This is a genomic window from Rhodoblastus acidophilus, assembly GCF_025961575.1.
GTDB classification, from domain to species: Bacteria; Pseudomonadota; Alphaproteobacteria; order Rhizobiales; family Beijerinckiaceae; genus Rhodoblastus; species Rhodoblastus acidophilus_C.
Genome location: NZ_JAOQNX010000011.1, coordinates 1 through 56,805, shown reverse-complemented (window position 1 = coordinate 56,805; position 56,805 = coordinate 1). Strand labels below are relative to the sequence as shown.

At 62.7% G+C, this 56,805-nt stretch carries 51 protein-coding genes, 1 tRNA gene, 1 other RNA gene and 4 pseudogenes (1 of these 57 only partly in view); 35 read left to right on the top strand and 22 right to left on the bottom strand.

Going from position 1 to position 56,805, the window contains the following annotated elements; translation table 11 throughout:
- Positions 1-636, top strand: the 3' portion of a protein-coding gene (locus M2320_RS09735) for a TetR/AcrR family transcriptional regulator (RefSeq protein ID WP_264597106.1). The gene continues 3 nt to the left of window position 1, outside the view; only the last 636 of its 639 coding nucleotides appear in the window; its start codon lies beyond the left edge, outside the window; its stop codon occupies positions 634-636.
- Positions 637-729: 93 nt separating this feature from the next.
- On the opposite strand, the pseudogene istA reads toward M2320_RS09735, so the two are convergent.
- The 3 genes and pseudogenes from istA to M2320_RS09720 all read right to left on the bottom strand — a co-directional run bounded on the left by istA (position 730) and on the right by M2320_RS09720 (position 3,212).
- Positions 730-2,324, bottom strand: a pseudogene (gene istA, locus M2320_RS09730) (IS21 family transposase).
- 145 nt (positions 2,325-2,469) lie between these two features.
- A pseudogene (locus tag M2320_RS09725) lies at positions 2,470-2,817 on the bottom strand (recombinase family protein); the annotation flags it as partial.
- A 319-nt stretch (positions 2,818-3,136) separates the two neighbouring features.
- Positions 3,137-3,212, bottom strand: a tRNA-Glu gene (locus M2320_RS09720).
- 315 nt (positions 3,213-3,527) lie between these two features.
- Here M2320_RS09720 and rpsA point away from each other — a divergent pair.
- From rpsA to M2320_RS09675, 9 genes are all read left to right on the top strand, one after another.
- Entirely contained in the window at positions 3,528-5,249 is a 1,722-nt protein-coding gene (rpsA, locus tag M2320_RS09715) for a 30S ribosomal protein S1 (RefSeq protein WP_184429919.1), read from the top strand.
- 143 nt (positions 5,250-5,392) lie between these two features.
- Positions 5,393-6,355 carry a signal peptide peptidase SppA gene (gene sppA, locus M2320_RS09710; protein WP_264597105.1) on the top strand — a complete coding sequence of 321 codons (963 nt, stop codon included), beginning with the start codon at positions 5,393-5,395 and terminating at the stop codon, positions 6,353-6,355.
- Positions 6,356-6,405: 50 nt separating this feature from the next.
- Complete coding sequence (ihfB, locus tag M2320_RS09705; RefSeq protein ID WP_184429921.1) at positions 6,406-6,696, top strand: integration host factor subunit beta; 291 nt, start codon at positions 6,406-6,408, stop codon at positions 6,694-6,696.
- A 21-nt stretch (positions 6,697-6,717) separates the two neighbouring features.
- Positions 6,718-7,065 (top strand): LapA family protein, encoded by a 348-nt coding sequence (locus tag M2320_RS09700; RefSeq protein ID WP_184429922.1) that lies wholly within the window; start codon positions 6,718-6,720, stop codon positions 7,063-7,065.
- 4 nt (positions 7,066-7,069) lie between these two features.
- A complete protein-coding gene (locus tag M2320_RS09695; RefSeq protein WP_264597104.1) occupies positions 7,070-7,735 on the top strand; it encodes a phosphoribosylanthranilate isomerase in 666 nt (221 codons plus the stop codon).
- Between the two features lie 45 nt (positions 7,736-7,780).
- On the top strand, positions 7,781-8,998 hold the full coding sequence (trpB, locus tag M2320_RS09690; protein ID WP_264597103.1) for a tryptophan synthase subunit beta: 1,218 nt from the start codon (positions 7,781-7,783) through the stop codon (positions 8,996-8,998).
- Between the two features lie 60 nt (positions 8,999-9,058).
- Positions 9,059-9,886: a tryptophan synthase subunit alpha gene (gene trpA, locus M2320_RS09685; protein WP_264597102.1), complete on the top strand. Its 828-nt coding sequence runs from the start codon at positions 9,059-9,061 to the stop codon at positions 9,884-9,886.
- A 15-nt stretch (positions 9,887-9,901) separates the two neighbouring features.
- Entirely contained in the window at positions 9,902-10,762 is an 861-nt protein-coding gene (gene accD / locus M2320_RS09680) for an acetyl-CoA carboxylase, carboxyltransferase subunit beta (protein WP_264597101.1), read from the top strand.
- Positions 10,762-12,078, top strand: a complete 1,317-nt coding sequence (locus M2320_RS09675) for a bifunctional folylpolyglutamate synthase/dihydrofolate synthase (protein ID WP_264597100.1) — start codon at positions 10,762-10,764, stop codon at positions 12,076-12,078. Before accD ends, M2320_RS09675 begins: the two co-directional genes overlap by 1 nt.
- Before the next feature lie 4 nt (positions 12,079-12,082).
- Here M2320_RS09675 and M2320_RS09670 read toward each other — a convergent pair whose 3' ends face one another.
- Positions 12,083-12,547: a cyclic nucleotide-binding domain-containing protein gene (locus M2320_RS09670; protein WP_264597099.1), complete on the bottom strand. Its 465-nt coding sequence runs from the start codon at positions 12,545-12,547 to the stop codon at positions 12,083-12,085.
- A gap of 19 nt (positions 12,548-12,566) precedes the next feature.
- On the bottom strand, positions 12,567-13,253 hold the full coding sequence (locus M2320_RS09665; RefSeq protein ID WP_184429929.1) for a response regulator transcription factor: 687 nt from the start codon (positions 13,251-13,253) through the stop codon (positions 12,567-12,569).
- 62 nt (positions 13,254-13,315) lie between these two features.
- Between M2320_RS09665 and M2320_RS23315 the strand changes: the two are divergent.
- Positions 13,316-13,876, top strand: a pseudogene (locus M2320_RS23315) (L,D-transpeptidase family protein); the annotation flags it as partial.
- Positions 13,877-13,923: 47 nt separating this feature from the next.
- Here the strand turns inward: M2320_RS23315 and M2320_RS09660 are convergent.
- Positions 13,924-14,604, bottom strand: a complete 681-nt coding sequence (locus tag M2320_RS09660; protein WP_264597098.1) for a YggS family pyridoxal phosphate-dependent enzyme — start codon at positions 14,602-14,604, stop codon at positions 13,924-13,926.
- A 151-nt stretch (positions 14,605-14,755) separates the two neighbouring features.
- Between M2320_RS09660 and leuS the strand changes: the two genes are divergently transcribed.
- From leuS to holA, 3 genes are read left to right on the top strand one after another with little or no spacing between them, the layout of a single operon-like run.
- A complete protein-coding gene (leuS, locus tag M2320_RS09655) occupies positions 14,756-17,368 on the top strand; it encodes a leucine--tRNA ligase (RefSeq protein ID WP_264597097.1) in 2,613 nt (870 codons plus the stop codon).
- Positions 17,369-17,405: 37 nt separating this feature from the next.
- Complete coding sequence (gene lptE, locus M2320_RS09650; protein WP_264597177.1) at positions 17,406-17,888, top strand: LPS assembly lipoprotein LptE; 483 nt, start codon at positions 17,406-17,408, stop codon at positions 17,886-17,888.
- Between the two features lie 6 nt (positions 17,889-17,894).
- Positions 17,895-18,932 carry a DNA polymerase III subunit delta gene (holA, locus tag M2320_RS09645; protein WP_264597096.1) on the top strand — a complete coding sequence of 346 codons (1,038 nt, stop codon included), beginning with the start codon at positions 17,895-17,897 and terminating at the stop codon, positions 18,930-18,932.
- A 6-nt stretch (positions 18,933-18,938) separates the two neighbouring features.
- Here holA and M2320_RS09640 read toward each other — a convergent pair whose 3' ends face one another.
- The 6 genes from M2320_RS09640 to M2320_RS09615 form a co-directional block, all read right to left on the bottom strand.
- Entirely contained in the window at positions 18,939-19,544 is a 606-nt protein-coding gene (locus M2320_RS09640; RefSeq protein ID WP_184429934.1) for an ActR/PrrA/RegA family redox response regulator transcription factor, read from the bottom strand.
- 78 nt (positions 19,545-19,622) lie between these two features.
- Complete coding sequence (locus tag M2320_RS09635; protein WP_264597094.1) at positions 19,623-20,969, bottom strand: ActS/PrrB/RegB family redox-sensitive histidine kinase; 1,347 nt, start codon at positions 20,967-20,969, stop codon at positions 19,623-19,625.
- A gap of 6 nt (positions 20,970-20,975) precedes the next feature.
- Entirely contained in the window at positions 20,976-22,787 is a 1,812-nt protein-coding gene (typA, locus tag M2320_RS09630; protein ID WP_184429936.1) for a translational GTPase TypA, read from the bottom strand.
- A 176-nt stretch (positions 22,788-22,963) separates the two neighbouring features.
- Entirely contained in the window at positions 22,964-24,262 is a 1,299-nt protein-coding gene (locus tag M2320_RS09625; protein WP_264597093.1) for a TAXI family TRAP transporter solute-binding subunit, read from the bottom strand.
- 61 nt (positions 24,263-24,323) lie between these two features.
- On the bottom strand, positions 24,324-25,556 hold the full coding sequence (locus M2320_RS09620; RefSeq protein ID WP_264597092.1) for an argininosuccinate synthase: 1,233 nt from the start codon (positions 25,554-25,556) through the stop codon (positions 24,324-24,326).
- Between the two features lie 71 nt (positions 25,557-25,627).
- Positions 25,628-27,913 carry an NADP-dependent malic enzyme gene (locus M2320_RS09615; protein WP_264597091.1) on the bottom strand — a complete coding sequence of 762 codons (2,286 nt, stop codon included), beginning with the start codon at positions 27,911-27,913 and terminating at the stop codon, positions 25,628-25,630.
- A gap of 182 nt (positions 27,914-28,095) precedes the next feature.
- Between M2320_RS09615 and mutS the strand changes: the two genes are divergently transcribed.
- Positions 28,096-30,846, top strand: coding sequence for a DNA mismatch repair protein MutS (mutS, locus tag M2320_RS09610; RefSeq protein ID WP_425540669.1), 2,751 nt, complete (start codon positions 28,096-28,098; stop codon positions 30,844-30,846).
- A 69-nt stretch (positions 30,847-30,915) separates the two neighbouring features.
- Positions 30,916-32,454, top strand: a complete 1,539-nt coding sequence (locus tag M2320_RS09605) for a YifB family Mg chelatase-like AAA ATPase (protein ID WP_264597090.1) — start codon at positions 30,916-30,918, stop codon at positions 32,452-32,454.
- Between the two features lie 42 nt (positions 32,455-32,496).
- Here M2320_RS09605 and M2320_RS09600 read toward each other — a convergent pair whose 3' ends face one another.
- The 3 genes from M2320_RS09600 to M2320_RS09590 form a co-directional block, all read right to left on the bottom strand.
- On the bottom strand, positions 32,497-33,579 hold the full coding sequence (locus M2320_RS09600) for an alkene reductase (RefSeq protein WP_264597089.1): 1,083 nt from the start codon (positions 33,577-33,579) through the stop codon (positions 32,497-32,499).
- Positions 33,580-33,676: 97 nt separating this feature from the next.
- On the bottom strand, positions 33,677-33,919 hold the full coding sequence (locus M2320_RS09595) for a DUF2312 domain-containing protein (protein ID WP_184429943.1): 243 nt from the start codon (positions 33,917-33,919) through the stop codon (positions 33,677-33,679).
- Positions 33,920-33,981: 62 nt separating this feature from the next.
- Positions 33,982-34,779 carry an N-formylglutamate amidohydrolase gene (locus tag M2320_RS09590; protein WP_264597088.1) on the bottom strand — a complete coding sequence of 266 codons (798 nt, stop codon included), beginning with the start codon at positions 34,777-34,779 and terminating at the stop codon, positions 33,982-33,984.
- A 123-nt stretch (positions 34,780-34,902) separates the two neighbouring features.
- Here M2320_RS09590 and M2320_RS09585 point away from each other — a divergent pair, with 123 nt between their 5' ends.
- From M2320_RS09585 to M2320_RS09565, 5 genes are all read left to right on the top strand, one after another.
- A complete protein-coding gene (locus M2320_RS09585; RefSeq protein WP_264597087.1) occupies positions 34,903-35,334 on the top strand; it encodes a DUF1036 domain-containing protein in 432 nt (143 codons plus the stop codon).
- 10 nt (positions 35,335-35,344) lie between these two features.
- Positions 35,345-36,781: a pyruvate kinase gene (pyk, locus tag M2320_RS09580; protein WP_184429946.1), complete on the top strand. Its 1,437-nt coding sequence runs from the start codon at positions 35,345-35,347 to the stop codon at positions 36,779-36,781.
- Between the two features lie 49 nt (positions 36,782-36,830).
- On the top strand, positions 36,831-37,172 hold the full coding sequence (locus M2320_RS09575) for a DUF6496 domain-containing protein (RefSeq protein ID WP_264597086.1): 342 nt from the start codon (positions 36,831-36,833) through the stop codon (positions 37,170-37,172).
- 82 nt (positions 37,173-37,254) lie between these two features.
- Complete coding sequence (locus tag M2320_RS09570) at positions 37,255-38,181, top strand: polyprenyl synthetase family protein (protein WP_264597085.1); 927 nt, start codon at positions 37,255-37,257, stop codon at positions 38,179-38,181.
- On the top strand, positions 38,178-38,873 hold the full coding sequence (locus tag M2320_RS09565; protein WP_264597084.1) for a DUF1345 domain-containing protein: 696 nt from the start codon (positions 38,178-38,180) through the stop codon (positions 38,871-38,873). Before M2320_RS09570 ends, M2320_RS09565 begins: the two co-directional genes overlap by 4 nt.
- Positions 38,874-38,878: 5 nt before the next feature.
- Here M2320_RS09565 and M2320_RS09560 read toward each other — a convergent pair whose 3' ends face one another.
- A complete protein-coding gene (locus tag M2320_RS09560; protein WP_264597083.1) occupies positions 38,879-40,114 on the bottom strand; it encodes an MFS transporter in 1,236 nt (411 codons plus the stop codon).
- A gap of 317 nt (positions 40,115-40,431) precedes the next feature.
- Between M2320_RS09560 and M2320_RS09555 the strand changes: the two genes are divergently transcribed.
- From M2320_RS09555 to M2320_RS09545, 3 genes are all read left to right on the top strand, one after another.
- On the top strand, positions 40,432-41,187 hold the full coding sequence (locus M2320_RS09555) for a LuxR family transcriptional regulator (RefSeq protein ID WP_264597082.1): 756 nt from the start codon (positions 40,432-40,434) through the stop codon (positions 41,185-41,187).
- A gap of 188 nt (positions 41,188-41,375) precedes the next feature.
- Positions 41,376-42,011, top strand: coding sequence for an acyl-homoserine-lactone synthase (locus tag M2320_RS09550; protein ID WP_264597081.1), 636 nt, complete (start codon positions 41,376-41,378; stop codon positions 42,009-42,011).
- Positions 42,012-42,081: 70 nt separating this feature from the next.
- Entirely contained in the window at positions 42,082-42,306 is a 225-nt protein-coding gene (locus tag M2320_RS09545) for a hypothetical protein (RefSeq protein WP_264597080.1), read from the top strand.
- Between the two features lie 58 nt (positions 42,307-42,364).
- Here M2320_RS09545 and ispG read toward each other — a convergent pair whose 3' ends face one another.
- A complete protein-coding gene (ispG, locus tag M2320_RS09540; protein ID WP_264597079.1) occupies positions 42,365-43,663 on the bottom strand; it encodes a flavodoxin-dependent (E)-4-hydroxy-3-methylbut-2-enyl-diphosphate synthase in 1,299 nt (432 codons plus the stop codon).
- A gap of 192 nt (positions 43,664-43,855) precedes the next feature.
- Here ispG and M2320_RS09535 point away from each other — a divergent pair, with 192 nt between their 5' ends.
- From M2320_RS09535 to M2320_RS09520, 4 genes are all read left to right on the top strand, one after another.
- On the top strand, positions 43,856-44,641 hold the full coding sequence (locus M2320_RS09535; RefSeq protein WP_264597078.1) for a 3-hydroxybutyrate dehydrogenase: 786 nt from the start codon (positions 43,856-43,858) through the stop codon (positions 44,639-44,641).
- The gene (locus tag M2320_RS09530) at positions 44,638-45,648 is read left to right on the top strand and encodes a patatin-like phospholipase family protein (RefSeq protein ID WP_264597077.1); all 1,011 of its coding nucleotides are present in this window, start codon (positions 44,638-44,640) and stop codon (positions 45,646-45,648) included. Before M2320_RS09535 ends, M2320_RS09530 begins: the two co-directional genes overlap by 4 nt.
- A gap of 383 nt (positions 45,649-46,031) precedes the next feature.
- Positions 46,032-46,775, top strand: a complete 744-nt coding sequence (locus tag M2320_RS09525; protein WP_264597076.1) for a 3-deoxy-manno-octulosonate cytidylyltransferase — start codon at positions 46,032-46,034, stop codon at positions 46,773-46,775.
- Positions 46,772-47,626, top strand: coding sequence for a prephenate dehydratase (locus M2320_RS09520; RefSeq protein WP_264597075.1), 855 nt, complete (start codon positions 46,772-46,774; stop codon positions 47,624-47,626). Before M2320_RS09525 ends, M2320_RS09520 begins: the two co-directional genes overlap by 4 nt.
- Here the strand turns inward: M2320_RS09520 and M2320_RS09515 are convergent.
- Both M2320_RS09515 and queC read right to left on the bottom strand, forming a co-directional pair.
- Complete coding sequence (locus M2320_RS09515) at positions 47,623-47,787, bottom strand: hypothetical protein (RefSeq protein WP_264597074.1); 165 nt, start codon at positions 47,785-47,787, stop codon at positions 47,623-47,625. The two genes, M2320_RS09520 and M2320_RS09515, sit on opposite strands and share 4 nt — an antisense overlap.
- 68 nt (positions 47,788-47,855) lie before the next feature.
- Positions 47,856-48,548, bottom strand: coding sequence for a 7-cyano-7-deazaguanine synthase QueC (queC, locus tag M2320_RS09510; RefSeq protein ID WP_264597073.1), 693 nt, complete (start codon positions 48,546-48,548; stop codon positions 47,856-47,858).
- Positions 48,549-48,637: 89 nt separating this feature from the next.
- Here queC and M2320_RS09505 point away from each other — a divergent pair, with 89 nt between their 5' ends.
- Positions 48,638-49,765: an aminodeoxychorismate synthase component I gene (locus M2320_RS09505; RefSeq protein ID WP_264597072.1), complete on the top strand. Its 1,128-nt coding sequence runs from the start codon at positions 48,638-48,640 to the stop codon at positions 49,763-49,765.
- Entirely contained in the window at positions 49,720-50,376 is a 657-nt protein-coding gene (locus tag M2320_RS09500) for an aminotransferase class IV (RefSeq protein WP_264597071.1), read from the top strand. The genes M2320_RS09505 and M2320_RS09500 overlap by 46 nt, the downstream gene beginning before the upstream one ends.
- Before the next feature lie 35 nt (positions 50,377-50,411).
- On the opposite strand, the gene nudC is transcribed toward M2320_RS09500, so the two are convergent.
- Both nudC and M2320_RS09490 read right to left on the bottom strand, forming a co-directional pair.
- On the bottom strand, positions 50,412-51,377 hold the full coding sequence (gene nudC, locus M2320_RS09495) for an NAD(+) diphosphatase (protein ID WP_264597070.1): 966 nt from the start codon (positions 51,375-51,377) through the stop codon (positions 50,412-50,414).
- Positions 51,374-51,784, bottom strand: coding sequence for an HIT domain-containing protein (locus M2320_RS09490; RefSeq protein ID WP_264597069.1), 411 nt, complete (start codon positions 51,782-51,784; stop codon positions 51,374-51,376). The genes nudC and M2320_RS09490 overlap by 4 nt, the downstream gene beginning before the upstream one ends.
- Positions 51,785-51,876: 92 nt before the next feature.
- On the opposite strand from M2320_RS09490, the gene ffs reads away from it, so the two are divergent.
- The 4 genes from ffs (at position 51,877) to recR (ending at position 54,793) form a co-directional block, all read left to right on the top strand.
- Positions 51,877-51,973: signal recognition particle sRNA small type (ffs, locus tag M2320_RS09485), an RNA gene on the top strand.
- Positions 51,974-52,024: 51 nt separating this feature from the next.
- Positions 52,025-53,869 (top strand): DNA polymerase III subunit gamma/tau, encoded by a 1,845-nt coding sequence (locus M2320_RS09480; RefSeq protein WP_264597068.1) that lies wholly within the window; start codon positions 52,025-52,027, stop codon positions 53,867-53,869.
- A complete protein-coding gene (locus M2320_RS09475) occupies positions 53,869-54,189 on the top strand; it encodes a YbaB/EbfC family nucleoid-associated protein (RefSeq protein WP_155444809.1) in 321 nt (106 codons plus the stop codon). The genes M2320_RS09480 and M2320_RS09475 overlap by 1 nt, the downstream gene beginning before the upstream one ends.
- A gap of 1 nt (position 54,190) precedes the next feature.
- The gene (gene recR / locus M2320_RS09470; RefSeq protein ID WP_264597067.1) at positions 54,191-54,793 is read left to right on the top strand and encodes a recombination mediator RecR; all 603 of its coding nucleotides are present in this window, start codon (positions 54,191-54,193) and stop codon (positions 54,791-54,793) included.
- A 5-nt stretch (positions 54,794-54,798) separates the two neighbouring features.
- Here the strand turns inward: recR and M2320_RS09465 are convergent.
- A pseudogene (locus tag M2320_RS09465) lies at positions 54,799-55,848 on the bottom strand (glycosyltransferase family 2 protein); the annotation flags it as partial.
- Between the two features lie 203 nt (positions 55,849-56,051).
- Between M2320_RS09465 and M2320_RS09460 the strand changes: the two are divergent.
- On the top strand, positions 56,052-56,294 hold the full coding sequence (locus tag M2320_RS09460; protein ID WP_264597066.1) for a hypothetical protein: 243 nt from the start codon (positions 56,052-56,054) through the stop codon (positions 56,292-56,294).
- Positions 56,295-56,805 lie beyond the last annotated feature (511 nt).

Here is a 56,805-nt window from a genome sequence, read left to right as displayed (position 1 = left end):
GCTGGCATCCGATCGAAGCAAAAAGCCGAGAGGCCGGATCAAATTCTCGACGCCGCCTTCGATGAATTCGTACGCACAGGCTATGGCGCCGCCCGTCTTGAAGACATCGCCAAGCGCGTTGGGATCACAAAGGGGACGATCTACTTCTATTACGGAAGCAAGGAGAATCTCTTCAAGACGCTGGTCAGAAGCTTAAGCGCGCCGCTGGCGACCGAATTTCAGGAAAAGGAGTGGGAATGGAGCGGCGATATCGCCGCCGATATCGATTATATCGTTTCCAGGCTTTATAGATTTATTTTAGAAAATCCGAAGTTCCGCGAGGTGCTTCGCCTGCTTGTGGCGGAAGTGGATCGCTTCCCCGAATTTGTCGATGACAATTTCGCGGAGTTCGCCGATCCCATCTTCGCCAGCTTGAGCCGGAGATTCGATCTTGCGGTCGCAGACGGCGACATCGAACCGACCAACACCTACGAACTCGCGCGGTTTATGGTCGCCCCGCCCATGTTTCTCAACATCACCTCGCTTCTGTTCGGCAATCGCAAGGCGACCGATACCGACGCCTTCATCTCCATCCACAAGAGCGTGCTGCGGAACGGCCTGCTGAAGCCTAAGGCCGCAGGCGAAACGAGCGCATGACCAGCTACCGCATTTCCGCTTCGTCGGATGCGTCCGGTTGGGTCGCGCTCTGCGGCCTGCGCCATGGCGAGGGCGGCTTGGACGTCTTCGGTGTCAATCAGCGCGGAATCGGGACCCCGGTTTTGCGTCCAAAAGGGCCCCCTTCAACCGATACATTTGCTCAAGGTAGCGCGCGCGGGCGGAGCTGGCCGGGGTTGCGCAGCCTGGGCGCGCGCGGCGGTGTTCGGCGGCCGGCGCGCACTGGAGCTTGAGCGCGTCGGGTGTGGCGATGGTGAGCGGCGGCGGCGGATCGCGGCGGCGCGCCAGAATGTTCAAAACGACGTCGGCGGAATGGACGTTGTCGGCGAGCGCCTCGGCGCAGGCGGATTCGACCACCGCCAAGCCGTCGTCGAGCACGGCCGCGAGGATCTTCACCATCTGCCGGTCGCCGTCGTCGGAGCCGGGGCGAGCTTTTTGCGGATCTGCTCGATCGCTCCCGGCAGCAGCCAATCCTTGAACGGGGCGCCGTTGCGCAGCGCGCCCGGCTTTTTCGCCAGAACCGGAACGTAATGCCAGGGATTGTAGGCCGTCTCGCCGCGCCCGAACCGGCGCTGATGTTCGCCGACAATCATGCCGTCCTGGCGGATGACGATGCGGTCGGCGTAGGCCTGGAGTTCGACAGGTCGGCCGACGGCGCTGGCGCGCACAGAATATTTGTTGTTGTCGAAGCGCACCAGGCAGGTTTTCGACACGGGGCATGGCGTGGCGTGAAAGCCGTCGAAGCAGCTTGGCGCCTGGACAAGCTTGGGCCGTTCGTCCTCGAAAGCCTCGAAGATCGTCTTGTCGGCGATCTCGGGATGCTTGTGCGCCTTGGCGTAGGCGACGCATTTGTCGAGCAGAAAGGCGTTCAACTCGTCCAGGTTCTTGAAGCGCAGGCGCGGCGTAAAGAACCGCTCGCGCACCAAGCCAACCTGGTTTTCGACTTGGCCTTTTTCCCAGCCGGAGGCCGGCGCGCAGGCGACGGGCTCGACGAGGTAATGCGAGCACATTTGCAGGAAACGCCTGTTGTACTTGCGTTCCTTGCCGACGAAGATCGCATCGACCGCGGTTTTCATATTATCGTAGACGCCGCGCTGGCACGCCCCCTTGAAGAAGGCGAAGCCGCGGTCGTGGGCGTCGAACACCATTTCCTGCGTCTCGCGCGGATAGGCGCGCGCGAACAGCATGCGGCTGTGGCAGAGCCGCATATGCGCCACTTTCACGGTCACCGTCGCGCCGTTCAGCACGACGATCTCGTGGGACCAATCGAACTGATAGGCTTCGCCCGGCGCAAAGGTCAACGGCACGAAAACCGGCGCCGTCGCCGCACCGCGCGCCTTGCGCCAGCCGATCGCATAGCGGCGAACGGCGTCATAGCTGCCCTCGTAGCCGAGGCCGCGCAATTCCTCGAACAGCCGGATGAAAGTCAGTCGCTCCCGGGCCGGCTTGCCGTCGTTTTCCAGCAAAAGCGCGTCAAGCTGCTCGCGCCAGGGTCCGATCTTGGGCTGAGGCTGCGTTCCGCGTTCGTAGCGAAACTCAGTCGCATCCGAGCGGATCACTTTCCGCACGACCTTCCGCGACACATGCAGCGTCCGGCAGATCTCCTTGATCGTCTTCTTCTGATGAAAAAACGCCAGGCGAATTTTGGCGATCGTCTCCACAACCAGCATTCCAATCTCGGCCTCCGACAAATCAGGAGGCCAGTGTGGACCCTCAGCCCCGGGGTCCCGATTGGATGCAAATCACCCCAGCGCGGGGGGCCTTATTCCATGCAAAAACACAGTGCCGGCACGGCACGGAAGCCGCCCAGGGCTTTGCCGCGCGCCTTGGCAGTGTCCGCATGGCGATCAGCGCGCGTTCTGTTTCTGCCAATGCGGCGTAAATGTGCAGCATGAACGGGTCTGCGTTCGCGCCAAGCTCGTTGATGACGAATGGGACGCGATGAGCCATCAACCCCGAAATGAAATGCACGTCGCGAGACAGGCGATCCAGCTTTGCGACGACGGGGCACTGATGATGAAGGCGAGCCATTGCGAGGGCAGCGGCCAGTTGTGGCCGGCGCTCCAGCGCGTCCGCACCTTTGCCGGTTTCGACCTCCACGAACTCCCCGACGATCTCCAGCCCCTCGGTAGACGCAAATTGTGCGACTCGCTCGCGTTGGGCCATATGGGTAAGATGACGCTGATGCGCGCCGCAATTTTCGTGCGCGGCTTCTAGCCGGCCCGTTTCGTCCGTCCTGGCAGAGCCCGCCTCCCGCGTAGCGCACCATGACCTACCGCATGTGGTCTCCCCGAGGGACAACACGAGCTTGATAGAGTCAATAGCGGCCATGGTGCCGCTCAGGCTTTGCCGCGAAATATCAGCGATTTTCAGAGGACCCGCACGTGGGCATTCGCACAACCGATTCTCGGTACAGTGGCACGATCGGCTCACGCTAATGCTTAAAGGCGCTGAAATGGCTTGCAAAGTATTGATTCTGTTGTGGCGCTCCCTAGGGGACTCGAACCCCTGTTTTCGCCGTGAGAGGGCGACGTCCTAGACCGCTAGACGAAGGGAGCAGCGACCTCTCTATAGTCAGATGGACTTCTGTCCGCAAGCCATGATCGAGAAATTTCAGGCGAAAATTCATTCTCGTTCGAGGCGCAAGACGAGGCCATTGGGGGCCACCGCGGGGCGCTTTCGGCCCTCGGAAACAGCTTGTGGAAAAGTCCTCCGTTTGCTAAGGCTCCAATCTGAACCTGCTTTCTGCCGCTGGCCCGCGCCGGCCGCCTGATTAGACGGGTCACATCCACGGATGTGCGCCTGCGGACGAAAGCCAACGCAACACAAACCCTATTCCGGCGCGCGCCCGACAGGGCATTTCAGGAGAAAATATGTCCTCTGCCAACAACGCGGGTATGAACCCGTCTCGTGACGATTTTGCCGCCCTGCTCGCCGAATCCTACGGCGAAAGCGAAGCCTTCGAAGGCTCGGTGGTCAAGGGACGCGTAGTCGCCATCGAAAAAGACGTCGCGGTGATCGACATCGGTCTCAAGACCGAGGGACGCGTGGCGCTCAAGGAATTCACCGGCCACGGCCGCGATCCGGCCCCGCAGGTCGGCGAAGAAGTTGAAGTTTATCTGGAACGCGTTGAAAACGCGCTCGGCGAAGCCGTCATCTCCCGCGAGAAGGCGCGTCGCGAAGAGAGCTGGGTCAAGCTCGAGAAGGCTTTTGAAGCCGGCGAGAAGGTCGACGGCGTCATCTTCAACCAGGTCAAGGGTGGCTTCACCGTCGATCTCGACGGCGCGGTCGCCTTCCTGCCCCGCTCGCAGGTCGACATTCGCCCGATCCGCGACGTCACCCCGCTGCTTGGCGTGCCGCAGCCCTTCCAGATCCTCAAGATGGATCGCCGCCGCGGCAATATCGTCGTGTCGCGCCGCACCGTGCTTGAAGAGAGCCGCGCCGAGCAGCGTCATGAAATCGTCGCCAACCTCGAAGAGGGTCTGGTGATCGACGGCGTCGTCAAGAACATCACCGATTACGGCGCGTTCGTCGACCTCGGCGGCATTGACGGCCTGCTGCATGTCACCGACATCGCCTGGCGCCGCGTCAACCATCCGTCCGAAGTTCTGAACATCGGTCAGACGGTCAAGGTCAAGATCATCAAGATCAACCACGAGACCCACCGCATCTCCCTGGGCATGAAGCAGCTTCAGGACGATCCTTGGCAGGGCATCGAGGCGAAATATCCGATCAACGCGCGCTTCCATGGCCGCGTGACCAACATCACGGACTACGGCGCGTTCGTCGAACTGGAGCCGGGCATCGAAGGCCTGATCCACGTCTCCGAAATGTCCTGGACCAAAAAGAACGTCCATCCCGGCAAGATCGTCTCGACCAGCCAGGAAGTCGACGTGCAGGTGCTGGAAGTCGATTCCGTCAAGCGCCGCATCTCGCTCGGCCTCAAGCAGACTCTGCAGAACCCCTGGGAAGCTTTTGCCGAGAAGCACCCGGTTGGCTCCGATGTCGAGGGCGAGGTCAAGAACAAGACCGAGTTCGGTCTGTTCATCGGTCTCGACGGCGACGTCGACGGCATGGTTCACCTCTCCGACCTCGACTGGAACCGTCCGGGCGAGCAGGCAATCGAGGACTACAAGAAGGGTGAGATGGTTCGCGCGCGCGTGCTCGACGTCGACGTCGAGAAGGAGCGCATCTCGCTCGGCATCAAGCAGCTTGGTGGCGACCCCTTCGCCACGGCCACGGCCGGCGAAGACGGCGAGATCAAGAAGGGCGCGGTCGTGACCTGCGAAATTCTCGAGGTCAAGGACGGCGGCCTCGAAGTCAAGATCGTCGGCAGCGACCTGCAGGCCTTCATCAAGCGCAACGAGCTGGCCCGCGACCGCGCCGACCAGCGTCCCGAGCGCTTCGCTGTTGGCGAAAAGGTCGACGCGCGCGTCACTCTGTTCGACCGTAAGGCGCGCAAGATCGCCGTGTCGATCAAGGCGCTCGAAGTGGCCGAAGAGAAGGAAGCCATCGCGCAGTATGGCTCCGCCGACTCAGGCGCTTCGCTCGGCGACATCCTTGGCGCCGCGCTCAAGGCCCGCGAAACGAAGTAATTCTTCTCACTGCGTGAATTCGCATCGCCCCGCGCGCCCAACGGCGCGCGGGGTCTTTTTTTGTTCAGCGTCCAAAGGTCCGTCTGCCGCCGGTTGAGCTTTCTCGTGGGCATGCCTAAATGGAATGCGAATGGAGTATCGCCATGAACTCGTCTGTCGAAACCGTCCTCGACCGTAGGCAATTGCGGCGCAAGCTGACGCGTTGGCGTGTCGCCGCCTTGGGCCTTGCCGTTATCGCCATCCTGGTGGCTGCGGGACGTTTTGCCGGCGACGCCGGAACCCTCACGCCGCATATCGCCCGCATCGAGATCGGCGGGCTGATCACCGGTGATCGTGACACGCTGAAACTCATCAAGTCCGCCGAGGACTCGAAGGCCGCCGCGCTGATCGTTCAGGTCGCCAGTCCCGGAGGCACGGTGACGGGTTCGGAACATATTTACGATGAGCTTCGCCGGGTCGCCGCGAAAAAGCCTGTGGTCGCGGTTGTCGACACAATGGCGGCCTCGGGCGGCTATATTGTCGCGCTCGGCGCTGACCATATTGTTGCGGACGGCAATTCCTTGGTTGGCTCGATCGGCGTCCTGTTCCAGTTTCCGAATGTATCGAAATTGCTCGATACGATCGGCGTGAAAGTCGAGACGATCAAATCCTCGCCGTTAAAAGCTGCGCCCAATGGGCTGGAGCCGACCAGCGACGCTGCGAAAGCCGCCATCGACGCGCTCGTCCTTGACAGCTATTCCTGGTTCAAGGGCATCGTGAAGCAACGCCGAAATCTCAATGATGATGAGTTGGCGGTGGTTTCGGACGGTCGCGTCTTCACGGGACGCCAGAGCATGGGCCTAAAACTCATCGACGAGTTTGGCGGCGAACGCGAAGCGATTGCTTGGCTGGAAAAGCAACGCAACGTGGCCAAGGGACTTCCGGTCAAGGAGCTGAAAAAGACCTCCATTGGCAAGCCCTTCAATCTGTTCAGCGCCGCCGCCGCCGTGGCGAGCTGGTTTGGCGTGGAGTCCGCAGATACCCTTGCGTCACACCTGAAGAATGTTGAGGGTCAAGCGGCTCTTGACGGTCTCTTGGCGATTTGGCACGTTGGCCACGATCAATAGTCCGGATTAAGCGCGTTCTTGATCCGCCATGCGTTTTCAGGACAATTTCCGTGATCAAATCTGAACTCGTTCAACGTATTGCGGATCGCAACCCGCACCTCTATCTTCGCGACGTCGAAAACATCGTGAACGCGATTCTCGACGAGGTCACGGACGCGCTGGCGCGCGGCGATCGGGTTGAGTTGCGAGGGTTTGGCGCATTCTCCGTCAAGAAGCGCGACGCCCGAATTGGTCGAAACCCGCGCACCGGCGACCACGTCGAGGTCAACGAAAAGTTCGTGCCGTTTTTCAAGACCGGCAAGGAGCTTCGCGAGCGACTCAACGATTCGCCGAAGGCTTGACCCGGCGCCCCTATTGGAGACATGGCGATGCGTGCGTTGTTCCGTATTTTAGTTATCGCGCCTTTCGCCCTGTTGCTGCTGGCGTTTTCTCTCGCCAACCGGCAATCCATCACGGTTTTTACCGAGCCCTTCAACGTGGCGGATGGGGCGTGGCCGACCTTCAATCTGCCGCTCTATCTCGTCGTCCTCGGCGCGATGATGATCGGCGTCATCATCGGCGGTTCCTCGACCTGGCTGCGCCAGGGGCGCCATCGTAAGGCCGCTCGCGAGGCTTCTCGCAAGTCTGCGGCTCTGATCGCAGAGAACGAGGCGCTGCGCAGCCAGACGACCCCTGCCTCTTCAGGTGTGCCGGCGTCCCGCAACGCCTGACCCAATGTCGCTCAAGGTCAAGATTTGCGGCGTCACCACGCCGCCAGCTTTGCACGCCGCCATCGACGCTGGCGCCGACATGGTCGGATTCGTGTTCTTCCCGAAGAGTCCTCGAAACGTGTCTCTTCGCGGGGCCTGCGATCTGTCGGCAGGCATGGGCGGGAAAGCGCAGAAAGTTGCGCTGGTCGTGGACGCCGACGACGGCCTCATCCGAGATATTGTTCAAGAGTTCAAACCCGATTGGGTGCAGATGCACGGCGCCGAACCGGCCGAGCGCGTCGCCGAGATCCGTCAAAAGTTCGGTGTCCCGATCCTGAAGGCGATTGGCGTCGCCCAACCGTCTGACCTCTCCGAGGTTGAAGCGTATCTGGGCGTCGCGGACAGGATTCTGCTGGACGCCAAGCCGGCCAAGGGCGCGGAACTGCCCGGCGGCAACGGTTTGGCTTTCGACTGGACCTTGACCGAGGGATTTTCAAAACGGACCGGCTGCGAGAACTGGCTGCTGTCGGGCGGGCTGAACCCGGAGAACGTGGGGGAGGCGATCCGTCTCACCCATGCACCCGGCGTCGACGTGTCGTCCGGAGTGGAAGACAGCCCTGGCCAAAAATCCGTTGAGAAAATCCGCGCCTTCATCGCCGCGGCAAGACGCGCGCAAGATCACTTGGCCTGACCGCCGGAAGCGTTTAAGACAGCCGCTTCAATCGAGCAGAGTCCCATGAGCGTTCTTCCTAAAAATTCGCTGCGGCAAGGTCCCGATGCGCGGGGCCATTTTGGCATTTTTGGCGGGCGCTTCGTCGCCGAGACGTTGATGCCCCTCATCCTCGCCCTGGAGGATGCATATGAAGACGCGCGCAAAGACCCCGCTTATCACGCGGAACTGAAGAACCTGCTGACCTATTACGTGGGTCGGCCAAGCCCGCTTTATTTCGCGGAGCGCCTGACCGAGCATCTCGGCGGCGCGAAGATTTATTTCAAGCGCGAGGAGCTCAATCACACCGGCGCGCACAAGATCAACAATGTGCTCGGACAAATCCTGCTCGCCCGCCGCATGGGCAAGAAGCGGATCATCGCGGAAACCGGCGCCGGCCAGCATGGCGTCGCCACCGCAACAGCCTGCGCCCGCTTCGGTCTCGAATGCATCGTGTACATGGGCGCCGTCGATGTCGAGCGGCAAAAGCCCAACGTCTTCCGCATGAACATGCTCGGCGCCAAGGTGGTGCCCGTGCAGTCGGGCGCCCGGACCCTTAAGGACGCTATGAACGAGGCGCTGCGCGACTGGGTCACCAACGTCGACAGCACGTTCTATTGCATCGGCACGGCGGCGGGGCCGCACCCCTATCCGGCAATGGTGCGCGATTTTCAGTGCGTCATTGGCGACGAGACGCGTGAGCAAATGCTGAGCCTGGAAGGCCGCCTTCCCGACAGCGCCTTCGCCTGCATCGGCGGCGGCTCCAACGCCATCGGCCTGTTCCACCCCTTCCTCGACGAGCCCTCGGTCGAACTTTACGGGGTGGAGGCGGCCGGGCATGGCCTGGAGGTCGAGAACGGGCATGCGGCCTCGCTCGCGGGCGGCCGAGCGGGCGTGCTTCACGGCAACCGCACCTATCTGTTGATGGATGACGACGGACAGATTCTTGAGGGCCATTCGATTTCTGCCGGCCTCGATTATCCCGGCATCGGCCCTGAACACGCCTGGCTGAAGGAAACGGGTCGCGTCACCTATCTGTCGGCGACCGACAAGGAAGCGCTCGACGCCTTCCAGCTCTGCGCCCGCCTCGAAGGCATCATCCCCGCGCTCGAGCCCGCGCACGCGCTCGCAAAAATCGTCGAAATCGCGCCGAAGAAGCCGAGGGATCACTTGATGGTCCTCGGCCTGTCTGGCCGTGGCGACAAGGACATTTTCACCGTCGCCGACCATCTCGGCGGCATGTGAGCGGGCTGCGTCACCCGCTCACGTTTCCAAGGTCAACCTACTGTGCTAACCGGCAAGGCCATGACTTCTCGCATCGAAACACGTTTTGCCCAGTGCCGCGCCGAAAACCGCGCCGCGCTGGTCACGTTCATCATGGCCGGCGATCCCGACGCGTCTGTTTCCCTGAACATTCTGAAGGCTCTGCCGAAATCCGGCGCCGACATCATCGAGGTCGGCATGCCGTTTTCCGACCCGATGGCCGACGGTCCCGCCATTCAGGCCGCTGGTTTGCGCGCGATGAACGCCGGCATGACGCTCCGCGGCGTCCTGAAGCAGGTGGAGGAATTCCGCCGGCATGACGCGGACACGCCGATCGTGCTGATGGGCTATTACAACCCAATCTACGTCTATGGCGTCGATCGGTTTCTCGCCGATGCGAAAGCGGCCGGCGTCGATGGCATGATCGTGGTCGATTTGCCGCCCGAAGAAGACGAAGAGCTGTGTCTGCCCGCCCTGCACGCGGGATTGAGCTTTATTCGTCTGGCGACGCCAACGACAGACGACAGGCGCTTGCCGGCGGTTCTCGCGAACACGTCCGGCTTCGTTTATTACGTCTCGATCACCGGCATCACGGGGGCAAGCCGGCCCGACTATTCCAAAGTCGCGACCGCCGTGCAGCGGATCAAGGCGCACACGCCGCTTCCGGTGGCGGTCGGTTTTGGCGTCAAGGACGCGTCGGCGGCGGCCGAGATCGCCGGGAAGGCCGACGCCGTCGTGGTCGGGTCCGCCATCATCGACACGCTGGCCAAAACTCTCGACGCCGAGCGTCAGGGCGGCCCCGCGACCGTCGAAGCCGTGAGCAAACTGGTGTCCGAACTCGCCGCGGGCGTCGCGTCCGCAAGGCGCTGAGCAGGAGACGATGCAATGAACTGGATTTCGAACGTCGTCCCCCCCAAAATTCGGTCGATCCTCAAGCGGGAAACGCCTGAAAATCTCTGGGTCAAATGCCCGGAGAGCGGCGAATTGGTGTTCCACAAGGATTTGGAAGCCAATCTGTTCGTGGTGCCGGGCTCGGGCTATCACATGCGCATTCCGGCGAAGGCGCGTCTCGACGCGCTGTTCGACGATGGCGTCTACGAAAGCCTGCCTTCGCCTGAAGCGCCCGCCGATCCGCTCAAATTTCGCGACGTCAAGCGTTATACGGATCGCTTGAAGGATTATCGGACCAAGACCGGCGCCTATGACGCCGTTCGGCTCGCCGCCGGAGCCTTGCAGGAATTGCAGGTCACGGTCGCCGCCCAGGATTTTGACTTTCTCGGCGGCTCGCTCGGCATGGCCGCCGGCGAGGCGATTGTCGCGGGCATGATGCGCGCCGTGGAACACCGGACACCGTTCATCATCTTCACCGCTTCGGGCGGCGCGCGCATGCAGGAAGGCATGTTCTCGCTGATGCAGATGCCGCGCACCACCGTCGCGGTCCAGCGCCTGAAGGAGGCCAAGCTTCCCTACATCGTCGTGCTGACCAATCCGACGACCGGCGGCGTCACCGCCTCCTACGCCATGCTGGGTGATCTCCATATTGCCGAACCCGGCGCGGTGATCGGTTTTGCCGGCGCGCGGGTGATCGAACAAACGATTCGCGAACGGCTGCCCGAGGGGTTTCAGCGCTCCGAATATCTGCTCCAGCACGGCATGGTCGACATGGTCGTGCCGCGCGCGCAAATGCGCGATACGCTTGGCCGCGTCTGCCGGCTGTTGATGAAGGCCCCTGTCCCCGCGAGTTGATGTCCGCGCCCGACCCGATCCTCGACCGCCTGCTGCATCTTCATCCGAAAAAAATCGACCTGTCGCTGGATCGGATGAAGCGGCTGCTGGCGGCTTTGGGCGATCCGCAAAAAAAGCTTCCTCCGGTCATCCACGTCGCCGGAACGAACGGCAAAGGCTCGACCATCGCTTTTATGCGGGCGATCCTTGAGGTTGCCGGGCTTGGCGTTCACGTCTATACCTCGCCGCATCTCGTGCGGTTCAACGAGCGCGTGCGTTTGGCTGACTGCTCCGGCGGGAAGCTTGTTTCTGACGAGGCGCTGAGCGCGGCATTCGAAGCCGTGGGAGCCGCCAATGGCGACGCGCCCATCACCTTTTTCGAAGCCACGACGGCCGCGGCGTTCAAACTCTTTTCCGAGCATCCCGCCGACGTGCTTCTGCTGGAAGTTGGTCTGGGCGGCCGTCTCGACGCCACCAACGTCATAGATGCGCCAGCCTGCTCGGTGATCACGCCAATCTCCAGGGATCACGTCGAATTTTTGGGCGACACGCTTGAGGCGATCGCGACGGAAAAGGCGGGTATCCTCAAGCGGCGGGCGCCCGCCGTGTTTGCCGGGCAAGATGATGCGGCGCAAGCGGCGCTCGAAAAAGCGGCGGCGCGCCTGGGGGTCACGCCTCTTGTGTGGGGACAGGATTATTTGTGCCGGCGCGAGGCCGACCGGCTGATTTATCAGGATTCGTTCGGCCTCCTGGATTTGCCTTCGCCAACACTATTCGGCGCGCATCAAACCGGAAACGCGGGCGTCGCCATTGCCGCTCTGCGCGCCGCTTTTCCCGGATTGTCTGACCAAGCTTTCGAGCACGGGATGGTTGCGGCGAACTGGCCGGCGCGGCTGCAAAATCTTCATGGCGGGCGACTCGCGACCTTGGCGCCAGCAAACGCGGAGCTTTGGCTGGATGGTGGTCACAACGAAGCCGGCGCCAAGGCGCTCGCGAAGGCGATGGCGGAGCGCGATGCGATCACGCCGCTGCCGCTCATCCTGATCTTCAGCTCGCTGAAGTCGAAGGATGCCGAGGGGTTCCTACGACAGTTCATCGGCATGGCGACGCAAGTGATCGCCGTGCCTATCCACGGCGACCAAGCCTCATGGCCCCCGGATGAAATCGTGAGCATCGCCGAAAAGTTGGGGCTGAACGCGCGCGCCGAGGCCAATGTCGAGCGTGCGCTGAAATGTCTGTCGGCCACCTACGGTAGCCCGCCCCCGCGCATTCTGATTGCCGGCTCGCTTTACCTGAGCGGAGATGTCCTCGCCGCCAACGGGACTCCTCCGGAATAGGGAGTCATGCGTCGGCGTCGCCCGAGATCAGACTACGGCGAAAAACCTCCAGATCGCCGCCGAGCGCGTTGATGTCAGCCAGAATGTCCTTGCGCAATCGGTCGGCGCTGGCCGGATACTCTTCCAAGACCCGCAAGAACAAGGCGCGGGATATCCTCAGGACGCTGCAATTCTGCCGGGCGATGGCGGTGACTGGGCGCTTTGTGGTCACAATCAGCGCAGTCTCGCCAAGAAGGTCTCCTTCCCCCACCAAGGGCAAGGATTCCCCGACATTGTCGCCAGTGAGCGTGATGGCCCCAGTCAGCAGGAGATAGCCGCAATCGGCCATATCCCCCTGCCGAAACAAGATATCGCCCGCGCGGAGGTTCCTCGTTTCCGCGGCAAAGGCGATCAGCCTGAGGGCTCCCGGCTCGATTTTGGCGAAGATTGGCAGACGGCTCAGGAGTGAGATGGTCTCTGAGGTCGACATGAAGCGCCCCGTTTCTTGCTCAGGCCGACAGCCGGTAGCCGCCGATGTCCGTGATGAGGATTTTCGCGTTGGTCGGATCGACTTCGATCTTTTGTCGCAGCCGGTAAATGTGGGTCTCGAGCGTATGCGTGGTGACGTTGGCGTTGTAACCCCAGACTTCGCGCAACAATTCGTCACGCGACACCACGCCCCCTTTGGCCCGGTTGAGATATTGCAGGATCGAAGTTTCTTTCTCGGTTAGCTTCAGCTTGGCGCCAGTCTTGGCGACTAGGAGTTTCGATCCGGGATGGAAGGTATAAGACGCAATTTGGAAGCTGGCGTCGTCGCTGAATTCGTGTTGGCGGATATGCGCCCGAATGCGCGCCAGTAGGATCGAAAAGCGAAACGGCTTGCTGACATAGTCGTTGGCGCCGGAATCGAGGCCGCGAACCACGTCATGTTCGGAATCCTGCCCGGTCAGCAGGATCACCGGTTTTTGGAAGCCGGCGGCGCGCAATTGCTTGATGACATCGCGCCCGTCGCCGTCGGGAAGACCGATGTCCATGATGATGAGGTCAATCGGGTGTTCATTGATGACGTCCAGCCCGGATTTCACATCCGACGCTTCATAGGCGACAAACTCACTGTGGATGCTCAGTTGTTCGAGCAGTGAAAGTCTCAAATGCGCATCATCGTCAACGATCAAGATCGAACGGACTTGCGACATGAAGTATCCTATGTACGGCTTGGACCACGCTTGAAGTCGCGCCAACACCAACAGGCGAACCCGTGACAAGTGAAAAATCTACGCTTTCGCGTTCCCGTCGTCAAAACTCCGTGTTGAAAAGCGGCGGCCTTTTCCAGGCAAAAATCAAGATTCTTTTTGTTCAGCAGCTTCCGCCTCGCGCGGGGCGGCCGAGAGGCCTGTTGCGAGTCGGCGCGAACCTTGTGGAATGCGCCGTCGGCCGCAGCGGAATCGGCGTGAAACGCTGGGAAGGCGACGGCGTGACCCCCATCGGACGCCTGACGATTGCCATCTGGCTGAGGCGAACCGACCGCTGGCGCTCGGGCTTTGCCGGTGAGCGCCGCATCCGGCCTCTCGATGGGTGGTGCGACGACCCCGGTTCGCGAAACTACAACCGGCCTGTGCCCCTGCCCTCGCCCGTTAGCGCCGAAAATCTCTGGCGCAACGACCACCTCTACGATGTCGTCGGCATATTGGATTACAACATTAGGCCCCGAGCAGCGGGTCGCGGCAGCGCCGTCTTCTTTCACCTTGCTCACGAAGACCTGCAGCCGACCGCCGGTTGCGTCGCGGTTCGGATGCGCGACATGAGGCACATACAGCACAGGCTTGCGTTGCGGCCGATCCTTGTCATCGGGGCCAGCAAAAAGCTTCAGCGCGCGCCGAAAATGGCGGACCCGACCCGAACGTGGGTGGCGCCAAGCTGGATCGCCTGCTCGAAGTCGGCGCTCATGCCCATGGAGAGTTTTTCGACGCCCAAGTCCCGTGCGAGACGATAAAGAAGCGCGAAATGCGGGCTGACAGGGCGATCCACCGGCGGGATGCACATCAGGCCCTCGATTGTCAGCCCCAAGTCATGACGACAGGCATTGAGGAGGCCGGGAAGATCCTCGACTGAAACGCCGGCCTTCTGACTTTCCGCGCCCGTATTGACCTGGATGAAGCACGGAATGTTTGTGTTTTTCTTTCTCGAGTGTTCGGCAATGGCCGAAGCGATCTTTACCCGATCGATCGTTTGAATCTTGTCGAAGACGTCGACGGCCAATTCGGCCTTGTTCGACTGCAAGGGACCGATCAGGTGCAGCTCGACGTCCGGAAACGCGGCGCGCAGGGCTGGCCATTTCGAGGCCGCCTCCTGGACGCGGTTCTCGCCAAAAATCCGCTGGCCCGAGCGCAAGGCGGGAAGGATGTCTTCGGCCTCAAAGGTCTTGGAGACGCAAACTAGGTTTACCTCGGCCGGATCGCGCCGCGCATCGGCGCAAGACCGCGCGATGGTTCGCCGCACCTGTTCCAGCCTGCCGGGGACGTCATCGACTGCGGCCACACTCACCACTAGAACTCCGTCTCAAGATTGATTCATGAGGACCATAGGCGGCGCCGGGGCGAATGCCAATCGGGACGGCGCCGGCCAAATCAATTGACCGGTGGGACGAAATCATGCTCTTTGCGGCAGCTTGGAACCGTTTGGAAGAGCCTGAAGTTTGATGCGCCCTGACCGTTACAATCCCCACGAATCCGAACCCAAGTGGCAAAAGGAATGGTCGGACCGAAATACGTTCCTGACGCGCAACGACGATGCCCGACCGAAATATTACGTGCTGGAAATGTTTCCCTATCCGTCCGGACGGATTCACATGGGGCATGTGCGCAATTACGCCATGGGTGATGTCGTCGCCCGCGTTATGCGCGCCCGCGGATATAATGTGCTGCATCCCATGGGCTGGGACGCGTTTGGCATGCCGGCGGAAAACGCGGCGCGGCTGAACCGCTCCCATCCCGGCGAATGGACCTACGCCAATATCGCCACCATGCGCAAACAGTTGCAAAGCATGGGGCTCTCCATCGACTGGTCGCGCGAGATCGCCACCTGCGACCCCAGCTATTATCGGCATCAACAGGCCATGTTCCTGGACATGCTCGACAAGGGGCTGATTTATCGCAAGAACGCCAAGGTCAACTGGGACCCGGTGGACCAGACGGTTCTGGCGAACGAACAGGTGATCGACGGGCGCGGCTGGCGTTCGGGCGCGCTTGTTGAACAGCGCGAACTCACCCAATGGTTCTTCAAGATCACCGATTTCGCCGAAGACCTTTTGACTTCGCTCGACGGACTCGACCGCTGGCCAGAAAAAGTCCGGTTGATGCAGAAGAACTGGATCGGCCGGTCCGAAGGCGCGTTGGTTAAATTCGACGTCGCCGGCGAGCACGCGTTCAAGACCATCGAGGTTTTCACGACGCGGCCCGACACGTTGTTTGGCGCGCGATTCATCGCCGTTTCGCCGGATCACCCCCTCGCTGCCGAACTGGCGCGCGACAATGCCGAACTGCAAGCGTTCATTGAAGAATGCCGCCGCGTCGGCACCTCGAACGCCGCGCTGGAAACAGCGGAAAAGAAGGGTTTTGATACGGGCGTTCGGGTTAGGCACCCGTTCGACGCTGAATGGACCCTGCCGGTCTATGTCGCGAACTTCGTGCTGATGGAATATGGAACGGGCGCCATTTTCGGCTGTCCGGCCCACGACCAGCGCGACCTCGATTTTTCACGCAAATATGGCCTGGGCTGGACCGTCGTGGTCTGCCCCGAAGACGTCGATCCCGGGACTTTTTCGGTCGAGGACACCGCCTATGACGGTGACGGCCGTTTGATCAATTCGCGATTCCTCGACGGCATGACGCCAGCGCAGGCTTTCCAGGAGGTCGTGCGCCGTCTCGAAGGCGAGCAGACCGATGGCGGGCCCCGCGCGCGGCGCCAGATCAACTACAAGCTGCGCGACTGGGGCATTTCACGCCAGCGTTATTGGGGCTGCCCCATCCCCATCATCCATTGCGAATCCTGCGGGATCGTTCCGGCTCCGCGCGAAACCCTGCCGATCGAACTGCCGCCGGACGTCACGTTCGACCAGCCCGGCAATCCGCTCGACCGTCACGAGACCTGGCGCAATACGACCTGCCCCAAATGCGGCAAGCCGGCGCTGCGCGAAACCGACACGATGGACACGTTCGTCGATTCGTCCTGGTATTTCGCCCGCTTCACCGATCCCTGGACCGTGACCGCGCCGACGGACACGGCGGTGGTTGATCGCTGGCTGCCGGTCGACCAATATATCGGCGGCATAGAGCACGCGATCCTTCACCTGCTCTATGCGCGGTTCTTCACCCGCGCCATGCGCGCCACCGGACATGTCGGCCTGAGCGAGCCGTTTGCTGGTCTGTTCACCCAAGGCATGGTCGTCCACGAGACCTACAAGTCGGCGGACGGCACCTGGATGTCGCCCAGCGAAATTCGCTTCGAGGCGGACGGCTCTGCGCGCCGAGCCTTCGCCTTGAGCGACGGGCGGCCGGTGGACATCGGCTCCATCGAAAAGATGTCGAAGTCCAAGCGCAACACCGTCGACCCCGACGACATCATCGCGACCTATGGCGCCGACACCGCGCGCTGGTTCATGCTGTCCGATTCGCCGCCAGACCGCGACGTGATCTGGACAGAGGACGGGGTGCAGGCGGCCGGCAAGTTCGTGCAGAGGCTGTGGCGGCTCGTCGGCGAGATCGCCGATCTTTCCGCTGGCGCGCCTGATGTCGCGCAGTTCGGCGAGCAGGCGAACCGCGTTCGCAAGGCGGCGCACGCCGCTCTGGCCAAGGCGGAAGACGATCTGGCGCGTTTGCGCTTCAACCGCTGTGTGGCGCAGATCTACGATCTCGCCAATCAATTGAACGCGCTGCTTTCCGGGATCGATGTGCCCGCCGAGGATGATGTGCGCGCCGCCTTCCGCGAGGCCGGAAAAATTCTCGTCCAACTGTTTGCTCCAATGATGCCGCATCTGGGCGAGGCCTGCTGGGCGGAACTGGGCGGCGAGAAACTGGTCGCGGAAACGCCCTGGCCGGTCGCGGATCGTTCTCTTATCGTCGAGGATATGGTAACGCTTCCAGTGCAGGTTAATGGCAAGAAGCGCGCCGAGCTGACCATCGCCCGGGACGCCGGTCAGAAGGACATCGAAGCCGCCGTCATGGCTTTGGAGGCCGTTCAGCGCGCCTGCGAAGACCGGACGCCGAAAAAAGTCATCGTTGTCCCCCAGAGGATCATCAATGTCGTCGTCTAATCGCGCAACAGCCTGGCTGGGCAACGCCGCCAAAGCGATGGCCGTGGGCTGCGCCCTGCTTGTCGGCGGTTGTGTGCAGCCGCTTTACATGACCGCCGCGCCGGGTGGCGGCGCCGTGGGCGACGAATTGCAACTGATCAAGGTTGAGCCGATTCCCGATCGTCTCGGGCATTATGTCACCAACGAGCTGATTTCACAGCTGAATGGCACGGGATCGTCGCCGACGCCGAAATACCGTCTTGTCGTCACCCTCACCGAGCGCATGTCGACGCCGATCATCAATACGTTCACCGGCCAGGCCGAAGCGGCCGCTATTGCGGTCGACGCGAAGTACCAGTTGTTCCCCGTCGCGGGCGGAGACAAGCCTTTGGTGAGCGGCAGCGTCACGGAAGCCGTGTCCTACGATCGCACCTCGCAGCGTCTGAGCAATGTGCGGGCGGCGCGTGACGCTGAAATCCGCAACGCCAGGACGATCGCCGAGCAAATCCGGACTCGAATCGCGGCCGCTTTGGCGAAATAAGCAGACATGGTCGCGATTCCGATTGGCGAGGCTGACGACTTCCTCGCCAAGCCGTTTGGTTGCACGTCCGTCATCCTGCTGTTCGGCCCCGACCGGGGTCTGGTGTCCGAGCGATCGCAGCAGGCGAGCCGCACTTTCCTGGGCGGCGAGATGGCTCCGGGCCAAAAAATCCAGCTGCTTGGGGACGCGATCGCATCGGATCCCTTGCTTCTTGTCGATGAGGCGAATTCCATCGACATGTTTCAGAGTTCAAACCGTTGCATTCTGATCAGTGTCGGCGGCAAGTCGGTCTTGCCTGCTCTGGAGATGATCAGCAGGGCGCCTCCGCAAAATTGCCTGATCGTGCTCGAGGCCGGCGAGCTTCGCCGCGATGCGCCGCTGCGCAAATGGGCGGAAGCGCACGATTTCGCGGCGGCGATCGAATGCCGGCCGGATGACGCCAGAAGTCTGATGCGCTTGATCGAGAGGGAATTTGCCGCCGCCGGATGCGCGATCGAGCCCAGTGCGCGCGACGCGCTGCTTGGTGTGCTGGGCGAGGATCGAATTGCCACGCGTAACGAAATCGAGAAGCTACTGCTGTTTACGAGCGGCCAGAGCACGGTCCATTGCTCTGACGTCGAGGCGATCTGTTACGATCCTAATTTGACGCAGACCGATGCAATCGTGGACGGTGCTTTTTCATCGGACCGCCAAACCTTGCTCGAACGTTTGCATAGTGTTTCTCTGTCCGGTGGAGATCCGACCATCATTCTGATGGCCATGATGAGACACGCTCTGGCCTTGCAGCGCGGCGTGGGGGCCGTGGACGCCGGCGGGAATCCCGCCGACGCATTGCAGTCCGTGTTACGCGGCACGGGCGGGTTCAATCGCAAAGCCGAACTCATGCGGCAGATGAAAACCTGCAGGGTTCAGGAGATGCTCGAATTGGTGCGGACCCTGCAAAATTTTACCAAGGCGACGCGGTCAAACCCGACGCTTTCCGCCCAGCGCCTGACCCGCCTGCTGATTTCACGCGCCGGCGGACGGCGCGACAGCTCGCGGTGACTGCTGCTATTTCGGCGCCCTTTTGGCGAGGATGCGTTGCAGGGTGCGACGGTGCATGTTCAGTCTCCGCGCGGTTTCCGAGACATTGCGATCGCAAAGCTCGAATATGCGCTGGATGTGCTCCCAACGCACGCGCTCGGCCGACATCGGATTGGCGGGCGCCTCACCGGCCGAGTTCGACGTCGATTTCATCAGCGCGGCAAAAATCTCGTCGCCGTCGGTGGGCTTGGCGAGATAGTCGAATGCGCCGAGTTTGACCGCCAGAACCGCCGAAGAAATGTTGCCATAGCCCGTCAGAATGATGCCGCGCGCTTCCGGACGCCGCGCCTTCAATTCGCTGATGACATCGAGCCCGTTGCCGTCTGTGAGGCGCATGTCGATGATCGCGAAGGCGGGTGGGGCTGATTGGACCGCGGTCATGCCCTCCGCGACCGTCTCCGCGCAGGTTACGACGAATCCACGCGCCGTCATCGCCTTGGCCAAGCGGTTGAGAAACGGCTTATCGTCATCGACGACCAGAAGCGTCTTGTCCTTTTCGAACAGAAGCGCCGCCTCTGTGGCCTCGGTTCCCTTTGCGCTTTCCACGGCTTCATCTTTCCCGAACGGAGGCATGCGAGCTGTCACCTTTTGCCTGAAATCGAACGCAGCACGGATATCCGCGAACGACCAAACAAATTGACGTATGTCAAGCTATACACTTGGCTTTTCGAAGCGGCTGCGGCCCCAGGTTAACGAAACGCGCGCGCCGCCAGCTTTGGAATTCCAGAACGAAACCTTTGCCCCGGATCGCTCAAGGAGAGTCTTGGCGATGAAAACGCCCAGACCGAGCCCCGATCTTTCCTTGACATGCCCGCCCCGCTTCGAGTTTCGCACGAGATAGGGCTCTCCCAGCTGGTTGAGCAGTTCGATCGGAAAACCAGGACCATCGTCAGCAATGACAATCTCGACGATCCGGGCATTCCAGTTCGCCGAAATAACGACGGACGAGCGCGCGAAATCAGTGGCGTTGTCGACGAAGTTCCCGATGCCGTAAACCATGGCGGGACTGCAGTCAGAATGAGGCTCGTCGTCGCTGCCTTTCAGCTCGATCTTGATATCAATCGCGCCTTGCCGATAAGGGTTCGCGATCTGCTCGAGCAGCAAGCCGAGCTTTGTGCGCGTAAAAGGCTCGTCGTCGTCGTCTGGGAGCGAGGTCAGCTTGCTCAGGATTTCACGACACCGTCGCGCCTCCTGTTCCAGCAGAGACAAATCCTCTTTAATTTCAGTTGGAACAGTGGCGCGCTTCAACTCGTGGGTCACGAGCGAGATCGTGGCGAGGGGGGTTCCAAGCTCGTGCGCCGCTGCGGCCGCCAAACCGTCAAGTTTAGAGAGGTGGTTTTCGCGCTCGAGGACGAGTTCGGCCGCCGACAGCGCCTGGCTCAGCGCGCGCGACTCGTTGGCGACCCGCGAGACGTAAACGGAAATGAACAGGCAGGACACAACGATCGCCGTCCAGAGACCGTCCTGATAGAGCTGCGGCAGCGAAATACTCTCACCGGCGCGCCAGGGCAGCGGCTTATGAACCAGGCACAACAGCGTGACGCACGCCACCGAAACGGCAACCACGCTGATGATGTGATGGAACCGCAGCGACACTGCAGAAATCGTCACCGGCGCCAGAATGAGGATGGCGAACGGATTCTCTATGCCGCCCGTGAGATAGAGAACGGCGCAGAGTTGCAGGACGTCGAAGATCAGAAAGTAGGTTGCGTTGACTTCCGTAAGCCGCAAATGCCGCGGCGCAAGAACCGTCGCGAGCAGATTGAAGATCGCGAGGAAGCCGACCAGGGCCAAGCATAAGGCAAGGTCGAACGAGAACTCCAGGATGAACGCGGTTGCCAGGACCGTCGCCAATTGCCCGGCCACACCGAACCAGCGCAACTTGACGAGCGTATCCATGCGAAGGAGACGTGCGTTATGTCCGAACTGCACGTCATCGCTGGGCAGGTGGATCCGCGCCGCGCCGAAGTTGAAGGCGCGCAGGATTCGATGTGGCATTTGCGCTTAGTCCTTGGCGCGCTCCGCGCGTTTGCGGTCGTTGGGGTCCAGGATGCTCTTCCGCAGACGAATGGACTTGGGCGTCACTTCCACAAGTTCATCGTCTTCGATATAGGCCAGCGATTTCTCCAGCGTCATGCGGATTGGTGGCGTCAGCTTGACCGCTTCGTCCTTGCCGGCGGCGCGGATGTTTGTCAGCTTCTTGCCCTTGAGGACGTTGACTTCAAGGTCGTTCTCACGGGTGTGCTGGCCGATGATCATTCCGCCGTAAACCTTCCAGCCCGGCTCGATCATCATGGGGCCGCGATCCTCGAGGTTCCACATGGCGTAAGCCACGGCCTCGCCGGCGTCATTGGAGATCAGCACGCCGTTGCGACGGCCCTGAAGTTCGCCCTTGTAGGGTGCGTAGGCATGAAACAGACGGTTCATGATCGCGGTGCCGCGCGTATCCGTCAAAAGTTCGCCCTGGTATCCGATCAGGCCGCGCGTCGGCGCGTGGAACACCAGTCGCAAACGATTGCCTCCGGAGGGGCGCATCTCGATCATTTCGGCCTTGCGCTCGGACATTTTTTGCACGACGACGCCGGAAAATTCCTCGTCGACGTCGATGACAACCTCTTCGATCGGCTCAAGCCGGTTTCCGTCCTCGTCCTTCTGAAAAACGACGCGCGGACGCGAAATGCCCAGCTCAAAACCTTCGCGGCGCATGTTCTCGATGAGGATGGCGAGCTGCAACTCTCCACGACCCGAGACGACGAAGGAGTCGGAGCCAGGAGAATCCTCAACGCGCAAGGCCACATTGCCTTCCGCTTCCTTCATCAAGCGGTCGCGGATGACACGGCTCGTCACCTTGTCGCCCTCGGTGCCGGCGAGCGGCGAGTCGTTGACCAGAAACGTCATCGACAGGGTCGGAGGATCGATCGGCTGGGCTTGCAGAGGTTCGGTCACTTCTGGAGACACCAGCGTGTCCGCAACGTTGAATTTCGGTAGGCCGGCGATGGCGACGATGTCGCCGGCCTCGGCCTCCTCGATCGGCTGGCGCTCGATGCCGCGGAAGGCAAGAATCTTGGACACGCGACCGGATTCAACCAGATTTCCCTGACGATCCAGAACCTTGACCGCCTGGTTGGTCTTGACGTTTCCGGAAAAGATGCGGCCGGTGATGATGCGCCCGAGATAGGGATTGGCTTCGATCAGCGTTCCGAGCATGCGAAAGGCGCCGTCCTCCACGGGCGGCGGCGGGACGTGCCGGACGACCAGATCAAACAGCGGCCCCATGCCGTCCTGAGGGCCGGACGGGTCGTCGGCCATCCAGCCGTTCTTGCCGGAGCCGTAGAGAATGGGGAAGTCGAGCTGCTCGTCGGTGGCGTCGAGGGCGGCGAACAGATCAAAAACTTCATTGATGACTTCGTTGGCGCGCGCGTCCGGCTTATCAACCTTGTTGATGGCGACGATCGGCTTGAGACCGATTTTGAGCGCCTTGCCGACGACGAATTTTGTTTGCGGCATCGGGCCTTCGGCGGCGTCGACGAGAACGATCGCGCCGTCGACCATCGACAGGATGCGCTCGACCTCGCCGCCGAAATCCGCGTGGCCGGGGGTGTCGACGATATTGATCCGCGTATCTTTCCAGACGACCGAGGTCGCCTTGGCGAGGATGGTGATGCCGCGTTCCTTTTCGATGTCGTTCGAGTCCATCACGCGCTCGGCCACGCGCTGGTTTTCGCGGAACGCGCCGGATTGGCGAAGCAATTGATCAACCAATGTGGTCTTGCCATGGTCGACGTGGGCGATGATGGCGATGTTGCGGAGATTCATGGGGGCCTTAAGGGATCGTTCTGCGAAGTCTGTTCGGGTCGAGCCGCGCGACGCGCCGCCGCAGCTGTGTCCTTCTCGCCATAGGGTGACGCGGCGATGACGGAGTGCGACGGGAAGCGAGGCGGGAAGTCGCGCTTGCTCTAAACGAAAAACCCGATAATTGCAAAAGCGCGATGCTAGGCGCGTGCGACCGCGTCCATGACGATCCGGCGGCGGTCCTTGATGGCGAGGCGCGCCTGTTCCACTGCCAGGGTCAGGCCCGCGAGCTGATGCCCGTCCAGCTTCGGCATGCGTCCGCTGGCGAGCGTATGGGTGAGGATTTCATCGATCTGCAATTCGAGGAGCTTCAAGGCTTCCAGATCCTCGGCTTCGCGGGCGCGCTTGAGAATTTCGAGCGATTGCTCCAGCAGGTGATCGAATTGCTCATAGCCTTTGACGGTCATGCGGCTAACCAAGGTTGCTATGGCGGAGGCGAGAAGACTCGCGACCATTGCGCCAATGTAGATCACGTCGCTGTAACGTTCAAAAAAGCTCTCTTCTTCATTGTCGATGAAGGCGGCGGCGCCGGGGTGCGTCGGCAGCGCCTCCCCCTTGTCGGTGTCTGGCGTCTCCATGGCGTTGGCGACAGGACTCTTGGCGGCCGCGGCGGTGCGATGGGCGAGAGTCTGGCGCACCAGTTCACCCACGGCGCTGTTGGCGAGATCGTTGTCTGCGACCAGGCGCACGGTCGCGCCGATCGTCTCGATGTTTTCGGCGGGAAGCGACGGAGCGCCACCGAACGCGCCGCGCAGCAGCGTCGTAGCTTCGACCCCCCGCGTCTTCTTGGCCAGGGCTGCGGCGTCGCCGATCGGGAGGAAGGCGGGCGTCCCCTCGCGCGACAGGGTGCGCACCACCTGAGCCATTTGGGGGGCGTCGAAACGGCCAAAGGCGAGCACGGCGTCGACCTCGTTTTTCGCGAGCAGCTCGGTGAGCTCGGCGATGTCGACGGATTTGCGCGGAAGCGACTGCGGTGGCAGAGCGTATTGTTGTTCGAGCGCGTCCAGCAGCGCGCCCGCGCCTTCGCTCGCTGAGTCCAGCGCGACGGAAGCGACGCGTTTGTCCTTCAGTTCCGCGATGCTGGACAGGTTGGAGCCGGGGGGCACAATGACAACAAGAATCGGGTGTTCGAGGATGAGCGCCGTGGACGCATTCGGAGGCATGTTCGCATCCGAGCGCACAACGGCGAGGTCCGCGCTGCGCTCTTCCATTGCCTTAGCCGCGGCGCGTGAGTCGACCACCGGCGCGATGCGAAATCGCACGTCCGTGTGGTCGCGCGCGAATTCCTGGTTTAGCGCCACAAGCAGTTTTTGGGGCTCGCCGCCTTTTGCCACAGCAACGCGGAAGACTGTCGGCCTCTCGATATAATAGAGGCCGACAACCGTAAGGGCGATCAGCAGCGCGCCGATCGAAACCGCCAGTGAAAGGAAGCGCCGCATCTCCCGTCCTCTCGAAGGCGAAACGCGCAGCGCGAGTTTCAGACGACGGCGCTGAAGAAAGTCAGGAGGTCTTCCGGTCCCGCTTCGCCAGAGTTCTCAATCTTAGCGCGTTGAGCTTGATGAAGCCAGCGGCGTCGCGATGGTCGTAAGCGACGGCGCCTTCCTCGAAAGTGACCAGTTCCTGATCGTAGAGCGAATAGGGGCTCTCGCGGCCCACCACGTCGGCATTGCCCTTGTAGAGCTTGACTCGGACGCGGCCGGTAACCTTCTCCTGGCTCTTGTCGATCAGGGCCTGCAGCATCTCGCGTTCTGGCGAGAACCAGAAGCCGTTGTAGATCAGCTCCGCATATTTCGGCATCAGCTCATCCTTCAGATGAGCCGCGCCCCGGTCGAGCGTGATTGATTCCATGCCGCGATGCGCGAAATAGAGGATTGTGCCGCCAGGCGTCTCGTACATGCCGCGCGACTTCATGCCGACGAACCGGTTCTCGACCAGATCGAGGCGGCCGATGCCGTTCTCGCGGCCGAGTTCGTTCAGGCGGGTCAGCAGTCTTGCCGGCGACAGCTTTTCCCCGTCGATGCCGACCGCGTCGCCTTTTTCGAACTCGATCCAGACGTAGGTGGGCTTGTCCGGCGCGTCTTCGGGGCTAATTGTGCGCGAATAGACATAATCCGGAGTCTCCTGCGCGGGGTCCTCCAGCACTTTTCCTTCAGACGATGTGTGCAGCAGGTTGGCGTCGGTCGAGAAGGGCGACTCGCCGCGCTTGTCCTTGGCGATCGGGATCTGGTGCTTTTCGGCAAATTCGATCAGGGCGGTGCGGGAGGCCAAGTCCCACTCGCGCCAGGGCGCGATCACGCTGATATCGGGTTCGAGTGCGTAATAGGACAGCTCGAAGCGCACTTGGTCGTTGCCCTTGCCGGTCGCGCCGTGACAGACGGCGTCGGCGCCGACTTTTCGGGCAATCTCGATCTGCCGCTTGGAGATCAGCGGACGGGCGATAGACGTGCCGAGCAGATACAGCCCTTCATATTGGGCGTTGGCGCGGAACATCGGGAAGACGTAGTCGCGGACGAATTCTTCGCGCAGGTCCTCAATAAAAATGTTTTCCGGCTTGATGCCCAGCAGCTCGGCCTTTTTTCGCGCCGGCTCGAGTTCCTCGCCCTGGCCCAGGTCCGCCGTAAACGTCACGACCTCGCAGCCATAGGTGGTCTGCAGCCATTTGAGGATGATGGAGGTGTCGAGGCCGCCTGAATAAGCGAGGACGACCTTTTTGATTTCTTTCTGCTTGGACATTTGAGACTCGCGGGAAATTTTGGCGCGACTATAGGCGCGCCGCGAAGCGGCGCAACCTTTTCGATTTTTGGTCAGAGTTCGGCGTTGAAGGCGGCGAGCGCCGCGGCGTTGACGATGTCGGAATCCTTGCCGCCCAGCTGCACGATCTGGACGGACTTGTCCAAACCGACCAGCATCGGTCCGATGACCATGGCGCCGCCCAGCTCCACCAGCATCTTTGTCGAGATGGACGCGGCGTGGAAGGCCGGCATGATCAGGACATTGGCCGTATCGGTAAGCCGGCAGAACGGATAGAGTGACATTGCCTCCTTGTTGAGCGCCACGTCCGCGGCCATTTCCCCGTCATATTCAAAGTCGACGTGACGTTGGTCGAGAATGTGCACGGCTTCCTTCACGCGCAGGGTGCGGTGGCCCGGAGGATGGCCGAAGTTGGAGAACGCCAGCATGGCGACGCGCGGTTCGTAGCCGAGACGGCGGGCAAATCCGGCCGCTTCGATGGCGATTTCCGCGAGGTCGAGCGCCTCCGGCATTTCGGTGATCGCCGTGTCGGCGACAATGACCGGCCGACCCCGCGCCAGAACCAGGGAGACGCCGATCAGCCTGTGGCCGGGCTTGTGGTCGATGACACGCGACACCTCCTCAAGCGTGGTGGAGAAATTGCGCGTGACTCCGGTCACCATGGCGTCGGCGTCGCCTGCGGCCACCATCGACGCCGCATAATGATTGCGGTCGTTGTTGATGAGGCGCTGGCAATCGCGGAACAGAAGACCTTTACGTTGGAGCCGCTCGTAGAGCATTTGCGCGTAGGCGCCGTTGCGGTGGGAGATGCGCGCATTGTGGATTTCGATGAGCTTGTCGTCGATCTCGACGCCGATGCGCTCGGCGACCTCGGCGACCCGTTCCTCGCGCCCGACCAGAATGGCTGTGCCAAGTCCCTGGTTGACGAAGGACGTGGCGGCGCGGATCACCTGCTCCTCCTCGCCCTCGGCGAATACGACGCGCTTGGGGTTGCGCTTCACCCGATCCATGATGCCCTGCATGACGCCGGCGACGGGATCGCGGCGCGCCGAAAGCTGCGCGCGATAGGCGCCCATGTCGACGACGGGATGCCGGGCGACGCCGGAGTCGATCGCCGCCTGCGCGACCGCCGACGGCACGACCGAGATCAGCCGAGGATCGAACGGAGCCGGGATCAAATATTCGCGGCCGAAACGCGGACGGGCGCCCTGATAGGCGCGCGCGACATCGTCGGGCACGTCCTCGCGGGCAAGTTGCGCCAGCGCGTTCACGGCGGCGATCTTCATTTCCATGTTGATGGTGCTCGCCCGCACATCGAGCGCCCCGCGGAAAATGTAGGGAAAGCCGAGGACGTTATTGACCTGGTTAGGATAGTCTGAGCGCCCCGTCGCGACGATGGCGTCGGGACGAACGGCGTGCGCGTCCTCGGGTGTGATTTCGGGATCGGGGTTGGCCATGGCGAAGATGATGGGATTTGCCGCCATGGATTTGACCATTTCCTGGGTCAGCGCCCCCTTGGCGGACAGACCGAAGAAAATGTCGGCGCCGTCCAGGGCCTCGGCGAGGGTGCGCTTGTCGGTGGCGACCGCATGGGCGGATTTCCACTGGTTCATGCCCTCGGTGCGGCCGCGATAGACGATACCCTTGGTGTCGCAGAGTGTAACGTTCTCGGGAGCAAAGCCCACGGCCTTGATGAGGTCGAGGCAGGCGATGCCCGCAGCGCCCGCGCCGTTGCAAACGAGCTTGGTTTTCTTGATGTCGCGGCCCGTGAGATGGATTGCGTTGATCATGCCGGCGGCGGCGATGATCGCGGTGCCGTGCTGGTCATCATGGAAGACGGGAATGTCCATCAATTCCCGCAACCGCTCCTCAATGATAAAGCATTCAGGGGCCTTGATGTCTTCGAGGTTGATCCCGCCGAAGGAGGGGCCGAGGAAGCGCACGGAATTGATGAACTCCTCGACGTCCTCGGTGCCGACCTCGAGATCGATGGAATCGACATCCGCAAACCGCTTGAACAGGACCGACTTGCCTTCCATCACCGGCTTGGAAGCCAGCGCGCCGAGGTTTCCCAGGCCGAGAATGGCGGTGCCGTTGGTGATGACCGCGACCAGATTGCCCTTTGTCGTGTAGTCGTAGGCGCGCGAAGGGTCCTCCGCGATCGCCTTGACCGGAACGGCGACGCCGGGAGAATAGGCGAGCGACAGGTCGCGCTGGGTCGCCATGGGTTTTGTAGGAGCAATCTGAAATTTGCCGGGTCGTCCCTTGGAGTGGAACTGCAGCGCCTCCTGATCGGTGAAGGTGGGGCGCTTGGCGCGACTCGGCTTGGTGTCAGACATTCTTTGATCCTGATGGCTGCGGGGAGCCGGGACCTTAGCCCCGCGCCAAGAAATGACAAGCAGTCCTTTGGACAAGAAAGACGCGCTCTCGCTGAAAATTCGTTGGAAAAGCTCACTCCTGAGCCTTCGCGGGCTGTTTGCTCCCGCTTGCTTTGCTAGTTTGCTGGCAGAGAGGGACATTCATGTCGAGCGCCAACAAAGCCGCATATCCGGTCGAAGACGTCAGCGACGGCGGCGCGTCCGCGAAGCCGAAAGCGTCCGCGGACGCGCGCGTGACGCCGATGATGGCGCAATATCTGGAGATCAAGAGCGCACATCCCGATTGCCTGTTGTTCTATCGCATGGGGGATTTTTACGAGCTGTTCTTCGACGATGCGAAGATCGCCTCCCAGACCCTTGGCATTGTGCTGACAAAGCGCGGAAAGCACCTTGGCGACGACATTCCGATGTGCGGCGTGCCGATAGAGCGGTCCGACGACTATCTGCAAAAGCTGATCGCCTCGGGCCATCGCGTCGCTGTCTGCGAGCAGACCGAGGACCCCGCGGAGGCGCGCAAGCGGGGCGGAAAATCCGTTGTCAAACGCGATGTCGTCCGGTTGGTCACGCCGGGCACGCTGACCGAGGAGCGCCTGCTGGAGCCGGGGCGCGCCAATCTGCTTGTCGCCCTCGTCCGCCAGCTGGACCGCGACCCGAAATCCCTGTTCGGTCTGGCGGCTGTCGACATTTCGACCGGCGCCTTTGATGTTTACGTCACCGAATCCGGCGCGCTCGGCGCGCTGCTGTCGCGGCTGGAGCCTCGTGAAATCGTCGCCTCGGACGCCCTGCTGCAGGACACGAGCCTCGCTGACCGTCTGCGCGAATGCGGCGCTGCGCTCACGCCGTTGAACGAGCGAGCGTTTTTCGGCCGCGCCGCCGAAAAAAGATTGCTGGACTATTACCGATTGGGCACGCTCGACGGCCTTGGAACGCTGTCGCGTCTGGAGATCGACGCCGCCGGCCTTTGCCTCGCCTATATCGAAAAAACCCAGTTCGCGGCCCGACCGAGGCTGAACCGTCCGACCCGCGTCGAAACCCGCGCCAATCTGGAGATCGACGCGGCGACTCGCGTAAACCTCGAACTGGCGCGCAGCCAATCCGGCCAGCGTCAGGGCACCCTGTTGTCGGTGCTGGATCGCACGGTCACATCCGGCGGGGCCAGGACCTTGGCGGAATGGCTCGCCGCGCCGCTGCGCGACATTGAAAAGATCGCGCTGCGTCAGGACGCCATTTCCTGTTTCGCCGACGAACCGCTGTTGCGTGCGGACCTGCGGCAAAGATTGCGGGCTGCCCCCGACATGACCCGCGCCTTGGGACGGCTCGCCCTCGACCGCGGCGGCCCCCGCGACATGGCGGCGCTGCGGGACGGCGTGTTCGCCGCGACCACCTGCGGCGCGCTGCTCGCAAACGGCAATCCGCCCTTTCTGCTCGCCAAGGCCGCGGAGTTCTTGGGCGGGCTCGACACCTCGTTCGCCAATTTGTTGGCGTCCGCGCTGAACGACGAACTCCCGCTCGACCGCCGCAGCGGCGATTTTGTTCGCGCCGGTTTTGACAGCCAACTGGACGACACCCGCGCTTTGCGCGACGACGGCCGCCGCGTCATCGCCTCCTTGCAGGGGCGCTATTGCGATGAGACCGAAATTCGCCAACTCAAGATCAAGTACAACAATTTCCTTGGGTATTTCATCGAGGTGAACCAGGCGAATGGCGAGAGGCTGCTCAAGCCTCCCTTCAACACGACCTTCATCCATCGGCAGACCATGGCGGACGCCATGCGTTTCTCGACGACCGAATTGTCGCAACTCGAGAGCCGCATCACCAACGCGGCCAGTGAGGCCTTGGCGATCGAAAGCCGCGTTTTTGCTGATCTCTCCGCGAAAGCGCTGGAGAAATCGGCGGAGTTGGACGCCGCCGCCAAAGCCCTGGCGGCCCTGGACGTGTTGGCCGCGCTGGCGGAGATCGCGGTGGAAGCCGGATGGGTTCGCCCTCGGGTCGACAACAGCCTGGCTTTTCACATCGAAGCGGGACGTCACCCGGTGGTCGAGGCCGCCCTGCGGGCCAAGGGCGAGCCCTTTGTCCCCAACGACTGCGACCTCGGCGGGAGTTTGGGCAAGAGCGCTGACAGCGGCGGGAAACTGGCCGTCGTCACCGGCCCGAACATGGCGGGTAAATCGACGTTCCTGCGGCAGAACGCGCTGATCGCCATTCTCGCGCAGATCGGCTCGTTCGTTCCGGCGAAATCCGCCCATATCGGCGTTGTCGACAGGCTGTTTTCCCGCGTCGGCGCTTCCGACGACCTGGCGCGGGGCCGCTCGACCTTCATGGTCGAAATGGTCGAAACCGCCGCGATCCTGAATCAGGCGACGGAAAAATCTTTGGTCATCCTCGACGAAATCGGCCGTGGCACCGCGACCTACGACGGTCTTTCCATCGCTTGGGCGGTGATGGAGCATTTGCACGAGACCAATCGCTCACGCGCTTTGTTCGCCACACATTTCCATGAACTGACGCATCTGCGCCAAAAGCTGTCCCGGCTGGTCAATTTGTGCATGCGGGTTTCCGATTGGCGTGGGGAGGTCATTTTTCTGCACGAGGTCGCCCTGGGCGCTGCGGACCGCTCCTATGGCGTACAGGTGGCGAGCCTGGCCGGATTACCCACCTCGGTCGTCGAACGCGCTCGAAGCATATTGGCGGAATTGGAAACGACCGACCATCGGCCGACGGTCGAAAGGCTCGTCGCGGATCTGCCGCTCTTCGCGATAACCCCGCAAAGACCAGAACCAGTTCGCCAAGATGAATTGCGGGAAGCGCTGGCGGCGATGGATCCGAACGAAATGACCCCGCGTCAGGCGCTCGACGCGCTCTTTGCTCTCAAACAGATCGCGCGCGAGGCCTGACGCAAAAAAATCGATGTTCCGGGACAACCATGCGTCGTAGGGTGACGGTTATGCTCGCAGGAGTGTGCCATGGTCGTTCGTGTCGCAACGGTCGCTTTCGAGGGAATTGAAGCGCGACCGGTCGATGTCCAGGTCATGATCTCGAATGGAACCGTGGTCTTCAACGTCGTCGGGCTCGGCGACAAGGCCGTGGCTGAATCGCGGGAGCGCGTCCGCTCCGCCCTTGTCGCGTCCGGGCTCTCGCTTCCCGCGAAGCGAATCACCGTCAATCTTGCGCCTGCCGACCTCCCGAAGGAGGGAAGCCATTACGACCTTCCCATCGCATTGGGGGTGATGGCGGCGATGGGCGCGTTGCCCTCGGATGCCCTCGACGGTTTCATGGTTTTAGGAGAACTGGCGCTCGACGGCGCCATATCGGCCGTTTCAGGCGTTCTGCCCGCGGCCGTCTCAGCGAACGCGAGGGGATTGGGCCTGATTTGTCCTGCGGAGTGCGGACCCGAAGCCGCCTGGGCGTCGGAAGACATTTCCATCATCGCGCCGCGTAACTTGATCCAGATCGCCAATCATTTCCATGGGACCCAGGTGTTGTCGCGGCCCGTCCCGGCGGTGAAATCCTTGATGGGTCCGCAACTCGATCTTCGCGACATCAAGGGACAGGAGAGCGCAAAAAGGGCGCTGGAGATTGCCGCAGCGGGCGGACACAATTTGCTCTTCAACGGGCCGCCCGGCGCTGGCAAGAGCATGTTGGCGGCGCGACTTCCATCGATATTGCCGCCGCTGACGCCGAGCGAGCTCTTGGAAGTCTCGATGATTCATTCGGTCGCGGGCAATCTCGCCGGCGGACAGCTCACGGATCGCCGGCCTTTTCGCGCGCCGCACCATTCCGCCTCGATGGCTGCTCTCGTTGGCGGCGGCCCGCATGCCAGACCCGGCGAGGCGTCTCTGGCGCACAACGGCGTGCTTTTCCTGGACGAGCTTCCCGAATTTCAGGGACAGGCGCTCGACGCCTTGCGGCAGCCGCTGGAGAGCGGCGAGATCGCCATCTCGCGCGCGGCGCGCCGCTGCGTCTATCCCGCGCGATTCCAATTGATTGCCGCCATGAACCCTTGCCGGTGTGGGCTGGCCAATGAGCCGGGCCACCGCTGCCAGAAGGGTTCGCCTCAACGGTGTTCCCAGCTCTATCAGGCCCGATTGTCCGGTCCGTTCTTGGATCGCATCGACCTGCATCTGGAGGTTCCGGCGATCAGCGCCTCGGATTTGATCTTGCCTCCAGCCAGCGAGGGATCTGAGGAAATTGCGGCGCGCGTCGCGGTTGCGCGGGACCTGCAACGATCACGCTACAAAGGGCTGGGCTTTGAGAACGTGACCTGCAATGCGATGGCCACCGCCGCGATCCTGGAACAAACGATCAGGCTGGATGACGCCGGCAGCAGGCTTATTCGCGACGCCGCGGACAAGTTGCGACTTTCCGCACGTGGGTTTCATCGCGTCCTCAAGCTGGCGAGAACGATCGCGGACTTGCAAGGGTCGACTGACGTCTTGCGCCCACATCTCGCCGAAGCCTTGTCTTATCGGCTTTTTGTCGACCGCCCTTCAGAAGCGGCGTAGACGCGCGCAAACTCATAGAAGTTCGCGCGACGAAAAGGGAAATCACTGCTCCAGAGAGGGATAGTCAGTGTAGCCGTGGGCGTCGCCACCATAGAGCGTGGCTTTGTCGAGCTCGGCCAAGGGCGCGCCTTTTCTCAGCCGCTCCACGAGGTCGGGATTGGAGATGAAGGGGCGGCCGAACGCCACCAGATCGACCATGCCCGTTTCCACCGCCGCCAGAGCCATGCCGCGGTCGTAACCGTTATTCGCGATATAGGCGCCGCCAAAGCTTTTTCGCAGCGCGGCGTAGTCAAAGGGCGCGTAGTCGCGTGGGCCGCCGGTCGCGCCCTCCACGATGTGGATGTAAGCGAGTTTTCGCTTGCCGACCTGTTCGACCAGATAGCCGAATAGGGCTTGGGGATTGCTGTCGGCGACATCATTGGCGGGGCTGACCGGAGAAAAGCGGATGCCAATCTTTTCCGGAGGCAGGGCGGCGAGCATGGCGTCGATGACCTCCAGCGTCAGCCGCGCCCGGTTTTCGATGGAGCCGCCGTAGTCGTCGGTGCGCTTGTTGCTGGAGTCGCGTTGGAACTGGTCGAGCAGATAGCCGTTCGCGGCGTGGATTTCGACGCCGTCGAAGCCGGCCCGCGCGGCGTTTTTCGCCGCCTTCACGTAATCATCGACAATCCCCTGCAATTCCTCTCGCGCCAGCGCGCGGGGCTCGGACACGTCGACAAAACCGCCGCCCAAAAAAGTCTTGGTGTTGGCGCGGATCGCCGAGGGCGCCACCGGCGCGCCGCCATCTGGCTGAAGCGAAACGTGCGAGACGCGGCCGACATGCCAGAGTTGCACGAAAATCGCGCCGCCGGCCTGATGCACCGCGTCGGTCACCAGCCGCCAGCCGGCGACCTGGTCGTCGGTGACAATCCAGGGCGTGTTGATATAGCCCTGTCCCTGCTGGGAGATCGGCGAGGCCTCGGTGATCAGCAGGCCCGCCCCGGCCCGTTGGCGATAATGCTCGGCGATCATGGCGCTGGCGGCGTTGCCCGGCGCCGCCCGGTTGCGGGTCAGCGGCGCCATGACGATGCGATTCTTTAGCGTCAGCGAGCCGAGTTGAAAGGGCTGAAACAATTTGGCGTCAGTCATGGCCATTCCCATTGCGAGCGAGAAACTTGGCCATGACCTATGTTCGGCGCGGCGCTACGGCAAGGCGACCGCCGCAAATCGCGCATTGCGAAATAAATTACTGCTCGCCGAGCGCGGACAGGTAGAGGTCCAAAATTTCCTCTTCCTCGCGGCGCTTGTTCTCGTCCTGGCGGCGCAGCGAGACGATCTTTCGCATGATTTTCACGTCGTAGCCGTTGCCCTTGGCCTCGGCGTAGACATCCTTGATATCGTCCGCGATCGCCTTCTTTTCCTCTTCAAGGCGTTCGATACGTTCGATAAAGGCTTTGAGATGGCCGCCGTCGAGCGAGGCTGCGCTCATTTTGATCGATCCTGGGGTCTGGTTGAAGTCGGCGCCTCAGATGAACCAGAGCGGCGCCGCCGTCAAGGACGCCTGTCCGCCCGCGAGCCGAAGAACGCCAATTGTTGCGTCTCGGCGCGGGCCAGCACGTCGGGCAGGATGCGCGCGAGGCGCTGGGCCCAGACTTCACAGCCCTCGAGCGTTTCCAGCTCGTCCTGGCGGATTTCGATCAGCGCGCCGGGCGCGCCGCGCGCCGTGGACAATTCGTACATCGAATCGTTCTTGAGGGCGCCGTCGTAGGGCTCGTTGTCGCCAACCAGAAGTCCCTCGGCCCGCAAACCCTCGATCAGCGGCGCGGAAAGGCGTGGATCGCGGTCCCACAACACGCCGCAGGGCCAGGGCCGCGCGCGCCCTCTGAAACTGGGCGTAAAGCTGTGAACGCCGAGCAGCACAGGAACGCGATTTGCCGCCAGCGCCGCATCGACCAGACTTGCGCAGGCGCGCCGATAGGGACGCCAGAACCGCTCCACGCGAGACGCGATTTCGGCGGCGTCCGCCCTTGCGTTCCCTGGAATCACCGCCCCATCTGACATGCGCATGACCAGTGTGGGATCATCCTCGCCGCGATTGGGATCGATCAGCAGACGGGAAAAGCCGGCTAGAACGGCGCCTGCGTCGAGCAGGGCCGCCAGGCGCCGCGTCACCTGCGCCGCGCCGATGTCGTAGGCGATGTGCCGCTCCAACTGACTGCGGGCCAGGCCGAGATCGCCGTAAGCGGGGGGCAAGGCGTTGCTGGCATGGTCGCAGAACAGGATCAGCCGCTGGTCCGGCGCGCCGGCGAGCTGTTGGAAAACCATGGTTTGGGAAGGGACGTCGTGCACCCGGAGCCCTTATGGCGAAGGTTGCGGTTCGACGGTCGACGTCCTCCGCGCTTATGGTTAAAAGGAAAATTGCGTCGTCATAGTCAAGAGCTACAAATGTCGCGACGCCAGAGAACGAGCCGCATGATCATCACAGCCCGCCGCGCAACCGCGGCCTGCGCCGCCCTTGTGTCCGCCTGCCTGCTCCCCGGCGTCGCCAGGGCTGATTTCCGCATGTGCAACAATACGGGCGCCAAGGTGAGCGTCGCGCTCGCCTACACCAACGGCACGGGCTGGGTGTCCGAGGGCTGGTGGAACATCAAGGCCAGCGCCTGCGAGACGCTGTTGCGCGGCCCGCTCGCGGCGGAATTCTACTATGTCTACGCCATCGACGAACATGGCGGCGAATGGAAGGGCAAGGCCTTCATGTGCACCCGCGACCGCGAATTCCGAATCGACGGCCGCGAGGACTGCTTTGTGCGCGGCTTCGATCGCTCTGGCTTCTTCGAGGTCGACACCGGCAAGGACGCGAAGAACTGGACGGTCCAGTTGACCGATTCAAGCCAGACACGTTGAGGAGAATTCGATGAAGCGCACCCGCCGCTGCAAGATCGTCGCCACGCTCGGGCCGGCCTCCAACGACGAGGCCACGATTGAAAACCTGTGGCGGGCCGGCGCCGACTTGTTTCGCATCAACATGAGCCACACCAATCCGGAGGGCATGCGGGAACGGGTGGCGATGATTCGCGCCGTCGAGGAGAAGGTCGGCCGTCCCATCGGCATTCTGGTCGATCTCCAGGGACCGAAGCTCCGCGTCGGCGCATTCGAGAACGGCGGCGCCGATTTGGTCAAGGGCCAGAATTTCGTGCTCGATTCCGACGAGGCTCACGGCGACGCCACCCGCGTGCGTCTGCCGCACCCTGAGATCCTCGAATGCCTCCAGCCCGGCCACAAGATGCTGATCGATGATGGCCGTCTCAGGTTGGCGGTGGTCGAGGCGGAGGCCGATCGCGCCGTGACCAAAGTCGAGGTCGGCGGCCGCATCTCCAATCGCAAGGGGGTGAGTCTGCCGGACACGGAAATTCCCGACGCCGCCATGACCGACAAGGATCGTATCGATCTGGAGGCCGCCGTCGAGGCGGGTGTCGATTGGATCGCGCTCTCCTTCGTGCAGCGCGCCGAGGACGTGAAGGCGGTCAAGGCCATCGCCGGAGACAGGGCGCTGGTTCTGGCCAAGATCGAGAAGCCGCAAGCCATCGCGCGGCTCGACGAGATCATGCTCGCCGCGGACGGGCTGATGGTGGCGCGCGGCGATCTCGGGGTGGAAGTGCCGCCGGAGAAAGTGCCGGGTCTGCAAAAGCGCATCACCCGCGAGGCGCGCCGGCTCGGCCGCCCGGTGATCGTGGCGACTCAGATGCTGGAGTCGATGATCACCTCGCCGACGCCGACCCGCGCGGAAGTCTCCGACGTGGCCACCGCCGTGTTCGAGGGCGCCGACGCCATCATGCTCTCGGCCGAGTCGGCGTCCGGCCAATATCCCATCGACGCGGTGGCGATGATGAATCGCATCGCCGAAAGCGTGGAAATGGAGCCGGTCTATCGCAGCATCATCAACGCTCAGCGCGCCACCCCGGAAAAAACCGGCGCCGACGCCGTGGCGAGCGCCGCGCGCGACATGGCCGAGAATCTGGAGATGACGGCGATTGTCGCCTGGACGGCGTCAGGCGCAACCGCCTTGCGCGTCGCCCGCGAGCGGCCGCGCGCGCCCATCCTGACCCTCACCCCCAATCGCGACACAGCGCGCCGGCTGACCCTGGTCTGGGGCACCGAGTCGGCGGTCACGCGGGACGCCCACGATGTCGACGACATGGCCAATCGCGCCTGCAAGTTCGCGGTGCGCCGGCATTTCGCCGAGCCCGGCGATCGCATTGTCATCATCGCGGGCGTGCCCTTCGGCACGCCGGGCGCGACCAATATGGTGCGCATCGCCTTCATCGCCGAAGACGGGCTTCGCGCCCAATAAGGCGACCGCTTGCGTCTTTCGCGCGTTGTGCTGGCCAAGGGAGCACCCGATGGCCAGACAATCGAAACGGCAGAAGGAAACGGTCGGGCGCGTCATGCATGAGTTCAAGCATGGCGAACTCGAAACCTCGACCGGCAAGAAGGTCAAGAATCCGAAACAGGCCATCGCCATCGGATTGCATGAGGCCGGCGCCACGAACCAGGAATCGCCTGGGAAAAACAGGGAGAACCTGCGAAAGACCAAGGCGAAGGAGGCGCGGGGGGAAACCGCGCAAGCGCGCGACGAAGCCGGCGGGAGCAAGGCGGAGCTTTATGCCGAGGCCCGGCGGCGCGACATTCCGGGGCGCTCCTACATGACCAAGGCGGAACTCAAGCGCGCGATTCGAGGCTAAGCCTGTTTGCGTTCCGCGCTTGACCCGACCAAAACCTTGGGGCAAGCCAAGGCCGTGGTTTGAAACAAGTTTGGGAAGCATCATGTCGGGAGAGGTTTTGCGCGACGCATTTTCAGCGCGGCTGGTTGCGGTGGCGGACGCCACGGAACACATGCTCGACCGCCTCCTGTCGCCCCATCTGCTGCCGGGCGAAAAGGATCGTCCCTCCCGGCTGCTCGAGGCCATCCGCTACGGTTCGCTCGGCGGCGGCAAGCGCCTGCGGCCCTTCCTGCTGGTGGAGACCGCGCGAATGCTTGGCGCCGAGGGCGAGGGCGTTTTGCGCGCCGCCTGCGCGCTTGAGATGATTCATTGCTATTCGCTGGTCCATGACGACCTGCCGGCGATGGACAACGACGATTTGCGTCGCGGACGTCCCACTTGCCACAAGGCTTTTGACGAGGCCTGCGCCATTCTCGCCGGCGACGCCCTGCTGACCTACGCCTTCGACGTGATCGCCGATACGCCGACCCATCCCGATCCGGCGGTTCGCGCCGACTTGACCGTCATGCTGGCGCGCGCCTCGGGCCTGGGCGGCATGGTCGGCGGCCAGGCGCTCGACCTCGAGGCCGAGTCGCGCAAGGAACCGCATAGTCGCGAATTCGTCATGCTGATGCAATCGATGAAGACCGGGGCGCTTCTCCTCAACGCCGTCGAAGCGGGCGCGCGCATCGGCGGCGCGGACGCCAAGCAGCGTGAAGCTCTGAGCCGTTATGGCGCGGCGCTGGGCGCAGCCTTCCAGGTCGCCGACGACATTTTGGACGCCGAGGGCGACACGGCGGCGCTCGGCAAGCGCGCCGGCAAGGACGCCGACCGCAACAAGGCGACGCTGGTCGCCGTGCTCGGGATCGACGAGGCGCGCAAGCGCCGTGACGCGCTGGCGCGCGAGGCGATCGAGGCGCTTGCCGGCTTCGGCGACAAGGCGGAGATCCTGGCCGAGGCCGCCCGCTTCACCGCAATGCGGAAATCGTGAATTCGGAGCCCGGCCGCCGTCCTCCGAAAATTCTGCGCTTGGCGCGGGCGCGTCCGCGCCTGCTATTTTCCCTCGCGCTCGGCGTGCTTGTGGGATTTTTGCTTCCCGGGCATTGGCGTGAAGTGACGCGAGGCCTGATCGGCTGGAACGTCGGCTGCTGGACCTATCTCGTCGCTGCGGCGGTGATGATTGCGCGTTCGGAACACAAGGACATCCACCGCCGCGCCGCTTTGCAGGACGACGGCCGCAATGTCGTCTTGGTTCTGACCGCGCTGGCCGCGGCCTGTTCCTATGCCGCTATCTTCGCTCATCTTCTCGCCATCAAGGGATCTGCGATCGAGGTCAAGAGCCTTCACATTGCTCTGGCCATATCGACAGTCGTCGGCTCATGGCTGCTGGTGCATCTCGCCTTTGCGCTGCACTACGCCCATGAATTCTATCGCACGGCGCGGGAAGAGGCGCCGGGGCAATGGCGGGGCGGGATCAGCTTTCCCGGCGAGGATCGGCCGGACTATCCGGATTTCCTTTACTTTTCCTACGTTATCGGCGTCGCTTGCGCCACGGCCGACGTCAACATCACGGGACGCCCATTGCGCCGCCTGGCGACGGCGCACTGCATCCTGGCCTTCTTTTACAATAACGCCGTGCTGGCGATGACCATCAATATCGGCGCGGGCTTCGTGGGCGGGTAGACTGTTCAATCGCTGAGTCTTCTGGCCCGGGGCGCAAGCCTCAAGGCCAGGGGGCCCATGGCGACCACCGCGCCCAGCGAGGCGAAGGCCAGTCCCCAGGCGAAGCCGATGGAGGCTCCGCCCGCCGCGTCGAGGATGGCGCCGAAAGCGATTGGACCGCAAAAGCCGGCGCTGAAGCCCAGCAGTGAATGCACCGCCATGGTCGCGCCGCGCCGCTGCGGGTCGGCGGCGAGCACCGCGCCCGTGGTCAGGGCGGCCGAATCCAACTGAATGAAGAAATTATAGGCCAGCATCAGCGCGGCGACGGCGGGATAGGGAAGGCCGGCGCAGAAGCCGATGGCCCCGGCCAGAACGCCGGACGCCAGCATGGCGAAGGCGCAGAGGCGCCGGCGTTCGAAACGCACCGCCAGATCGGCGCCCCAGACGCTCGAGGCCATGGCGACCAGCGTGCCAAGCGTTGCGACGGTCGTTGGCGCGGGGCCGGCGGCGTCGGGATGTTGCAGCAGGACGAAGCCGAGAAAGGCCACCATCCAGGAGCGCGCGCCGAACAGTTCCCAAACATGCGCGGCATAGCCGAGCACGTAGCTCATGGCCGCCCGGTTGCGGAGCACGGCCGGGATGTCGAAACCTTCGGCCTTGGCCTGTGGCGCAGCGCGGACCGCCGGAAGGAGCAAGGCGACAAGGGCGACGGCTGCGCTGGCCGCGACGGCGGCCGCGACAAAAGCCGCGCGCCAGCCGAAAACCGAGGCCAAGGCGCCTGTCGCCAGGAACGATCCGGACGTGCCCAGAGAAAAACTCGCGGTGTAATAGCTGATCCAGCGCGGCTGTCGCTCCGCCGAGATGCGATCGACAAGCGCCTTGAGCCCCGGCATGTAGGTACCGGCCAGGCCGACGCCGCTGAGCAGCCGCCATGACAAGGCGCTCCAGAAACCTTCGGCCGTGAGCGCGAACCCAAGCATTGATGCGGCGGCGCAGGTGGCGCCGAACAGATAGACGCTTTTGGCGTCGATCCGGTCGGTCAGCCCGGTGAGGACCGTCACGGTGAGCGCGTAGCCGGCGAACAGGGCGCCGGAAATCCAACCGGCTTGCGTGTTGGTCAACCGCCATTCGGCGGAAAAGTCCGTCAATAGGGCGGGAAAGGCGAACACGCCGACCATGGTCAAGACTTCCGCCGCGCACAGGCAGAGCACGACCCTGGCGTCGGCGGAGCCATCGGAGTTGTCGAGGAGCCTGAATCCCATAGTCCCCAAGGAATCCTTCCATGAGAAAGGCACGATAGGATGCCGTTGGAATCGTTGCAAAGACCCGAAGCGATCGCTGCGGGATCGCCCACAGGAAGGTTCGACGGGCGCCTGCGACGAGGCTGGAATGCACCAAGTATTTTGATTTGAATGCTTGCCTGTGCAATATTCATGAATTCGTTGGGGGTTGTAAGAAAGTCGCGCATTCTGCTTGAATGCAGGCCGTCCTATTGATGCGGCGCCAGACTGCCCCAAAGTTTCGAGCAAAGCTTTTGATATCGTTCTATTTGGAGGCGAGAGCATGATGGGAGAGCGGCGTGTCGGAGGAGAGTGTCTTTGATGTCTTGGGCGGGCTGGAGTTGGCGCAAAGGTTGCCAAACTCGATAGAGGGCATTGCCGCCAGCTTACAGTCGCACGGAATCAAGCACGTCGCCTATCTCGTCCTCAATCTTCCCACCGCTCTGACCAACGACCGTCCCCTGATGGCCATGACCTATCTGGACGATTGGAAGAAACGTTACGCACAGAAGAACTATGCGGATGTCGATCCGATCCTCCGGTCCGGCCTCTCCGGCATTTTGCCGATCGACTGGGACGACATCGATCGCTCCAATCCGGTGGTGAGGCAGTTCTTCGGCGAAGCGCAGGAATTGGATGTGGGGGCGAGAGGGCTTTCCATTCCCATTCGTGGGCGCAATTCCGAATTTGCCTTGTTCACGGTGACTTCGGACATGAGTGAGCCCGACTGGAAGGCGGAGAAGCGCGCGATGATGCGCGAACTCATGCTGTTGTCATGGCAGTTCCACTCTTCGGTGGTCGACGATGTGCTGAAGCCGGAACACGCCATCTCCTTGAGCCACCGGGAGGCCTCCTGTCTCAGGTTCAAGGCGCTCGGCAAATCGGACCAGGATGTCGCCGACATTCTTGGAATTTCAAAGAGCACGGTCAGGTTTCACATCGAATCGGCGCGTGGCCGTCTGGGCGCCTCCAATGTCATCCAGGCTGTTGCGAAGGCCCTGACGCTCGGCTTGATCAGTCTGGCCGTAGAACCTCCGAGCCTGATGAAACGCTAAAGTCCCTTCACTCGACTGGCTTGGTGAACGCGCAGGCTTGTCCGCCAGCGTGGCTGCCGACACGCGTCACCAGAATCAGGCGGGCGATGCGCAACCGCTTGGTGGAGCCACCTGATATTTATGACAGGTGCAAATATTTCAATCGCCTGCTTCAATACGCCTACGTATTCTAGAACATGGAGGCGCTCGTGATTGTGTTGATCGGCGGAGAAAACAAGTCAAAATATCCGGATCTTATCGATAAAATGCACAGGCTGCGGAAAGAAATATTTCATGACCAGCTTGGTTGGAAGGTTAATGTCTCCGGAGACTGGGAGATCGACCATTATGATGCTTTGCATCCGCTTTACGTTCTGTCGGTGGATGAAGAAGGCAACATCCGCGGTGCCCTACGTCTCTTGCCGACCACGGGATTGAACATGCTCAATGACACGTTCCCGGAACTACTCCCCGACGGTAAACGAATCGAGAGCCCCCTCATTTGGGAGTCGAGCCGCTTCACCATTCCGACAACAGGCGACCGTCGGCGGGATTTTGCGCGCATGAGCGAGGCTACCGCGGAACTCGGCCTGGCGATGAACGAAATCGGCAAGGAAGTGGGTCTGACGCATATCGTGACCGTCTACGACGCGATCATGCATCGGATGTTGAAAATGGCCGATTGCGCGGGCGAGCCTTTGGGTGCGCCGAAGATCATCGGCGGCGTTCTCACTTACGCGGTCATCTATGAAATTGGCGATGAACTCGAGCAAAGGCTTCGCGCCGTCAGCGGAACGCAAGCGGACGTTCTGCCGGACCGTTCGGCCTTGAAGCTCGTGGCCTGATCGACAGCGAGCGTGGCGCCGCAGCATTTCGTGCGCGGCGCGGCGCACGCTCCCAGCTTGGATGATGCAGGTGCACACTGTGAGCAACGACCTAAATGAAGCGATTGAATGCGCCCAGATCGAACTGTATTTCGCCGCTGCAGAGCTCCGTGCGAACGGTTTGGTCGATGAGCAGGCGGCCCTCAGGCATATGGAGCAAGCCGCTAATGAGCTGATCTTCGCCATAAGGTCATGGCGTGAGCGCCACGCGGGAAGGCCGGCGTGGGCGCAGGATGTTCAGAAAGGTTTGGAGTAAGAGGATTTCCTCTCGGAGATCCCGTTCGTTCGTGCGGGAATTCGATGACGGCTGCGGATTACTCCGCCGCCGTCTCCGCCGTGTTGCCTCCGAAGCGCTGCGCGACGTAATCGGTCACGATCTTTTCAAACTCCTGCGCAATGCCTTCGCCGCGCAGCGTCTTGACCTTCTTGCCGTCGATGAAGACCGGGGCTGCCGGGCTTTCGCCGGTGCCCGGGAGGGAAATGCCAATGTCGGCGTGCTTGGATTCGCCGGGGCCGTTGACGATGCAGCCCATGACGGCAACGTTCAGAGTCTCCACGCCAGGATAGACTTTTCGCCACTCGGGCATGCGCTCGCGGATCATCGCCTGGATGTCGCGCGCCAGCTCCTGGAACACGGTGCTGGTGGTGCGCCCGCATCCGGGGCAGGCCGCGACCAGCGGCACGAAGGTTCTAAAGCCCATCGTCTGCAGGATTTCCTGCGCGACCTGCACCTCCAGCGTGCGATCGCCTCCGGGCTGCGGGGTGAGCGAAACGCGGATTGTATCGCCGACGCCTTCCTGCAGCAGAATGCCGAGCGCGGCGGAGGAAGCGACGATGCCCTTTGACCCCATGCCGGCTTCCGTCAGCCCGAGGTGAAGGGCGTAGTCGGAGCGCGCCGCCACCATGCGATAGACCGACACCAGGTCTTGCACGTTCGAAACCTTGGCGGAGAGAATGATGCGGTCCCGCTTCAAGCCGATCTCTTCGGCGCGCGCGGCCGAAAGCAGCGCGGAGCGGGTCATGGCCTCCCGCATCACCGCGCGCGCGTCGACCGGTTTCACAGCCCTGGAATTCTCGTCCATCAGCTCGGTGAGCATTTCCTGGTCGAGCGAACCCCAGTTCGCGCCGATGCGAACCGCCTTGTCGTGCTTGATCGCCAGTTCGACAATGGAGGCGAACTGCGTGTCCTTCTTTTCTTTAAAACCCACATTGCCGGGGTTGATGCGATATTTTGAAAGCGCCTCGGCGCAGGCCGGATATTCGGTCAGCAGCTTGTGGCCGATGTAGTGGAAATCGCCGACCAGCGGCACATTCACGCCCATTTTCGCCAGCCGGTCGCGGATGTGCGGCACGGCCGCCGCCGCCTCCTCGCGGTCGACGGTGATGCGCACCAGTTCTGAGCCGGCCTGGGCCAAGGCGGCGACCTGCTGCACGGTGGAGTCCACGTCCGCCGTGTCGGTGTTGGTCATGCTCTGCACGACGATGGGCGCGCCCCCGCCGACGGCGACCGCGCCGGCGCCCTCGCCAACACGCACGCCCACACTTTTTCTGCGGGGCAAGGGTTCGGCGGCGATTTCGGTTTCGCAAAGCGGCGGGAAATTTTGGTCGGTCATTGGCGGCGACGTCCTGTGGGCGAAATTTGGCCTCTCTATAACAGACGTTGGTCAATCAAGGGAATAGAAGGCGCAGGCGCCTTGAGGGGGCGCGCGGTCGCATGCGGCGGCTTAGTCCAAGGGCAGGGGTCCAAATGTGCGGCGCACAAACTATATTGAGCGGGTGAATTTTTTGGGATCAGGGAGAGTCTCATGTCGTTCGCAGGCAAGACCGCCGTCGTTACCGGCTCCACTTCGGGCATTGGCCTCGCCATCGCCCGCGCCTTTGCTAAGGAAGGCTGCAACGTCGTGATCAACGGGTTCGGCGACGCCGCCGCGATTGAGGCCGAGCGGGCCGCAATCGAGAAGGAGTTCGGCGTCAAGGCGGCCTATTACGGCGCGGACATGTCGAAGCCGGCGGAAATCGCCGCCATGATCCAGAACGCCGAAAAGACTTTTGGGGCTGTCGACATCCTCGTCAACAACGCCGGCATTCAATTCGTATCGCCGGTTGAGGATTTTCCCACGGAAAAGTGGGACCAGATCATCGCCATCAACCTGTCCTCAGCCTTCCACACCATCCACGCCGCCGTGCCCGGGATGAAGGCGCGCAAATGGGGTCGCATCATCAACACGGCGTCCGCCCATTCGCTGGTGGCCTCGCCGTTCAAGTCGGCCTATGTCTCGGCCAAACACGGCATCGCCGGCCTGACCAAAACCGTGGCGCTGGAACTCGCCACCTTCGGCGTGACGGTGAATTGCATCTCCCCGGGCTATGTCTGGACGCCGCTCGTCGAAAAGCAGATCCCGGACACGATGAAGGCGCGCAATCTCAGCAAGGAGGAGGTCATCAACAACGTCCTCCTGGCGGCGCAGCCGACCAAGCAATTCGTCACTGTCGACCAGGTGGCTGCGCTCGCGGTTTTTCTCGCCACCGACGCCGCGTCGCAAATCACCGGCGCGAACATTTCCATGGACGGCGGCTGGACCGCCGCGTGACCGGCCGGAAAACGATCAATCTGGCCCTCCAAGGTGGGGGCGCCCATGGCGCCTTCACCTGGGGCGTGATGGACGCGCTGCTTGAGGACGGCCGCTTCGATATCCGCGGGGTCAGCGGAACCAGCGCCGGCGCGATGAACGCCGTCAATTTCGCCGAAGGCCTGCGCAAGGGCGGCGCCCAGGGCGCGCAGCGACAGATGGCCGAATTCTGGAAGGGGGCGAGCCTCGACGGCGCGCTGCCCGAAGCCGGCCGAATGGTGTTCGACGGGATGATGGCCTTCTGGTCGTCGACGCCCGCCGCGGCGATATTGCAGCAGACCGCGAGCCTGTTCGCGCCTGCTGAACTCAACCCGATGGACATCAACCCGTTGCGCGATGTTTTGCAGCGCGGCGTGAATTTCGAGGCCTTGCGCGCCAGCGCCGGCCCAAAGCTGTTCATCGCCGCCACTTCGGTCGAAACCGGCAAGGTGCGTGTTTTTCATCGCGAGGAGCTGACGCTCGACATGGTGATGGCGTCGGCCTGCCTGCCGACGGTGTTCCGGGCCGTCGAGGTTGAGGGAAAGCCCTATTGGGACGGTGGCTACATGGGCAATCCCGTCCTGTTCCCGTTTTTCACCGAAACCGATTGCGCCGACATCGTCCTCGTGCAGATCAACCCTATCGTGCGCCGGGGCACGCCCGACACCGCCATCGAAATCATGAGCCGCATCGACGAGATCACGTTCAACGCGCCGCTGTTGCAGGAATTTCGCGCCATCGACTTCGTTCGTCGCCTGATCGCTCAGGGGCGGCTGGACGGAACACATTACAAGGAAATCCGCCTCCACATCATCGAAGCGCAGGATGCGCTCAATCGATTCGGCGCCGCCAGCAAGATGAACGCGGACTACGATTTTTTCCTGGAATTGCGAGAAATCGGCGCAAACGCAGCGAAGAAGTTCATCGCCGCGCATTTCAAAGATATCGGCGTGAGGCCGACGCTCGATCTTCGGCAGGCGCTGAACTGAAACGCAAAACCGCGCCCAGGAGGCGCGGTCCAATGTCTGCCGGTTATTTGTGCGTGGCCGAGGCGACGGTGGCGTGTGCGGCGCCTTGGATTGCGTAGCCCGCGGCTTTCGCTTTGTTTGGCGCCAACAAAGCGTCACTGAAAATACTGATGCTGAACTGGAGCATGAGGGCGCAACAGACCGCGAATCCGGCCTTGACCAGATTGTGATAATTCATCTTTTCCTCTCCGATGGGCGTTCGTGACGCTCATTCTTTATTGCAAATCCATTAATGCACAGCAGCGCCGATCAAGCCAAGCGGGCAGCTCGAGAAATGCTTTACGTAAGTAATTGCCGCAAGCTCCAGGCTTTACAAGCGTCCGAAAATCCCTGAAACGAGGGGCATGCCGCACGCCGCCCTCATCGTCATTCCCGCCCGGCTCGCCTCGACCCGATTGCCCGACAAACCGCTGGCGGACATTTGCGGCGCGCCGATGATCGTTCAGGTGTTTCGTCGCGCGGTGGAGGCGGAGATCGGCCCGGTTCTTATTGCGGCCGACGGCGAGGAGATCGCGCGCGTCGTGCGCGCCGCCGGCGGCGAGGCCGTCGTCACCGATCCCGATCTGCCCTCAGGCTCGGACCGGATCGCCGCAGCGCTGCGCCGTTACGATCCCGATGGACGATACGGCGTCATCGTCAATCTCCAGGGCGATCTGCCGACCATCGATCCGGCCAGCGTGCGCGCCTCGCTGGCGCCGCTCGCCGATGCGAAGGTCGACATCGCCACGCTCGCGGCGCGGATTCTTCGCGAAGAAGAGCGGACCGATTCCAATGTGGTCAAGGTGGTTGGCGCGCCGCTCGGCCCGACGCGCCAGCGCGCGCTCTATTTTACGCGCGCCACTGCGCCCTGGGGCGAGGGTGATCTCTATCATCACATCGGGCTCTATGCCTATCGGCGCGCCGCGTTGGAAAAATTCGTCGCGTTGCCGCCGTCCGCGCTGGAAAAGCGGGAAAAACTGGAGCAATTGCGGGCGCTGGAGGCGGGTATGCGCATTGACGTGGAAATCGTCGACGCCGTCCCGCTGGGCGTCGACGCCCCCCACGACCTCGAGCGGGCGCGCGCAATCTTGAAGGATTCATCGAAGTGAGCAGCAAGATCATCGCCTATCAGGGCGAGCCCGGCGCCAATTCCCACATGGCCTGCGCCGACGTCTATCCCGGCTGGGAAACCCTGCCCTGCGCCAGTTTCGAGGACGCCTTCGCCGCGATCAGCGAGGGACGCGCCGAACTCGGCATGATCCCGATCGAGAATTCGCTGGCCGGCCGCGTCGCCGACATTCACCATTTCCTGCCGCGCTCCGACCTGCACATCATCGGCGAATATTTTTTGCCGATCCATTTTCATCTGCTCGCGGTCAAGGGCGCCAAAATTGAGGACTTGCGCAGCGTCTATAGCCATGTCCATGCGCTGGGCCAGTGCCGGAAAATCATCCGCCAGTACAATCTCAAGCCTGTGATCACTGGCGATACCGCCGGCTCGGCGCGCGAAGTGGCGGAATGGGGCGATAAAACGCGCGCCTCGCTCGCGCCCCTGATGGCGGCGGAGATCTATGGACTCGACGTGCTGGCGCGTTTCGTCGAGGACGAGGACCACAACACAACCCGTTTCGTCGTCCTGTCGCGCGAGGCGCGTCGCCCCCCGCCCGGGCCGGGGCCGACGCTGACGACTTTTGTGTTCCGGGTGCGCAACGTTCCTGCGGCGCTCTACAAGGCGCTCGGCGCCTTCGCAACGAACAATCTCAACATGACCAAGCTGGAGAGCTACATGGTCAATGGCGAATTCGCCGCCACGCAGTTTCTGGTCGATGTCGAGGGCCGTCCCGAAGACGTGAATCTGAGCCGCGCACTGGAGGAATTGCAGTTCTTCAGCGAGGAGGTCCGCATCCTCGGGACCTATGCGGCGCATCCGTTTCGATTGCGGCTGGGCGAGAGGGCTTAGGCTTTCTTCACCGGGAAGGCATGGAGCGCATCGCGCCAAGTCATCGCGTCGGCGAAGTCGAGGAAGAAGGCGACCGCAATAGAAGAAGCCATCATCGACAGCAGGATCGGGTTTGCCTTAAGAAGTTCAAGAGGCAGGCTTGCGTTGCATTGAGGGGACATGACGTTTGCTCCTGATGTGGAAACGTCAGTCAACGACCTCGGTTCAAAACGACTTTCTGAGACCTTCGCTAAAATGCGTGGGACTTCCATTTTTCGAAGCCCTGCGCCCGCAGCGCGCAGGCCGGACATTGACCGCAGCCGTAGCCCCAGGCGCGCCTCTCGCCGCGCTCGCCGAGATAGCACGTATGGCTGTGCTCGATCAGCGCGTTGACAAGGCTCTCGCCGCCGAGATTTTCCGCAAGCGCCCAGGTTTGCGCCTTGTCGAGCCACATCAGCGGCGTGTCCAGCACGAAGCGGCTCTCCATGCCGATGTTGAGAGCGACCTGCATGGCCTTGATCGCGTCGTCGCGGCAGTCCGGGTAGCCGGAAAAGTCAGTTTCGCACATACCGCCGACGATGTGGTTCAGGCTGCGCCGATAGGCCAGCGCCGCCGCGAAGGTCAGGAAAATCAGGTTGCGCCCGGGCACAAACGTGTTGGGCAGCCCTTTTTCGGTCAGTTCGATTTTCTTGTCGCCGGTCAGCGCGGTATCCGAGAGTTTGCCGAGCGCCCGGAGGTCGAGCGTGTGGTCCGGTCCGAGCCGCTCCGCCCAGCGCGGCTTCATCGCGCGCAACTCCGCGCGCAGCACTTGGCGCTGCTCCAGTTCAACAAGGTGCCGCTGCCCATAGTCGAAGCCGAGCGTTTCGACGCGTTCAAAACGCTCCAGCGCCCAGGCGAGGCATGTGGTGGAATCCTGTCCGCCGGAAAACAGCACGAGCGCCATGGGAATCTCTCCTTCGACCTTGGCTACACCCGCGCCGCATCGCTTCGCCAGACTTTTTTTGCCGCCCTTTCCGCGTTAAGGCCATGGACATGGCGAACGCGCGCGAACCCTTCTGTCTGATCGAGGACCGCTCATGCGGAACGCTGCATTTCGCCGGGCCGCTGCAGATCGTCACCGCCTATCAAGCGGACGAGGTCGCGCCGGCGCTGGCGCTCCTGCAACAGGCCGCGCGCGAAAACCTCTGGGCGGCCGGGCATGTCGCCTACGAATGCGGCCTTGCGTTGGAGCCGCGATTGCTCCCGCTCCTTGGCCGGCGCGAAACCCCATTGCTGCAATTCGGCCTCTTTGAAGCGCCGTCGGCGCCGCCCGCCCTGACGGCGGCCTCGCCGCCCGAGATCACGGACCTGCGCCCGCTCTGGCGTTTCGACGACTATCGGCGGCGCTTCGACGCCTGCCGCGCCTATATTGCCGCCGGCGATGTCTACCAGATCAACCTGACCTTTCCGGTCTCAGGTTTTTTTGCGGGCGAACCGCTGGATCTTTATCGCGCCCTCCGCCTGCGCCAGCCGGTTGAAACCGGCGGCATTGTCGCGCTTGGCGGCGAAACCATCCTGTCGCTATCGCCGGAAAAATTCTTTTCGACGCAGGGAAGGCAGATCTTTACGCGTCCGATGAAGGGCACGGCGGCCCGGGGGGCGACCCCGGAGGAAGATCGCGGGCTGGTGGTGCGGTTGGCGGCGGATGAGAAGAACCGCGCCGAAAACCTCATGATTGTCGATCTCCTGCGCAATGATCTCAGCAGGCTGTCTGAGGTCGGCTCTGTGGCTGTGACCGATCTCTACACGGTCGAAACTTTTCCGACGCTCCACCAGATGACGTCCGGCGTGCAGGCCATTCTGCGGCCGGACTTGAGTTTTGTGGACATTTTCGCCGGCCTGTTTCCCTGCGGTTCGGTGACCGGCGCGCCAAAAATCCGAGCCATGGAGATCATCGCCGAGCAGGAGGGTTTTTCGCGGGACGCCTATTGCGGGGCGATGGGGGTGATCGCGCCGGGCGGCGATATGCGGTTCAATGTCGCCATCCGCACGCTCACGCTTAAGGAACGCGCGCTGACCTGCCCTGTGGGCTCGGCGATCGTCGCGGATTCGCAGGCGAAAGAGGAATATGAGGAATGTCTGCTGAAAGCCCGCTTCCTGTCGCCGATGATTTCGGCCTGATCGAAACCATGTTGTGGACGCGCGACGGCGGATATCGGCTGATCCGCGGTCACCGCGCGCGTCTGGAGAATTCCGCGCGCATGCTCGCCTTCTCGCTGTCTTCTGAGGCGTTTGACAGGGCCCTGGTAGAGGCCTGTAGGCAACCGGCGGGCGATCGCCTGCGGGTTCGGCTGGAATTGCGCCGCTGCGGGGAAATCGTCTGGAACGCGGCGCCTTTCGCCCTCGAGCCGCCAAGAGTCTGGTGCGTAGCGCTGGCTGGAACCCGGCTAGACTCGGCGAATCCTCTGCTACGCTACAAGACCACACAGCGAGCGGTTTACGAGGACGCCCTCGCCGCCGCTCAAGCCGCCGACCCGCGCGTGGATGAGGTCATCTTCCTCAACGAGCGCGACGAGGTCTGCGAAGGCGCGCGCACCAACCTTTTCCTGCCGCGCGAAAATCAGCTGCTCACGCCGCCGCTCGCTTGCGGTCTGCTCGCGGGCGTTCTCCGGGCCGACCTCCTGGAGCGCGGCGAGGCGCGGGAACAATGTTTGCGACTCGACGATCTGCGCGGAGGTTTTGCGCTCGGCAACGCGCTGCGGGGCCTGATTTGCGGCAGACTGACGCTCTGACGCCAGGGGTGGCGCTCCGCCTGACACCCGCCGGGTTACGCGCCTGCGAGCCAGTGTTCGAGCAAGCCGCGGGCGATGGCGATCGGATGCGGGGCCTTGAGTCCGTGGAGATGCAGGTCCGCCACCATCGCGCGGAGTTCCTCGCGCGAAAACCAGCGGCAGTCTTCCAACTCCTGCGCATCCATCACAATGTCGCGTGAAAGCGCCTCGGCGCGGCAGCCGATCATGAGCGAGGCCGGAAACGGCCAGGGCTGCGACGCCAAAATTTTCACGGCGCCCAGGCGCACGCCTGATTCCTCAAAAATTTCGCGCCGCGCCGCTTCTTCGATGGTCTCGCCGCATTCGACAAAGCCGGCGAGGCAAGAATACATGCCCGCCGGAAATTGCTTTTGGCGCCCCATCAGGCAGCTGTCCCCGTGCGTCACCAGCACGATCACCACCGGATCGGTCCTGGGAAAATGTTGCGCGCCACAGTTTTCGCAATCGCGTCGCCAGCCGGCCTGCGCAGGAACCGTCTCACGGCCGCAGCGGGCGCAAAAACGGTGATTTGCATGCCAGTGCAGCACGGTTTTGGCCTGCGCGATAATCGCGATCTCGTCGCGCGGCAGCGCGTTTTCAACGGCAAGCGCGCGCAGATCACGGACGCTCAGGTCCGGCCGCCCGGCAATGACCGATTCGTGGCGGTCCACAAAGGCGTCTTGCCCGATTGGCTTGTGCGCCAGCGTCGCCTCGGGCAGCAGCAGCCCGTAGACCGGTCCTTCATCGTCGCGTCCCAGCAGCACCGGCGCTTCCTCGGCGGGCAGGGCGCGGAGGTCGTCGAGCGCGTGCAACGCGGAGCAACCGCCGCCATTGGCGCGCACCACCGGCATGGTCCCCGCGAAAGCCACGGCCCGCGCCCCAGGATTCGCCAACAACGCCGCAAGCGCGGCCGCGTCGTCGCGCTTCTCCGACAGCCGGTCGAGCGGGTTGCCGGAAAAACCAATGAGATCGAAGGGGTTCAAGGGACTTCCGGGGTCAGCGCGCGCCGCAGCCGGTCCAGCAAGGGCTGCGGATCGTCATAGGGCTCGGCGACGCCTGCGCCCCAGACGGGACCGGGCCAGACGGCGTCGGTTTCGGAACGGCCGACCACATGGACATGCAATTGCCGCACGATGTTGCCGAGCGCGCCGATGTTGATCTTTTTCGCCCCGGTCAAGAGTTTCAGGCGGTCGGCCGCCAGCGCCGCCTCCTCGAACAGGGCGCGGCGCTCGAACGGCGTCATGTCGGTGATCTCGACGAGTCCGGCGCGGCGTGGGACCAGGATCAGCCAGGGAAAGCGGCTGTCGTTCATCAGCAGCACCCGGCACAGGGCCATGTCGCCGAGCGGAATCGTGTCGGCGACAAGGCGTGGGTCGAGGGCGAAGGTCATGGGGGCTCCATTCCGGGTGCGACAGCTTGGCGCCCCCGGCGGCGGCGCGCAACCCTCTTGCAGAAAACGTCTCGATGGTCCAAATAAGCCTCGGGAGGTTGGCGGTGGACGTTCCACTCGCCAACCGGGTCAGGTCCGGAAGGAAGCAGCCCTAACGAGACCGGGCGGGTCTCTGTCCAACCTCCCACTCAAAATTTGCGCGCCTGACGACCGCTGGCGCCTTGATTCGGCGGTTTGGAGATGGACGAGTCCGCGCAAAATCCTGAAAGCGAAGGTGGTTTGTTTCCGGCGCCGCAGGAGCGGCAGCCCGCAGGCGCCTATCGCGTGCTGGCGCGAAAATACCGTCCCTCGCGATTCGAGGATCTGATCGGCCAGGAGCCGATGGTCCGCACGCTTAAAAACGCCTTCGACCTCGACCGCATCCATCAGGCCTACATGCTTACCGGCGTGCGCGGCGTCGGCAAGACAACGACCGCCCGCATCCTCGCCCGCGCCTTCAATTACCAGCTTCCCGCGCGTGACGGGCGTCCGGCCGTGGAGCGGCCGACCATTCACATGAACGAACTTGGCGTTCATTGCCAGGCGATCATGGAGTCGCGTCATGTCGACGTGATCGAGATGGATGCGGCCTCGCACACGTCCATCGACGACATCCGCGAAATCGTCGACAGCTCGCGCTACCAGCCGGCCATGGCGCGTTACAAAGTGTACATCATCGACGAAGTGCACATGCTGTCGAAGAGCGCGTTCAATGGTCTTTTGAAGACGCTTGAGGAGCCGCCGCCGCACGTCAAATTCCTGTTCGCGACGACGGAAATCGACAAGGTGCCGGTGACGGTGCGTTCGCGCTGCATGCGGTTCGATCTGCGCCGCGTCGAGGCGGAGACCATGCTGCGCCACCTTGGCGCGATCTGCGACAAGGAAAAGGTCGAGATCAACCATGAGGCGCTGCTGCTGATCGCCCGAGCGTCGGAAGGCTCGGTGCGCGACGCGCTGTCGCTGCTCGATCAGGCCATTGCGCACGGCGCCGGCGCGCCGATCGAGGCGGAAGCTTTGCGCGCCATGCTGGGCTTGGCCGACCGCAGCCGCACCATCGCTCTTTTCGAAGCGCTCATGCGCGGCGACGTCGCCGAGGCGCTCGATAATCTGAAGGAGCAGTACGATTTCGGCGCTGATCCCGCGAAAATCCTGACCGATCTCGCCGAATTCGTCCATTTCGTCACCTGCATGAAAATTTCCGCCAAAACGGCGCAGATCGCCTCCGGTCAGTTCGAGCGCGAAAAGGGGGCCGAGCTTGCGGAAAAGCTCGCGATGTCCGTGCTGTCCCGGTCTTGGCAGATCCTGCTCAAGGGCATCGAGGAGGTGAAGGATTCGCCGCGCCCGCTGGCGGCGGCCGACATGGTTTTGGTGCGGCTGGCCTATGCCGCTGACTTGCCGTCGCCCGAGGATGTCTTGAAGCAGCTTGCCGCTGGCGATCCGGCGCCTGGCGGCGGACCGACCCGCACGCCCTCGGGGCCATCGGGCGGGGCGAGCGCGGCGTTGCGCCAGAGCGCGCCGAGACTGGCGTCCGCGCAGCCCGCACTGGCGCCGCAGCCTACGCCGACAATGCAGGCGGCGCCCGCCGTCGTCTTGCAAGATTTTGCTCAACTTGTCGCGCTGGCCGGCGAAAAACGCGACATTCAGACCAAGACGGCGCTGGAGCGCGATGTGCGTCTGGTGCGTTTCGAGCAGGGGCGGCTGGAATTCGCGCTGGCGCAGGGCGCGTCTCCCGCCCTGCCGGCGCAGCTTTCCAAGAGACTGCAGGATTGGACGGGAGAGCGCTGGCTCGTCGCCTTGTCCAACGCTCCGGGCGCGCCGACGCTGAAGGAGCAGGCCGAGGCGCGCGAGACGCAAAAACGCATCGGCGTTCAGGCGCATCCGCTGGTGCGCGCGGCGCTCGACAATTTTCCCGGCGCGGTGATTGTCGCCGTGCGCGGGGGCGACGATACGCCGGTGGACAGCAAGGCTGAGCCGCTCTACGAGGGCGCGGAAGTTCGCGGCGATGACATTACCTACGCCGACGAGGCGCAAGAAGAGGACCTGTGATGGACATTATGGGGATGATGAAGAAGGCCAGCGCGATGCAGGCCAAGATGGCCGAAATGCAGGCCGAGCTGGAAAATGTCACGGTCGACGGCGCCGCCGGCGGCGGTCTGGTCAACGTGGTGATCACCGCCAAGGGCGTGGTCAAGAGCGTCAGCATCGACCCCTCCCTGCTCAAGGCGGAAGAGAAGGAAATCGTCGAAGACTTGATCGTTGCGGCTCTCGGCGAAGCGCGCGGCAAGGCGGAAGCCCTGCTGGAAGAAAAGATGAAGGCTGTGACCGCCGGCATCGGCCTGCCCTCCGGATTCAAGCTGCCGTTCTGACATGGCCGGAGTCGCCGGGCCGGAAATCGAACGGCTCATCCAGCTGCTGGCCCGGCTGCCCGGACTCGGACCGCGTTCCGCGCGCCGCGCCGCCCTGCATTTGATCCGCAAGCGCGAGGAATTGTTGGGGCCGCTCGGCGACGCCATGCGGGTGGCGCGCGAGCGCATCGTCACCTGCTCGAGCTGCGGCAATATCGACACCAGCAATCCCTGTTCGCTCTGCTCTGACGCCCGCCGCGACGGCGCGACGCTGGTTGTGGTCGAAACCGTCGGCGACCTCTGGGCGCTGGAGCGCGCGCAGGTTTTGAACGCGCGCTACCATGTGCTCGGCGGCGCGCTGTCGCCGCTCGACGGCGTGGGTCCCGACGACCTCAACATTGGCGCGCTGGTTTCGCGCGTGGCGGCGGGTGGCGTTAAAGAGGTTATTCTGGCGGTCAACGCCACGGTCGATGGCCAAACCACGGCCCATTACATCACCGAGCTTCTGTCCCCCTATGAGGTGAAATGCACCCGACTCGCCCACGGCGTTCCCGTCGGCGGCGAGCTGGATTATCTCGACGAGGGCACGCTGGCGGCGGCGCTGAAGAGCCGCACGGATTTGTAGCAGGCTCACAGCGAGGGCGCGGAGCAGCGGGGTTCGATCTCCTTCGGCCTGGGCGTGTGGTCCGTCTTCGTCCATACAAACGGTTTTCGGGTCCATTCCAGCAGCGCCCGCCAGGCGGCGAACGACACCAGCAGCAGATAGATCGGCGACAGGATCAGCAGCGGAGAAACCTTCAGTTTTCGCCGGCGCATGCCGATCACATTGGGAAGGATGAAGGCCAGCAGGCCGAAAAAGGCGACGGACAGGCTGAAGCCGGACACGATGAGCCCCTGAATGTCCCCTGGGTTGAGCAGGTCGCCGAAGAACAGGTCGTGAGCCATCCGCAGGCTGTACAGGGGGCCGAACAGAGGTCCAGCGAGCAGGCTCGCCATGGCGCAGACGGCCGCGAACGCCGGCAAAAATCCCATTTTGCGTATCTGTGCGCGGGGTGTGCGCAAAAACACGGAAAGCGTTTGCATCCAGCCTTTCATCCAGCGCGAGCGCTGGCCCATCCAGGCAGACAGGGTCACCGGCGCGTCCTCGTAGGTGGCGGCGTCGATGGCGTGAACCTCGTAGCCGAAGCGCGCGAACCGCAGCCCGAGATCGGCGTCCTCCGTGACGTTCCAGGCGTCCCATCCAATCATGCGCCGCAGCAGCGCGGTGCGAAAATGGTTCGAGGTGCCGCCGAGCGGCATGGGCAGGCCAAGTTCGCCGAGACCCGGATTGATGACGTCGAACAGGGCGGCGTAGGAGATGGAAAAGAAATAGGCGAGCCAGCTTTCATGACCGTTGTCGATGGCGATGCGCGCTTGCAGACAGGCGACATAGGGCGGCGAAACGGCGAAACGCTCCGCCGCGATACGCAGCTGAAGCGGTTCGGGGCGATCCTCGGCGTCGAAAATCGTCAGCAATTCGCCGCGGGCCAGCGGCAGCGCCACGTTTAGCGCGCGCGGCTTTGTGCGGGGGGCTCCGGCGGGGGCGACGATGACCTCCATGTAGGGCGCGAGACCGGCGTGATGAAGCGCGGAAAAAGTCTCGGAATCGTCCTCCTCGATAACGAATTTGATGTCGAGCTTGGCCGGGGGATAGTCGCGGCATTAGGTAGCAAGCTCACCAAGCCAAGAATCAACGACTTGCAACCGCATGGTTGGTTGATACGGCGGAATCACTGGCCTACCAATTTCATCGCGATCAGAGTTTGGTCATAGCGGTCGCAGCCTGGCCGGACTGCTTCATTCGACGCCACAGAGCGGATCGGCCCATTTCCCGAGAGGGCCACATGACAGACGCAAGAAACGCCGCGATAGCCCGCGCGCTGGTCAACCTCTATTACGTCCTTGCTGAATTTGACCAGGCCGGCGACCCCGAGGCCGCTATGGCCGAAGGCAGTAAATATGTCGCGCTAGCGATCCAAGAGCTTATTGGGCTGTCCCCAGCTTATGACGGGGATGAGCTTGAGGACATAATCCCGCAAGCATCTGGCCAGAGAGGCAATCAGCGCCGCCGGTCTATGGCTCCCTAAGTGGAATCACTGACGACGCTCAACCGCGAAGTTGGTTGCGGCCTGTCTTCGTCCCATTAACTTTTCAAGCGCGGTTCCTCCTCGACCGCAGACGCGGCGACTCAGCCAGCGTCGGCCCGCCCCGGTGTCCGCTACACCACTGGGGCGGGTTTTTGTTTTGAGCCAGCGAGTTAGCAACCGCGCGACGCAAACTTGTCAGCGATAGTTGACGCGTAGTTGCGTCAAGCCCAGTTGCCTTGAGTCCGTTAACCTTTTCTGTTGTCAACAGATTGTTGATAACCAGGAACAAACCGTGCTTCCGAACAACGCATGCTTGCGTGTTTGAGCAACATGTGCGATATGAGGTTTATGGGAGAGACTCTTAAAGACTTCATCCGGCGGCGACAGGCGGAGCTTGATAAGCTCCGTGAGCCGCTGCTAGAGCGGATTCGACTTAATCCGGATCATATCCTGCTGCGGCGAAGAAATTGGCGCACTCTTGCGGCGTGAAAGCTGACAGGAGCGCGCCTAT

Coding starts and splice junctions, on each gene's coding strand:
- queC (WP_264597073.1), bottom strand. CDS start 48,548: ATGGCGCTCGTGCTGTTTTCCGGCGGACAGGATTCCACCACATGCCTC.
- M2320_RS09640 (WP_184429934.1), bottom strand. CDS start 19,544: ATGCCTCCGTTCGGGAAAGATGAAGCCGTGGAAAGCGCAAAGGGAACC.
- M2320_RS09670 (WP_264597099.1), bottom strand. CDS start 12,547: ATGTCGACCTCAGAGACCATCTCACTCCTGAGCCGTCTGCCAATCTTC.
- trpA (WP_264597102.1), top strand. CDS start 9,059: ATGACTTCTCGCATCGAAACACGTTTTGCCCAGTGCCGCGCCGAAAAC.
- rpsA (WP_184429919.1), top strand. CDS start 3,528: ATGTCCTCTGCCAACAACGCGGGTATGAACCCGTCTCGTGACGATTTT.
- M2320_RS09475 (WP_155444809.1), top strand. CDS start 53,869: ATGGACATTATGGGGATGATGAAGAAGGCCAGCGCGATGCAGGCCAAG.
- M2320_RS09605 (WP_264597090.1), top strand. CDS start 30,916: ATGGTCGTTCGTGTCGCAACGGTCGCTTTCGAGGGAATTGAAGCGCGA.
- M2320_RS09535 (WP_264597078.1), top strand. CDS start 43,856: ATGTCGTTCGCAGGCAAGACCGCCGTCGTTACCGGCTCCACTTCGGGC.
- M2320_RS09635 (WP_264597094.1), bottom strand. CDS start 20,969: ATGCCACATCGAATCCTGCGCGCCTTCAACTTCGGCGCGGCGCGGATC.
- accD (WP_264597101.1), top strand. CDS start 9,902: ATGAACTGGATTTCGAACGTCGTCCCCCCCAAAATTCGGTCGATCCTC.
- M2320_RS09665 (WP_184429929.1), bottom strand. CDS start 13,253: ATGTCGCAAGTCCGTTCGATCTTGATCGTTGACGATGATGCGCATTTG.
- holA (WP_264597096.1), top strand. CDS start 17,895: ATGGTCGCGATTCCGATTGGCGAGGCTGACGACTTCCTCGCCAAGCCG.
- sppA (WP_264597105.1), top strand. CDS start 5,393: ATGAACTCGTCTGTCGAAACCGTCCTCGACCGTAGGCAATTGCGGCGC.
- M2320_RS09525 (WP_264597076.1), top strand. CDS start 46,032: ATGCCGCACGCCGCCCTCATCGTCATTCCCGCCCGGCTCGCCTCGACC.
- M2320_RS09505 (WP_264597072.1), top strand. CDS start 48,638: ATGGCGAACGCGCGCGAACCCTTCTGTCTGATCGAGGACCGCTCATGC.
- recR (WP_264597067.1), top strand. CDS start 54,191: ATGGCCGGAGTCGCCGGGCCGGAAATCGAACGGCTCATCCAGCTGCTG.
- ispG (WP_264597079.1), bottom strand. CDS start 43,663: ATGACCGACCAAAATTTCCCGCCGCTTTGCGAAACCGAAATCGCCGCC.
- M2320_RS09570 (WP_264597085.1), top strand. CDS start 37,255: ATGTCGGGAGAGGTTTTGCGCGACGCATTTTCAGCGCGGCTGGTTGCG.
- M2320_RS09560 (WP_264597083.1), bottom strand. CDS start 40,114: ATGGGATTCAGGCTCCTCGACAACTCCGATGGCTCCGCCGACGCCAGG.
- M2320_RS09500 (WP_264597071.1), top strand. CDS start 49,720: ATGTCTGCTGAAAGCCCGCTTCCTGTCGCCGATGATTTCGGCCTGATC.
- M2320_RS09615 (WP_264597091.1), bottom strand. CDS start 27,913: ATGTCTGACACCAAGCCGAGTCGCGCCAAGCGCCCCACCTTCACCGAT.
- lptE (WP_264597177.1), top strand. CDS start 17,406: ATGGCCGTGGGCTGCGCCCTGCTTGTCGGCGGTTGTGTGCAGCCGCTT.
- typA (WP_184429936.1), bottom strand. CDS start 22,787: ATGAATCTCCGCAACATCGCCATCATCGCCCACGTCGACCATGGCAAG.
- M2320_RS09595 (WP_184429943.1), bottom strand. CDS start 33,919: ATGAGCGCAGCCTCGCTCGACGGCGGCCATCTCAAAGCCTTTATCGAA.
- trpB (WP_264597103.1), top strand. CDS start 7,781: ATGAGCGTTCTTCCTAAAAATTCGCTGCGGCAAGGTCCCGATGCGCGG.
- M2320_RS09480 (WP_264597068.1), top strand. CDS start 52,025: ATGGACGAGTCCGCGCAAAATCCTGAAAGCGAAGGTGGTTTGTTTCCG.
- M2320_RS09675 (WP_264597100.1), top strand. CDS start 10,762: ATGTCCGCGCCCGACCCGATCCTCGACCGCCTGCTGCATCTTCATCCG.
- M2320_RS09625 (WP_264597093.1), bottom strand. CDS start 24,262: ATGCGGCGCTTCCTTTCACTGGCGGTTTCGATCGGCGCGCTGCTGATC.
- M2320_RS09575 (WP_264597086.1), top strand. CDS start 36,831: ATGGCCAGACAATCGAAACGGCAGAAGGAAACGGTCGGGCGCGTCATG.
- leuS (WP_264597097.1), top strand. CDS start 14,756: ATGCGCCCTGACCGTTACAATCCCCACGAATCCGAACCCAAGTGGCAA.
- M2320_RS09600 (WP_264597089.1), bottom strand. CDS start 33,579: ATGACTGACGCCAAATTGTTTCAGCCCTTTCAACTCGGCTCGCTGACG.
- pyk (WP_184429946.1), top strand. CDS start 35,345: ATGAAGCGCACCCGCCGCTGCAAGATCGTCGCCACGCTCGGGCCGGCC.
- M2320_RS09700 (WP_184429922.1), top strand. CDS start 6,718: ATGGCGATGCGTGCGTTGTTCCGTATTTTAGTTATCGCGCCTTTCGCC.
- M2320_RS09490 (WP_264597069.1), bottom strand. CDS start 51,784: ATGACCTTCGCCCTCGACCCACGCCTTGTCGCCGACACGATTCCGCTC.
- M2320_RS09695 (WP_264597104.1), top strand. CDS start 7,070: ATGTCGCTCAAGGTCAAGATTTGCGGCGTCACCACGCCGCCAGCTTTG.
- M2320_RS09460 (WP_264597066.1), top strand. CDS start 56,052: ATGACAGACGCAAGAAACGCCGCGATAGCCCGCGCGCTGGTCAACCTC.
- M2320_RS09620 (WP_264597092.1), bottom strand. CDS start 25,556: ATGTCCAAGCAGAAAGAAATCAAAAAGGTCGTCCTCGCTTATTCAGGC.
- M2320_RS09585 (WP_264597087.1), top strand. CDS start 34,903: ATGATCATCACAGCCCGCCGCGCAACCGCGGCCTGCGCCGCCCTTGTG.
- M2320_RS09515 (WP_264597074.1), bottom strand. CDS start 47,787: ATGTCCCCTCAATGCAACGCAAGCCTGCCTCTTGAACTTCTTAAGGCA.
- mutS (WP_425540669.1), top strand. CDS start 28,096: ATGTCGAGCGCCAACAAAGCCGCATATCCGGTCGAAGACGTCAGCGAC.